A 56,871-nucleotide genomic window follows, 5' to 3' on the forward strand; every position below is an offset into this window, starting at 1 on the left:
CGGTCGCGCCGCTGAGCGCGAGGACCAGGAGCGCGTACGTGACGGGGCCGCCGCCCAGGTCGTACGCGTGGAGGACGGCGAGGGACGCGGCCGCGGCGATCGCCCCGGCGACGGTGGCGCAGGTCAGGACGAGCAGCGGCAGGGCGCCGGTGCGGCCCTTGTCGGCGGTACGGCTCTTCCCCTCGTCGGCGCCCTCGTCGGCGCCCTTCCCGGTCGTGGGACGGCGCAGGCCCTCCAGGGGCGAGCGGGGCCTCGGCGTCCGACCGCCGGGCAGGGCCATCGCGTACAGGCCGGTGACGGAGGCCGCGAACAGTCCGGCCGCGACGTACGAGCCGAGGGCGGCCTGGTGCAGCGAGAACCAGTCGAGTCCGATGCCGAGGAGCTTTCCGGCGAGCGTGGCGACGAGCAGGACGGCGGCCGCGGCGGGCACCGCGAGGAAGGCGGTGCGCCGGGAGAGCCGGCGCAGCGCTCCGAGGTGGTCGGGCAGCGGCCGTACGGCGGCGCCCTCCAGCGGCGGGGCGGGCAGCAGCGCGGGCGCGGCGCCCTCGCGGCAGATCGTCCAGAGCCGCTCGGCGGCGCCGGTGACGAAGACGGTGCCGAGCAGGTACCAGAGCGCGCTGTCGGGGATCCAGTCGATCCACAGGGGGGCGATGACGAGCAGGGCGATGCGCAGTCCGTCGGCGCCGATCATCGTCCAGCGGCGGTCGAGCGGGCCGTCGGGCCCGGTGAGCGCGGTGAGCGGCCCGAGGAGGACGGCCCCGAAGAGGACCGAGGCCAGCAGGCGCGTACCGACGACGGCGGCCACGGCGAACGCGGCGCCCCGGTAACCGCCCCCGAGCGCACCCTCGGACACGGCCGCCTGGAGGCCCAGGAGGACGAGGGCGAGGAGGGCGAGGGCGTCGGCGACGCTCCCGGCCACGTGGGCGCTCCACAGCCTGCGCAGCGGCTGATGGTGCAGGAGGGCCCGTACGGCACGCTCCTGGGAATCCGCGACGAGTGCGGCGTCGGAATCGCCGAGGCGGTCTGGCTGCTCTGCTCGCGTCATCCGTCCACCCTATCCGGACGGCCTTGCTCCCCGCGGCCTCCGACCGAACATCCGGACGAGCCTGTGACAGGACGGACGCGGGCCGGACGCGAGGCCGACACGGCCCGGACGGGAGGCGGACACGGGAGGGGCGGAGGCCCTCGGCCCCCGCCCCTCCCGCTCGCTTTTCCGCGCCCTGAGGCGGCGGCGACTACTCCGGCTGCGCCGACGCGGTCTTCGCGGCCGCGGTCGTCTTCTTCGCCGCCGTGGTCTTCTTCGCGGCGGTCTTCTTCGCGGCCGTCGTCTTGGCGGCCGTGGTCTTGGCGGCGGTGGTCTTCTTCGCCGCCGTCTTCGTGGCCGTCTTCTTCGCCGTCGTGGTCTTCTTCGCCGGCGCCTTCTTGGCGGTCTTCTTCGCCGGTCCCTTGGCCCGCTTCTCCGCGAGGAGCTCGTAACCGCGCTCCGGCGTGATCGTCTCCACGCTGTCGTCGGTGCGCAGGGTGGCGTTGGTCTCGCCGTCCGTCACGTACGGGCCGAAGCGCCCGTCCTTGACGACGACCGGCTTCTCGCTGACCGGGTCGGTGCCCAGCTCCTTCAGCGGCGGCTTGGCCGCAGCCCGGCCGCGCTGCTTCGGCTGCGCGTAGATCGCGAGCGCCTCTTCGAGCGTGATCGAGAAGAGCTGCTCCTCGTCGGTGAGCGACCGCGAGTCCGTGCCCTTCTTCAGGTACGGGCCGTAGCGGCCGTTCTGCGCGGTGATCTCGACGCCCTCGGCGTCCGCGCCGACGACTCGCGGCAGGGACATCAGCCGGAGCGCGTCCTCCAGAGTGACGGTGTCGAGCGCCATCGACTTGAAGAGGGAGGCCGTCCGCGGCTTCACCGCGTTCTTGCCGGTCTTCGGGGTGCCCTCGGGCAGGATCTCCGTGACGTACGGGCCGTAGCGGCCGTCCTTCGCGACGATCTGGTTGCCGCTGACCGGGTCGGCGCCCAGCTCGAAGTCGCCGCTCGGCTTGGCGAGCAGCTCCTCGGCGTGCTCGACGGTCAGCTCGTCGGGCGCGAGGTCCTCGGGGACGTCGGCCCGCTGGTGGCCCTCCGCGTCCTTCTCGCCGCGCTCGACGTACGGGCCGTAGCGGCCGACGCGCAGCACGATGCCGTTGCCGACGGGGAAGGAGGAGATCTCCCGCGCGTCGATCGCACCGAGGTCGGTGACGAGCTCCTTGAGGCCGCCGAGGTGGTCGCCGTCGCCGTTCCCGGCGTCCGCCGCGCCGCCCTGGCCCGTGCCGTCGCCCTCACCGAAGTAGAAGCGCTTCAGCCACGGCACGGACTTGGCCTCGCCCCGCGCGATGCGGTCGAGGTCGTCCTCCATCCGGGCGGTGAAGTCGTAGTCGACGAGGCGCCCGAAGTGCGTCTCCAGGAGGTTGACGACGGCGAAGCTCAGGAAGGACGGCACGAGGGCCGTGCCCTTCTTGAAGACGTAGCCGCGGTCGAGGATCGTGCCGATGATCGACGCGTACGTCGACGGGCGGCCGATCTCGCGCTCTTCGAGCTCCTTGACCAGCGAGGCCTCGGTGTAGCGGGCCGGCGGCTTGGTCGCGTGGCCGTCCACCGTGATCTCTCCCCCTGGCTGCGCCGGGGGGACCCCCACGGTGAGCGCGTCGCCCTGGGCGACCTGCGGCAGGCGCCGCTCGCGGTCGTCGAGCTCCGCGTTCGGGTCGTCGGCGCCTTCGACGTAGGCCTTCATGAAGCCGTGGAAGGTGATCGTCTTGCCGGACGCGCTGAACTCGGCGTCGCGGCCGTCGGCCGCGCGGCCACCGATCTTCACGGTGACCGAGTTGCCGGTGGCGTCCTTCATCTGGGAGGCGACGGTCCGCTTCCAGATCAGCTCGTAGAGCCGGAACTGGTCGCCGCTCAGGCCGGTCTCCGCCGGGGTGCGGAAACGATCACCCGAAGGGCGAATCGCCTCGTGCGCCTCCTGCGCGTTCTTGACCTTGCCCGCGTAGACGCGCGGCTTCTCCGGCAGGTAGTCGGCGCCGTACAACTGCGTGACCTGCGCCCGGGCCGCCACGACGGCGGTGTCGGACAGGGTCGTGGAGTCCGTACGCATGTAGGTGATGAAGCCGTTCTCGTACAGCTTCTGCGCCACCTGCATGGTCGCCTTCGCACCGAAGCCCAGCTTGCGGCTCGCCTCCTGCTGGAGGGTCGTGGTGCGGAAGGGGGCGTACGGCGAACGGCGGTACGGCTTCGACTCGACCGACCGCACGGCGAACGCGGTGTCGGCGAGCGCGGCGGCGAGCGCCCGTGCCTTCTCCTCGTCCAGGTGGAGCACGGCGTCGGACTTCAGCCGGCCGTCGGCGCCGAAGTCACGGCCCTGCGCGACACGCTTGCCGTCGACCGCCGCGAGGCGTGCGACCAGCGTGGACGGGTCGGAGGCGTCGCCGGAGCGGCCGGTTCCGAAGGTGCCGGTGAGGTCCCAGTACTCGGCGGAGCGGAAGGCGATGCGCTCGCGCTCCCGCTCGACGACGAGCCGGGTGGCGACGGACTGCACACGGCCCGCCGACAGCTTCGGCATGACCTTCTTCCACAGGACCGGCGAGACCTCGTAGCCGTAGAGCCGGTCGAGGATACGGCGGGTCTCCTGGGCGTCGACCATCCGCTGGTTCAGCTCGCGGGGGTTGGCGACGGCCTCGCGGATCGCGTCCTTGGTGATCTCGTGGAAGACCATCCGGTGGACCGGGACCTTGGGCTTCAGGACTTCCTGGAGGTGCCACGCGATGGCTTCGCCCTCGCGGTCCTCATCGGTGGCGAGGAAGAGCTCGTCGGATTCGGCGAGCAGCTCCTTGAGCTTCCTGACCTGGGCCTTCTTGTCGGCGTTGACGACATAGATGGGCTGGAAGTCATGCTCGACGTCGACACCGAGGCGGCGCACCTCGCCGGTGTACTTCTCCGGCACCTCGGCGGCACCGCTGGGGAGGTCGCGGATGTGCCCGACGCTCGCCTCGACGACGTAGCCAGGGCCGAGGTAGCCCTTGATCGTCTTCGCCTTGGCAGGCGACTCGACGATGACGAGTCGGCGGCCGCCGTGTGCGGTCTCGCTGGTCGGGGACAACTTCGCTCTTCTCTCCGGATCGACACTCTCTGGCACGTACGGCGCTGGCACGCACGGCAGCGGCACGGACGGTGACGCTCCCGTCGCTGCGGAGTGTGACGGTACAACCCGCCCCCGTGTCAAACGGCGAAAGCCCGCAACGGCCACTCGAACGGTAACCCGAGTCCTGGCATTCCTGCCGCCCGGACTCCCGGTCGGGCGGGGCGGGCGGACGCACCGGAGAGATCAGAACACGATCAGGAGCGGAACCGGAGGCCTCTCAGAGCCGGCCGAAGCACCAGAGACCGAGGGTGAGGAAAGCGGCGCCGAAGAGGCCCGTGAGCGCGGCGGCGGTACGCGGCGCGACCCCGTACGCCACGGGCTCGCGGTGCAGTACCCGCACGCTCGTCCACAGCAGCAGCGCGCCCCCGAACAGCGTGAACGCCGCCCCCGCGAAGATCGCCGGCCCGCTTTCCATGCCCGTACCCCGTTCCGTCCACGTGCGGTGTTCGTCTCCCGAGGCCGAGGCTGGCACCTCTGGGCATCGTGGGTGCGAATTCCGGGTGAACGACGCGGACCGTCCGCGGCGGTTTCACGAAGATGGCCGGTAGTGACCCACTCCTCACTCCCTCTCCCGTCACATCACGCCCTGCAGCCTCGCGTCAGGGCTCCCGTCACATCGCCCGTCGCATCGCCCGTCACATCACGTCGAGCGTGGCCCGGCGTCGGCTGCCGCGCTCGAAGAGGGCCAGCAGGGCGACGGCGAGCAGCCCCCACCCCGCGCCGACCGCGAACTCGGTCCCGAGCAGGGCTCCGTCCAGGCCCTCGCCCGCGGTCAGCCGCCGCGCCGCGTCCGCCGCGTGCGTGAGCGGCAGCAGCTCGCCCGCGACCCGCATCCACTCCGGCAGCGACTCCCGGGGCACGGCGGCGCCCGTCAGGAGGAGCAGCCCCGACGTCGCCACGTTCGACACCAGGAACACGTCGCGGAAGCGGAGTCCGAGCGCCCCCAGCGCGAGCCCGAAGGCCGAACAGGCACCGGCGGCGGCGAGCAGCACCAGACCGAGCCCGGGCAGCGCCCCGACGGGCACGGGCAGCCCGAGCACGAGCGCGGCGGCGGTGAGCACGAAGGCGCTGACGAACAGCCCGTTGAGGACGTACGGGAGGGCTCGTCCGATCCAGAGCGGGACCCGGTGCCGGGGCGACAGCAGGACGGCGCCCAGCGTGCCGTACCGGCGCTCGTTGGCGACGGCCATCGTCCCGCCGTACACGCAGGAGGCGGAAGCTGCGAGGACGGCGTTTCCTACAAGATGGAAACGGTCGTCGGCGACGCCCAGTTCCCTCCCGAGGAAGACGAAGAAGAAAACCTGGAGGAGCGGCCCGACCAGCAGCGTTCCGATGAACATCGGCGGGGTCGTCCAGTTGAACAGCGCGCGGTAGGAGATCGCCCCGCCGACGACGACGAGCCGGGCGGTGCCGGGGAAACGGAACATCTCTGACTGGCCTTTCAGGTGAGGGCGAGGGTGGCGGCGGCACGCGCCCGGCGCTCCACGCGGCCGAGGACGAGGACGGCGGCCAGGGCGTATCCGGCCCCGAGCGCGACGGCGGCGAGCAGTGGCGTGAGCACGTCCCCGCCGGAGGTCGCCGCGTGCACGGCCCGCGCGCCCCAGGTGGTGGGCAGCGCCCAGGACAGCGGGTGCGTCCAGGCGGGCAGCACGGTGACGGGCACGAGGAGCCCGGACAGCAGCCAGACGGGCGTGTCCAGCGGGTTGGCCAGGGCGTTGGCGTTGCGCAGCAGGACGAAGGTGGCGGCGAGCAGGAGCCCCATCATGCCGAGGGCGAGGACGCACACGGGCACGGCGACCAGGAAGAGCAGCGGGTGCGCGAAGTCGAGCGGGACGTCGAAGAGGAGCACGCCCCACAGGACCGTCGCGCCCATCGCGTACGTGCCGATGACGGCGGTCGCGAGGGTGATCGGGAGCAGGACGAGCGCGAGCGGGGCCGGCGCCACGACCAGGGTCTCCAGGGTGCCGAGCCAGCGCTGGTTCTGCACGGCGCCGCCGGAGCCGAAGAGCACCGAGCCCCAGATGCCCATCAGTCCGGCGCCGACGGAGGCGGTGAGCAGCCGGTCGGGGTCGCCTGCGGCGCGGAACAGGTAGACGGCGAGGGTCGCGTAGACGAGCGGGACGAGGACGGCGAAGGTGATCTCGATCGGGGAGCGCGACATGTACGAGACATGGGTGCGCACGCCGACGAGGATCAGCCGCGGGACGCGCCTCATACGGACAGCTCCTCGGCGACGTCCTCCGGGGCTCCGGCCACGGATCCGTCCGTGACGTCCTGCGGGGCTCCGGCCGGGACGCCCGAGGCCTCCTCCACGATCGCGATGTAGGCGTCCTCCAGGGACGGTTCGCGGCTCGTGACCCGGCCGATCCGTACGCCGTCCAGCGCGGCCAGCACCGGTCCGTGCAGCTCACCGGCGCCCCGGCCCGTCTGCACGGTGACGACCTGCAGCGTTCCCCGGTCCTCGACCGACGCGCCCCGCACCCCGGCGAGGCGCCGCACCCGGCCGAGCCGCTCCTCGTCGACGCCGTACGCCTCGATCTCCAGCACGTCCCGGCCCCGTACACGGGACTTGAGGCTCTCGGGAGTGCCGAGGGCGCGGATCCGGCCGCCCGCGATCACGGCGATCCGGCCGCAGAGTTCGTCGGCCTCGGCCATGTAGTGCGTGGTGAGCAGGACGGTGGTGCCGGCCGCGGCCAGGTCGGCGACCGTACGGCGCAGATCGCGCGCGGCGACGGGGTCGACGCCGATGGACGGCTCGTCGAGGAAGAGGACGTCGGGGCGGTGGAGCAGGCCGCGGGCGATGTGGAGGCGCTGCCGCATACCGCGCGAGTACCCCTCGACGCGCTCCTTCTCCCGGCCCACGAGGCCGACCAGGTCGAGGAGTTCGGCGATGCGCCGCTTCTGGTCGCGGGCCTCGACGCCGTACAGCTCGGCGAAGTAGCGGAGGTTGTCGAGCGCGGAGAGGCGCTCGTACAGGCCGCGGTCGCCACCGAAGACGTACCCGATCCTGCGGCGTACGGCGACGGGGTCGCGCGCCACGTCGTGGCCGAACACCCGGGCCGTCCCGGAGGTCGGCAGGAGCAGGGTGTTGAGCATCTTGATGGTGGTGGTCTTCCCGGCGCCGTTGGGGCCGAGCAGTCCGAACAGCTCCCCCGGCGCCACCTCGAAGGTGACCCCGCGCACGGCATCGGTCTCGGTCCGCCGGGGCTTCAGCCACCCGGTCCTGCTGGTGTAGGTGCGGCGCAGCGCGTCCGCCTCGATTGCGAGCATGCGCCGGACGGTAGAAGCCCGCGGAGGGGCGAAGCCATCGATTCGGGAGCCCCCGAATCGTCGCCCCCGGGGCCCGCCCCGCCTCCGCGGCGACGGCGGCTCAGGCGACCGCGTGCAGCACGCCCTCCCCGGCGAGCAGCGCGAGCAGCGAACGGCCGGTGTCCGTGAGCTGGTAGTACACCGAGCGCCCGACGCGGTGGCGGGTGACCACTCCGGACTCCGCGAGCACCGACAGGTGCTCGGAGACGGTGCTGGGCGCGAGTCCGAGCCGGTCGGCGAGTCCGGCCGTGGTGAGCGGCCCGCCCAGCTCGCGCAGGACCGCCGCCCGGCCCCGGCCGAGCATCAGGCCGAGCCGGTCCTCGGCGACGGGCTCGGGCGGTTCGCGCAGGGCGCCGGCGCCCCGGGCCTGGAAGCTGAGCGCGAACACCTCGGGGTCGTCCGTCGAGTACAGCCGGCAGCCCTCGGCGAAGACCAGCGGCACGAGCACGAGACGCCGCTCTCCGGGCGCGTACTCCGCGTCGATGTGCTTGGTCAGCTCGAGTACGGGGGGCTGCCACCGCCCCCGCGTCTCCAGGCCCGCGAACAGCGCGTCGACGCCCTCGGTCGCGAACGTCCTGGCCCGGACGAGCACTTCGTCCTCGACGAGCCGGCGCATCGTCGGCCAGTACGGCTCGATCGCGCCCTCCCAGTAGGCCGCGTACGCGTCGGCGAGCGCCGCGCAGGCCGCCTCCGGGTCCTTCAGATAGGGCTGCACGAAGGGCTCGTCGGCCATGCCGGGATAGCAGACGGCCACCTGCTCGCGGACGAACTCCGGGTCGGTGGCCCGCAGCGCGGCCAGCTCCTCGTGGACGTTGACCGTGCCGAACGGCCGGGGCAGCAGGAAGTCGGAGACCTCGCCCCGCCCCTCGACGAACAGGTCCCACAGCGGGCGGAGTCTGTCGTCCTCCCGCCACACCTCGCGCGCCTGTCCGACCCACTCCTGGTACGGCCAGGAGGGGCGCCGGTGCGGCAGCGCGAGGTGCATCGAGCAGAACGCGTCCCGCAGCGGGCTGATCGCGATCCGGGTCGCCCCGAGCGAGACCTCGTCCAGCTCGATCCGTATCAAGCGCCGCTCTCCTCGCCGATGCCCACGCCGTCCTCGGTGCCGACGGGCAGCAGGAAGCCCTCCTCGACGAGCAGCCGGATCGCCTGCGGGGTACGGTCCCGCAGCATGACCGGGTCCTCCCCCATCAGCTGCCCGATCGCGTCGAGGATCCGGCCCGCGCTGAGGGTGCCGTCGCACACGCCCGCGAAGCCGGCGCCGACGTGGTCGACCTTGGTGGCACGGCGCATGCCCCGGTTCTGCCGGAGCACGACGTGCTCCGGGTCCTCGGCGCCCGGCAGCCCGACCTGCTCCTGCGTCACCTCGGGCGCGAGCGTGAAGCGGTCGGCGAGGAGCGCGGCGTCGTCGCGGCTCCGCAGGTAGTCCTGGCGCTCGAAGTGGGCGCGGATGGTGTCACCGAGGGGCTGCTCGACCGGGTGCGGCCACTCCTCGATCAGGATCGACGGATCGGCTTCGCCGGACGCCACCGCCGCGTTCCGCCGGATCGTGATCCAGCCGAAGCCGATCGCCTTGGTCTTGCGGGCCTCGAACTCGTCGAGCCAGCGCCCGTACGCCAGGCGGTATTCGTCCGGGTCGCCGCGGTGGTCACCGCTGTCCCGCAGCCAGAGCTCCGTGTACTGCGTGATGTCCTGGACCTCGCGCTGCACGATCCAGGCGTCGCAGCCGCGCGGTACCCAGGACCGCAGCCGCTCCTGCCACTCCTCGCCCTCCACGTGCTGCCAGTTGGCGAGGAACTGGGCGTAACCGCCGTCGTTGAGCCGCTCGCCCGCCTCCTGCACGAGCGTGCGGCACAGGTCGTCGCCGGCCATCCCGCCGTCCCGGTAGGTGAGCGCGGCGCCGGGGGAGATGACGAACGGCGGGTTGGAGACGATCAGGTCGTACGTGTCGCCGTCGACCGGCTCGAACAGCGAGCCTTCGAGCAGCTCGGCCTCCCGGGCTCCGGAGAGCGAGAGCGTGAGCCGGGTGAAGTCCAGGGCGCGCGGGTTGAGATCGGTGGCGGTGACCAGGGTGGCGTGCTGGGCGGCGTGCAGCGCCTGGATGCCGGAGCCGGTGCCGAGGTCGAGCGCGGAGGACACCGGCGTGCGGATGGTGATGCCGGCGAGCGTGGTGGAGGCGCCGCCGACGCCGAGGACGACTCCCTCGGCCTTCTTCCCGATGCCTCCGGCACCGCCGACGGCGCAGCCGAGGTCGGAGACGATGAACCAGTTCCCGCCGTCCTCGCCGCCCGCGCCGTCCGGGCCGCCGTAGGGCCGGATGTCGACGGTCGCGAGCACGGTGTCGTCCTCGCGGACCACCCAGCCGTCGGCGAGGGCCTCTTCGAGCGGGAGCGCGGCGGCGGCCCGGTCGTGGTCGACGGCCCGCTGGAGCAGGAAGAGCCGGACGAGGGTCTCCAGCGGCGAGTCACCGCGGGTGGCGCGCAGGGCGGGCACGGTCTCGCTGCGGGCGAGCGCCGCGTAGGCGGGGGCGCCGAGCAGGTCGAGCAGTCCGTCGGCGGTGTAGTCGGCGGCGAGCAGTGCCTCGCGCAGACGGGCGGCGTGCGCGGGCACCGGGAGGCGGGGAGGCAGGCTGGTCGTACTCACGGTCCCATTGTGACGGCCACCACCGGCATCGGGACGGCCGACCCGACGACAGCAGCCGGATCACCGCTTCCGGGGGGCGTCCGGAGGTGTCGGGGCACAGTCGAGGGACCGCCGGACGCGGAAAGGCGTCACCGGCGGCCCGCTCCGACCGCTTCGGCTACTCCGAGGACTTCCTGGTGGGCTTGGCGGAGGCCTTCCTGGTCGGCTCGGTGGAGTCCGAGCCCTTGTCCGAGGAGGTCGAGCCCGCCTGGGGCGAGGCCGAGCCGGAGACCTTCGGGGGGACGGAGGCCGTGGGCTTCTGGCAGCCGGGCTGCTTGGCCATGGCCTGGCCCAGCTCGCCCTCCTCCAGCTTGGACAGCGCGGCCTGGTCCATCTTCTCGATCTTCGTCAGCCCGTCGGCGACGTTCTGGAGGCCGTCCGCGAACTTCTGCTGGTTCGCCGGGTCCAGCGCGTCGACCTGCTTCTTGAGCCCCTCGTAGGCCACCGCGGTGGCGTTGAGCTCCTTGATCGCGTCCTGCTGGACCTTCTCGCCGTTCTCGACGGGCGGGGCCCCCGCGGCCTCCACGGCCTTGGCGAGGGCGCGGTCGGCGTCGGCGATGTCCTGGAACGCCTTCGAGTCGGCGGCCTGGATCTCGGCCGGCTTACTGTCGGCGGCCGTCGAGATGATGATCTGGTGGGCGTTGGCCCGCTTCTGGATCTGAGGCTTCGCCTGGTCGCAGAACGTCTTCGCCCAGTCCCCCACCTTGTCGCCCTCGTCATCGCTGCAACCGGACAGCACGAGCACCAGTACCGCACCGCCGGACAGTGCGGCCGCAAGCTTCTTGTTCACCGGATCGGTCCCTTCCAAGGCTCTCGGCCCCGGAACATACACGCCGAACGGGCTACTTCCACCTTTCGTGCGACGGATTCGTCCCCTATTGCAGCCGTTTGAACCAAGGGAGAGACTACTTCACGCGCCCTCGACGCCGAGGAATGAGACGGACGACACGTCAGGAGACCGCCACCGAACGCCGCTTGGAGACCAGGACCGCGACCACGATGACGAGGACCGCGAGCCCCGCGACCCCCGCCCGCAGCCAGGCGCTGGCGTCGTCCCCGTAACCGAACTTCACGACCGCCGGGGCGATCAGCAGCGCGACCAGGTTCATCACCTTCAGGAGCGGGTTGATCGACGGGCCCGCCGTGTCCTTGAAGGGGTCGCCGACCGTGTCGCCGATGACGGTCGCGGCGTGCGCCTCACTGCCCTTGCCGCCGTGGTTGCCGTCCTCGACCAGCTTCTTCGCGTTGTCCCAGGCGCCGCCGGAGTTGGCGAGGAAGACCGCCATCAGGGCGCCCGCGCCGATCGCCCCGGCCAGGTACGAACCGAGCGGGCCGACACCGAGCGCGAAGCCGACCGCGATCGGGGCCGTCACGGCGAGCAGCCCGGGCGTGGCGAGTTCGCGCAGCGCGTCCTTGGTGCAGATGTCGACGACCCGCCCGTACTCCGGCTTCTCGGCGTACGTCATGATCCCGGGGTGCTCGCGGAACTGCCGCCGCACCTCGTACACCACCGAACCGGCCGACCGGGACACCGCGCTGATGGCGAGCCCGGAGAACAGGAAGACGACCGACGCACCGAGGATCAGCCCGAAGAGGTTGTTGGGCTGCGAGATGTCCATCGAGAGCGTCAGCACGTCCGCCGCCCCGCCGATCTCACCGGCCTCGGCGACCGCGGTCGCGATGGCGTCCCGGTACGAGCCGAAGAGCGCCGCCGCCGCCAGGACGGCGGTGGCGATGGCGATGCCCTTGGTGATGGCCTTCGTCGTGTTGCCGACGGCGTCGAGGTCGGTGAGGACCTGCGCGCCCGCGCCCCGGACGTCCCCGGACATCTCCGCGATGCCCTGCGCGTTGTCGGCGACCGGCCCGAAGGTGTCCATGGCGACGATCACGCCGACCGTGGTGAGCAGGCCCGTCCCGGCGAGGGCGACCGCGAACAGCGCCAGCATGATCGAGGCACCGCCGAGCAGGAACGCCCCGTACACGGCGAGCCCGATCAGCAGGGCCGTGTAGACGGCGGACTCCAGGCCGAGGGCGACCCCGGCGAGGACGACGGTGGCGGGTCCGGTGAGCGAGGACTTGCCGATGTCCCGGACCGGACGCCGGCCGGGCTCGGTGAAGTAGCCGGTGAGCTGCTGGATGAGCGCGGCGAGGACGATGCCGATCGCGACCGCGACCAGGGCGAGGACCCGCGGATCGCCGGCGTGGTCGTGGATGCCGGGCTCGGTGACGCCCGCCAGCTCGGCGTACGAGGACGGCAGGTACGCGAAGGCGGCGACGGCGACCAGGACGAGCGAGATGGTCGCCGAGAGGAAGAAGCCGCGGTTGATCGCGCTCATCCCGCTGCGGTCGGCGGGCCGCGGGGTGACCGCGAAGATGCCGATCACCGCGGTGACCACGCCGATCGCCGGCACCATCAGGGGGAACGCGAGGCCGTGGTCGCCGAAGGCGGCCATGCCGAGGATGAGCGCGGCGACGAGCGTCACCGCGTACGACTCGAAGAGGTCGGCCGCCATGCCCGCGCAGTCGCCGACGTTGTCGCCCACGTTGTCGGCGATGGTGGCGGCGTTGCGCGGGTCGTCCTCCGGGATGCCCTGCTCGACCTTGCCCACCAGGTCGGCGCCGACGTCGGCGGCCTTGGTGAAGATGCCGCCACCCACCCTCATGAACATCGCGATGAGCGCGGCGCCGAGCCCGAATCCCTCCAGGACCTTCGGCGCGTCGGCGGCGTAGACGAGGACGACGCAGGCGGCGCCGAGCAGGCCGAGGCCGACGGTGAACATGCCGACGACCCCGCCCGTGCGGAAGGCGATCCGCATGGCCCGGTGCGCGACCTCGGTGCGGTCCTTCTCCGGCTCGCCCGGCGCCGGGGTGGCCTCCCTGGCCGCAGCGGCGACCCGCACGTTGGCCCGTACGGCGAGCCGCATGCCGAGGTATCCGGTGACCGCCGAGAAGAGCGCCCCGACCAGGAAGAACAGGGACCGGCCCGCGCGCTGCGACCAGTCGTCGGCGGGCAGCAGGAACAGCAGGAAGAACACGGCGACGGCGAAGACGGCGAGGGTACGCAGCTGGCGCGCGAGGTAGGCGTTGGCCCCCTCCTGCACGGCGGCGGCGATCTCCCGCATCTTCTCGGTGCCCTCGCCGGCCGCGAGCACCTGGCGGACGAGGAGCTGCGCGACGACCAGCGCACCGAGGGCGACGGCCGCGACGACGACCACGATCGTCCGGTTCCCGCTCGTGAGCACCGCCGCGGCGAGCGAAGTGGGGTCCATGGGGACGGATCATAGGGAGGCGAACCGGAACAAACGGGGACCCTGCGGAGCCCTCAGCGCGGATGCACCAATCCGGTCGGCCGCACCGATCCGGACGGCCGAACCGATCCGGACTGCCCCACCGGCCCGGGCGTGGCGCGCGGCGCGAGACGGGGCGGAGCGGGGCTGGCCGGGTGAGCGCCTGGGCTGGGCGAGGCCAGGGCTGGGCTGGCGGGCGAGGCCAGGGCTGGCCGGGCCGGGCCGGGCCGACGAGGGCAGAGCCGGGCTGGGCTGCGCCGGGTCTGGCCGGCGAGGCCAGGACCTGGGGCGATGCCAGGACGGTGGCGGTCCTGGAACGCGAGAAGAGGCCCTGCACAGGGCAGGGCCTCTTCTCGTCGCGCGTGTACCGGTCGGGCGGTGTCAGGACAGGACGTCCGCCGGGCTGGTCGGCCAGCTCATGCGGATGGTGCCGCCGTGCTCTCCGGCGCTCACCTCGACATCGTCGACGAGCCCGCGGATCACCGCGAGCCCCATCTCGTCCTCGCCGTCGGCGTCGTCGAAGTCGTCGGCCGGGGCCGAGGACCGCGCACCGGGCACACCGGCGGCATCAGCCGCCGCCACACCCGCGCCCGGCACCTCGTCGCCGACCTCGATGGAGAACGTCTTCTCCTCCTCGGTCAGCACGACCCTGATGGGGGTCGTGACGCCGTTGCTGCGATGCAGCCCGACCGCACGGGAACAGGCCTCGCCGACGGCGAGACGCACCTCGTCGAGGACCGCCTCGTCCACTCCGGCCCGGCGGGCGACCGCGGCCGCCACCAGGCGGGCCGTACGGACGTGCTCGGGCTGAGCGCTGAATCGGAGTTCAACGGTGGCCATGCGATCCCCCTGGGGCAGTCGACCGCGTTGACGGCCTCTTCGACCGACTGGTGGATCGGGAACACCTTGGTGAGTCCCGTGATCCGGAAGATCTTCAGAATGCGCTCCTGGTTGCACACCAGACGCAGCGAGCCCTCGTGCGCGCGAACGCGCTTCAGGCCGCCGACGAGCACACCGAGGCCGGTGGAGTCGAGGAAGTCCACGCCCTCCATGTCGACAACCAGGTGGTAGCTGCCGTCGTTCACCAACTCGACCAACTGCTCGCGCAGCTTGGGCGCGGTATACACATCAATCTCGCCACCGACCTCGACGACCGTACGGTCGCCACCAGCGCCGGACACATTGCGAGTCGACAGGGACAGGTCCACGGATCCTCCAGCACCTTGCTATCGGGCGATCGCCCCCTCGGGCCTCCCGGGCGGAGCCAGGGAACTGATCGCCAGCCGCAATGGCATTCAATCACTTACCGGCTGTCGTGCACGACGCCTTGGAAGCATTGTCCGTCCTGGCAGTGACACACTCGGTGCCGATGGCCAAGAATCACCGCCCCAGTCGTCCGGCCGGGGACACGGGCAGTCGCCCCTCCCCCGGCGTGGTCCTCGACCGGCTCTCCGCCTCCGAGAGTCGGGCCGCGCGCGTCACCCATACGGAGCACATTCCCGCTCGGGAGGGCCGTCATGCCGTCTGGCCGCACCTGATCCGCCCGGAGGTGATCGGCGCGATCCAGACGGCCGGGATCGAGCACCCCTGGGCGCACCAGGCGGAGGCCGCCGAGCACGCCCTGAACGGCGATTCCGTGGTGATCGCCACAGGCACCGCCTCGGGCAAGTCGCTCGCCTACCTCGCCCCGGTCCTCACGACCCTCCTGGACGGCGCGGAGGCCCCCAACGGACGCGGGGCCACCGCCCTCTACCTCTCGCCCACCAAGGCCCTCGCCGCCGACCAGCGGCGCGCCGTGCGGGAGCTGGCCGGCCCGCTCGGCACCCGGATCCGCCCCGCCGTCTACGACGGCGACACGCCGGTCGAGGAGCGCGAGTGGGTCCGCCAGTACGCGAACTACGTGCTGACCAACCCCGACATGCTGCACCGGGGCATACTCCCCTCCCACCCCAGGTGGTCCTCCTTCCTGCGCGCCCTGCGCTACGTCGTGATCGACGAGTGCCACACCTACCGGGGCGTCTTCGGCTCCCACGTCGCCCAGGTACTGCGCCGCCTGCGCCGGATCTGTGCCCGGTACGGCTCCGATCCCGTGTTCCTCCTCGCCTCGGCCACCTCCGCCGAACCCGCCCTCGCCGCCGGCCGCCTCACCGGACTGCCGGTCACCGAGATCTCCGACGACGCCTCCCCGCGCGGCGAACTGGTCTTCGCCCTGTGGGAGCCGCCGCTCACCGAGCTGCACGGCGAGCGCGGCGCGCCCGTGCGCCGCACGGCCACCGCCGAGACCGCCGACCTGCTGACCGACCTCACCCGCCAGGGCGTGCGCTCGGTCGCCTTCGTCCGCTCCCGGCGCGGGGCCGAACTGATCGCGGTGATCGCCCAGGAACGGCTCGCCGAGACCGACCGTGCCCTGGCCCGCCGGGTCGCGGCCTACCGGGGCGGCTACCTGCCCGAGGAACGCCGGGCCCTGGAGCGCGCCCTGCACTCGGGCGAGCTCCTCGGCCTGGCCGCCACGACAGCCCTGGAGCTGGGCGTCGACGTCTCCGGCCTGGACGCCGTCGTGATCGCCGGCTACCCGGGCACCCGTGCCTCCCTGTGGCAGCAGGCGGGCCGTGCCGGCCGCTCGGGCGAGGGCGCCCTCGCGATCCTCGTCGCCCGGGACGACCCGCTGGACACCTTCCTGGTCCACCACCCCGAGGCGATCTTCGAACAGCCGGTCGAGTCGACCGTCCTGGACCCCGACAACCCCTACGTCCTCGCCCCCCATCTCTGCGCCGCCGCCGCGGAACTTCCGCTGACCGAGGCGGACCTGACGCTCTTCGGCCCCGCCGCGCCCGGTCTGATGCCCCAGCTGGAGAACGCCGGGCTGCTGCGCCGCCGGTCCACCGGCTGGTACTGGACCCGCCGCGAGCGGGCGGCCGACCTGACCGACATCCGGGGCGGCGGAGGCAGACCTGTCCAGATCGTGGAGGCCGGCACCGGCCGCCTGCTCGGCACGGTCGACGAGGCCGCCTCCCACGCCGCCGTCCACGAGGGCGCCGTCCACCTCCACCAGGGCCGTACGTATCTGGTGCGGGAGCTCGACCTCAAGGACTCCGTGGCCCTCGTGGAGGAGGCCGTCCCGCCCTACTCCACCACCGCCCGCGACACCACCTCCGTCTCCGTCCTCGAAACCGACACCGAGATCCCCTGGGGAGCCGGCCGCCTCTGCTACGGCTCCGTCGAGGTCACCAACCAGGTCGTCTCCTTCCTCCGCCGCCGGCTGATCACCGGCGAGGTACTGGGCGAGACCAAGCTCGACCTGCCGCCCCGCACCCTGCGCACCCGGGCCGTGTGGTGGACGGTCACCGAGGACCAGCTCGACGCCGCCCGGGTCACCCCGGAGATCCTCGGGGGCGCCCTGCACGCCGCCGAACACGCCTCCATCGGCATGCTGCCGCTCTTCGCCACCTGCGACCGCTGGGACATCGGCGGCGTCTCCGTACCGCTCCACCCCGACACGCTGCTGCCCACCGTCTTCGTGTACGACGGCCACCCGGGCGGCGCGGGCTTCGCCGAGCGCGCCTTCCACACGGCCAGGGCCTGGCTGACCGCGACCCGCGAAGCCATCGCCTCCTGCGAGTGCGAGGCGGGCTGCCCCTCCTGCGTCCAGTCCCCGAAGTGCGGCAACGGCAACGATCCGCTGCACAAGCGGGGCGCGGTACGCCTCCTCACGGAACTGCTGCGGGAAGCCCCGGAGCCGACGCCCCCTGAGGCGACACCTCCTGAGGAAGCGTCACCGGCGGCCCGGCCCGCGACCTGACCTCCGGCCGGTACCGCCCGCGTGCCACCCGGGCGGTCACATCGGCGAGTTCGCCGCGCACGGCACACCGCAGCAGTTCGGCACCCTGCGCGGCGGCCACCCGGGCGGCGGCGCCGCACGCCTCCTCCTCGCCCCACAAGGCCCGGTCGGCGGCGGCGAGAGCCGCCAGATCGGCGGCCCCACCGGCCCGGTGCCGGGCCACCACCGCCTGCCCGAGCGCGAGAACCACCCCGAACACCACACACACCACACAGGCCGCAAGCGCCGTCCACACGGTCGCCACCCCCCGATCCCCCCTCCCGCCCCGGCCCGCGCGACCGGTCCGGCCCGCCGTCACGACGGACCCTCGAACGCCGTGCCCCCGAACGCCGGGGCCTCGCCCACCGTGTCCTCCGCGAGGGCCGCCGCGCCCGCCCGCAGGGTCACCCCCATGCCCCGGGGACCCGGGGCCGCCACCTCCACCGTCACCCGCCACAGCTCCCCCGACCGCGTCACCGACACCCGGGCACCCTCGGGCGCGGCGGCCCTGGTCGCCGCCTCCGCGGCGGCGACCGGCTCGGAGCGGGCCGCCGCCCGAGCCCCCGCCCGTGCCGCGTCCACGCACCGGATCTGCGCGGCGGCCGTGGCCAGCGCCCAGAGCAGGGTCACCGTGAACAGTGCGAGCACGGGCAGCACCAGCGCTGCCTCCACGGTCACGAACCCCCGGTCAGAACGGCGCATCGAGGGCCCTCCCGATCACCGACTCCAAAGTTCCGGAGACGGTGCCACTCGTCACGATCTTGTAGAGCACCGCGGCGAAGGCCGCCGCGGCGATCGTCCCCACCGCGTACTCGGACGTCGTCATCCCCTCGTCGGACCGCGCTGCCCGCCGCCGAGCCCGCCACCACCCGCTCAGCCGGCACCTCACGCCACAGCCCGCTCCCTCGCTCACCGAACCGTTCACCGTCGCCTTGCCCGCCATGTCGATCTCCTTGTCTCGCCTTGTCGTTGCGTTCATCTGTCCAGCAGTCCAGCCGCCAGCCCGATCACCACGGGCGCCACTCCCACCGCCAGGAACGCGGGCAGGAAGCAGAGCCCCACGGGCGCGCTGATCAGGACCTGTGCCCTGCGCGCCCGGGCCGCCGCCGTGCGGGCCCTGGCAGCCCGCAGGCCGGCCGCGTGCCGGGCGACGGCCTCCGCGGCGGGCGCCCCCGAGGAACCGGCCCTCTCCAAGCAGCGGGCCAGCCCCTCCGCACCCGGTATCGCGCCGAACCTCCGCCACACCTCGGCCGGTTCACCGCCGAGCCGCAGCTCGGCCGCCGTGCGGGTGAGGCGCTCGCCCAGCGGGCCTCCCAGCGACCGCCCCACCGCCTCCACCGCCTCCCCGGGCCCCGCCCCGGCGGAGGCGCACGCCGCCAACAGATCGGCCGCGAGCGGAAGGTGACGTGCCGCCACCTCGACGTCGACCGAAGCGGAGGGGCGCCCGCGCATCCGCCTCCACCGTGTCCCGCAGGCCGCCAGGACCCCCGAGCACAGGCCGCCGAGCCCACCGAGCAGCACCCAGCCGACGAGCGCCGCCGCGAACGGCACCGCCCACCGCCCCACCCACGGCGACCACTCGACGCCGGCCTTCCGGCCCAGAGGTCTCCCAGGGAGATGCCTCCCGGGCAGAGGCTTGCGGGCCGGGGCCCCTGGCGCCGCCAGCAGGCTCCCCACCCGTCGCCGCATCCCACGCGCCCGCCGCTCGTGCACCACTTCCCTGCCGGCCTGCACACACAGAGCCATCGCCGGCACCACCAGCGCCGCGACCTGAACGGCCCCCGTCACCCCCGCTCACCTCCCCGGACGATCCGCGCGGCCCACCACAGCCCGGCCGCCTCCAGCGCCCCGCCCACCGCCAGGCACCCCAGGCCCGCCGGCGTGTGCAGCAGCACCCTCAGCGGGTCGGCGCCCAGCGCCGCCCCCATGGCGAGTCCCGCGGCCGGAAGCACCGCGAGGACCGTCACCGTCGCCCAGGCCCCGGCCAGTTCGGCCCGCAGCCGCTCCCGCTGTTCCCGGTGCTCCCGCAGAGCCGCCTCCAGCCGGTCGAGCCCCGCCGCAAGACCCGCACCCCCGTCCACGGCCACCTGCCAGCACGCCGCAAGACCCGCGAGGCCGTCGGCACCACCCTGGTGAGCGGCCCGCCGCAGCGCCTCCGGCACGTCCCCGCCGAACCGGGCCGCCGCGAGCACCACCGCCTCCTCGTCGCCGAGCGCGCCCGTCTGGCGGGCCGCGAAGGACAACGCCTGCGCGGGCTGCCATCCGGCCCTCAACTCCCCGGAGACAGCCCCGCACAGGGCCACCACCCGCTCGGCCCGCGCCTCCTGCTCCTTCCGCCGCTCGGCCGCCCGCAGCCGCCGCGCCACCAGCGGCACCGCGACCGCCCCGGCCAGCAGCGGCAACGGCGATCCGCCCCACAGCGCGACCACCCCCGCCACCGGCAGGCACAACCAGGCGCGCCGCTTCCGCACCAGGGCCCATCGGCGGGCGGCCGCCGCCCACCACGCCCGCCGCCCCTCCCGCTCGTCACGTCCCTCCGGAACGCCCCCCCGCGAGCACCACCCGTGCCCGGCCCCTCCCTCGCCACCACTCGACCAGCCACCACAGGACGAGCCCCGCGCAGAAGAGCGCCGCCCCCTCCCCCACGGCCCGCACCGACACCAGATCCGACGTCACCACGCCTCGCCCCCGATCAGCGACCGCAACCGCTCCCAGCCCCGCTCCCGCTCGAAGCCCGCCACGCCCCACCGCAGCGCGGGAACGGTCCGTACGAGCCCGTCCCGGTCCCGCTCCAGGACGTGGATCTCGGCGATCCGCCGCCGCCCGTCCCGGGCCCGCACGAGGTGGACCACCACCGAAAGCCCGGCGCCCAGCTGGCTGTGCAGGGCCGCCCTGTCGAGCCCTCCCGCCGTACCGAGCGCCTCCAGACGAGCCGGTACGTCCGCCGCCGTATTGGCGTGGACCGTCCCGCACCCGCCTTCGTGGCCCGTGTTGAGGGCGGCGAGCAGGTCCACGGCCTCGCCGCCTCTGACCTCGCCGACCACGAGCCGGTCGGGCCGCATCCGCAGCGCCTGGCGGACCAGGTCCCGCAGGGTCACGAGACCGGCGCCCTCCTGGTTCGCGGGCCGCGCTTCGAGGCGCACCACGTGCGGGTGGTCGGGCCGCAGCTCCGCCGAGTCCTCGGCGAGCACGATCCGCTCCCGCTCCCCCACGAGCCCCAGCAGGGAGGCGAGCAGGGTCGTCTTCCCCGTCCCCGTACCGCCGCTGACGACGTACGACACGCGGGCCTCGATCAGCGCCCGCAGGACCCGGGCTCCGCCCGGCGGGACGGTGCCCGCCTCGGCCAGCTCCTCCAGGGAGAAGGCACGCGGGCGCACGACCCGCAGCGACAGACAGGTCGAGCCGACGGCCACCGGCGGCAGCACCGCGTGCATCCGGGTGCCGTCGGGGAGCCGCGCGTCCACCCACGGCCGCGCGTCGTCGAGCCGGCGCCCCGCGACCGCCGCGAGCCGCTGCGCGAGCCTGCGGACGGCAGTGGCGTCGGGGAAGGACACCGGGGCCCGTTCGAGACCGGTGCCCCGGTCCACCCACACCCGGTCGGGCGCCGAGACCAGGACGTCGGTGACCGCCGGATCGGCGAGCAGCGGCTCCAGCGGGCCCGTGCCGATGAGCTCGCACCTCAGCTCCTCGGCCGCGCCGAGCACTTCCGCGTCGCCCAGGAGCCGCCCCTGGGCCCGCAGCGCCGCGGCCACCCGCGCCGGGGTGGGATCGGCGCCGCTCGCCGCGAGCCGCTGCCGCACGGCGTCGAGCAGTCCCGCTCCACCGGCCCCGAGCCCGCCGCCCGCGACGAGGGCCCCGGTCATGCCGCGCCGCCGGGGACGAGCGCACGCTCCCAGAAGGTCGTGCAGAACCGGCCGAGCGCCCCACGGGGCTCCGCTCCCGGCGGTACGCCCGCGTCCTGGTCGTCGACGATCCCCGGGTCGTAGGGGAGTTCACCGGCCAACGGCAGCCGCAGCGCGTCGGCGACCCAGCGCTCGTCGAGCCCCGCCGCGTACGGCCCGCGAACGACGGCCCGCAGGTCGCGCACGATCATGCCGAGGGTCGAGGCCACCCGATGGGCGGCCGCGACGGCCCGCAGCTCCCCCGGAACGACGAGCAGCCCCAGGTCGAGCTGGGCCAGGGCCTCGGTGGCCGCTTCATCGGTCCCACGCGGCAGGTCGACCACGACGACCCCGCCACGGCGGCGCGCGGCGGCGAGCACGGACCGCACGGCCTCGGGCGGCATCGGCGCCGCGGGCTCCCTGCCCCAGCTGAGCACCCGCACGCCGCGCACCGAGGGAAGGGACTCCTCCAGGGCGCCGCCGGCCAGCCGTCCCTTCGAGGCCGCGAAGTCGGGCCAGCGCCTGCCGTCCTCGCGCTCACCGCCGAGCAGTACGTCGAGCCCTCCGCCCAGCGGGTCGCCGTCGACGAGCAGGGTGCGCCGCCCGGTCCGCGCGGCGGCCAGCGCGAGGCCGCAGGCCAAGGTGGAGGCGCCCGCGCCGCCCCGACCGCCGACGACCCCGACGGTCAGGGCCTGCCGCCCCACGCCCTCGGTCGCGTCGGCGATGCGGTCGACCAGCAGGCTCTCTGCCTCCGGCAGCCTCAGCACGCACTCCGCGCCGACCTCGACGGCCAGCCGCCAGACCCCCGGATCGTCCTGCTCACGGCCGACGAGGACGATCCCGGGCCGGCGTACCCCCGCCGTGCAGCGGGCCGCCGCGTCGTCGCCGACCAGGACGAGCGGCGGATCGGTCCAGGCGGCCCGGCGCTCCGGCACCCGGTGGTGCACCTCGGGCTCGACTCCGGCCGCCGCGCACAGCCGGAGCAGGTCGTCCAGGAGCGCGAGGTCCTCGGTGACGATCAGCGGCCCGGCACGGCGCGGTCCGGCAGCCCCATCCGGGTCCGTCACCCGGGACGAGGCCCTCGCCGACGCCCTGACCGATGTCCTCGCCGCACTCCTGGCCCCGGAAGTCCTTGTTGTCTCCACGCCGCACGCCCCTCTCGTGAATCCTGCCGTCCGCGAACTTCGCGACAGGAATCACCGTGGGGCCGCACCGGAAATCATGCGGATCTTGCCGAAAAACTGTGGATAACCAAGGCCCTGTGAATATCTCCGCCATCCCTCCGGAGACTCCCCGGAACGCAGCCTGCCGGTTACTCTGAGTGAGGAATCGAGTGCTCGACGACAGACCGGCCGGATCGCGGCCGAGGTGAACGGAGAGAGGATCGAGCGATGACACGGAGGACCAAAACGGCTCCGGACATGCGACGACCCCCGCCGGGGGGGAGAGCGGGGGTCGTCTTTCCGGCCGACTCGGGGGGGGAGGAGCCGGACCGGGTTAGCACGGTCGCGAACGATCCGTGACTTCCATGGTGTACCCGAGAGCCTTCTCAGGCAAACCCATGCGCCCCAGCGTACGCCGAATGGCGGGCACCTATGCTCAGGCTTGTGGAAAACCACTCCTTGCCGCGCACAGCCGCCTTCTTTGACCTGGACAAGACGGTCATTGCGAAGTCCTCGACGCTGACCTTCAGCAAGTCCTTCTACCGGGGCGGACTGATCAGCCGCCGCGCCGCCCTGCGGACGGCCTACATCCAGTTCGTGTTCCTGGTGGGCGGAGCCGATCACGACCAGATGGAGCGGATGCGTGAATATCTTTCCGCGCTCTGCAAAGGCTGGAACGTCGCCCAGGTCAAGGAGCTCGTCGCCGAGACCCTGCACGATCTGATCGACCCGATCATCTACGACGAGGCCGCTTCCCTCATCGAGGAACACCACGCCGCCGGCCGCGACGTCGTGATCGTCTCGACGTCCGGTGCCGAGGTCGTCGAGCCGATCGGCGAGATGCTCGGAGCCGACCGTGTCGTCGCCACCCGGATGGTGGTCGGCGAGGACGGCTGCTTCACCGGTGAGGTGGAGTACTACGCCTACGGACCGACGAAGGCCGAGGCCGTCCGGGAGCTCGCGGAGTCGGAGGGGTACGACCTCTCCCGCTGCTACGCCTACAGCGACTCGGCGACCGACATCCCCATGCTGGAGGCCGTCGGCCACGCGTACGCGGTCAATCCCGACCGGACACTGCGGCGCGAGGCCGTCGCCCGGGAATGGCCAGTGCTCTCTTTCGACAAGCCGGTGCGCCTGAAGCAGCGGCTGCCCGAATTCCGGATGCCGCCCCGTCCCGCACTCGTCGCCGCGGCGGCCCTGGGCGCGGCGGCGGCGGCCGGACTCGTCTGGTACGCCTCGCGGCGCCGTCAGGCCGCGCTCGCCCATCGGCTCGCCGATGGCTTTGCCCGAATTTGAGCAATGAGCAAAGAAGCGGAGCCAGCACTTTCGCTTCCACTCCGACAGGAGTAGAAAGGAATCAGGCCCGCGAGACCGAGGACATCCGAGAGGATCACCTGTTGAGCATGAAGGCCCCACGGACCTAGCACAGAAACCGAGCACCCACGCGACGTCGACCCGTCGATTACGGGCCAGCCACACCAGGCCACGGGCAAAGTCCCGGCCTGATGGGCACTTATCGAGGACGCATGGTAACTGGGTAGACGTGCCAGCGGCGGTACCAGATCTGGTGCCGCCGCAACCCGTTTCCGGCCCGGCTCTGGATCGCAACTGGAGCCGGTGCCGGAAACGGATCCGCGTCAGGCCGCGCCGCGCTGAAGCGCCTCGCAGACGGCCGTCGACTCCCGGACCCCCAGCTCGACCGAGCGCCCGCAGTGCGCGATCCAGGCACCCACACCCTCCGGGGTGCCCGTCAGGTACCCCTCGAACGCGGCGAGGTACGCCGCGCGCCCCTGCTCGGCGTGGCCGACCTCGGCAGGGCAGATCGCCTTGGGGTCGAGACCGCTGCCGACCAGCACGATCCGCTCCGCCGCCCGCGCGACCAGACCGTTGTACGAGGTGAAGGGGCGCAGCGCGAGCAGTTCGCCGTGCACCACCGCGGCCGTCACGAGCGCCGGGGCCTCGCCGCCCGCGACGATCAGCCCGGCAAGTCCGTCCAGCCGGCCGGCGACCTCGGAGGGCGTCGGCAGCGGGGCCTCGATCAGCGGCTCGTCGACCGATTCGCCGTCCAGCCGGGGCCGCCCGACCGAGTCGGCCGAGCTGTCGGAACCGCCCGAACCGACCGCGAAACCCGTGTCGCCCGAGGCCCCCGTGTCGCCCGCGGCGACCAGGTGGAGGCGGGCGAGCACCCGCATCGGCGACTGGCGCCAGATGGAGAGCAGCTGCCCGGCTTCCGCACCCAGGCGCAGGGCGGCGCCGACCGTGCGGGCCTCGGCGTCGGCGCTGAAGTCGGTGCGTCGGCGGACCTCTTCCAGGGCCCAGTCGGCGCCGGACAGGGCGGCCGAGCCGCGCGCCCCGCGGAGCGCCGCCTCGGACGAGATCTCGTTGCTGCGGCGCCGCATCACACGGTGGCCGTAGACCCGGTCGACGGCCTTGCGTACGGAGTCCACCGCGTCGGCGACGCCCGGCAGGGAGCCGAGGGCGGCCAGGGGGTCAGAGTCGTGCGTACTCATAAGTAGGGAGGCTACGCGCCCGGGCGGCCCGCCCCACGATGGAGTGGTCTTCTTCACGCACCTTGACCACGCCACGCACTCATGCCACTACGCTAGGTGAACATGAAGATCGCTTTCGTGGGGAAGGGCGGCAGCGGCAAGACCACGCTGTCCTCTCTCTTCATCCGCCACCTCACCGCCACCGAGTCCCCGGTCGTCGCCGTCGACGCCGACATCAACCAGCACCTGGGCGCCGCGCTCGGACTGCCCGAGCAGGAGGCCGCGGCGATGCCCGCGATGGGCGCGCACCTGCCGCTCATCAAGGAGTACCTGCGGGGCTCCAACCCGCGGATCGTCTCCGCCGACACGATGATCAAGACGACGCCGCCCGGGGAGGGTTCGCGGCTCCTTCGGGTCCGCGAGGACAACCCGGTCTACGAGACCTGCGCGCGCACGGTCCGGCTCGACGACGGCGACATCCGGCTGATGGCGACGGGCCCCTTCACGGAGTCGGACCTCGGGGTGTCCTGCTACCACTCGAAGGTCGGGGCGGTGGAGCTCTGCCTCAACCACCTGGTCGACGGGGCCGACGAGTACGTGGTCGTCGACATGACGGCGGGCTCGGACTCCTTCGCCTCCGGCCTCTTCACCCGCTTCGACATGACCTTCCTGGTCGCCGAGCCGACCCGCAAGGGCGTCTCGGTCTACCGCCAGTACAAGGAGTACGCACGGGACTTCGGCGTCGCGCTCAAGGTCGTCGGAAACAAGGTGCAGGGCCAGGACGACCTCGACTTCCTGCGCGCGGAGGTCGGCGAGGACCTGCTCGTGACGGTGGGCCACTCGGACTGGGTCCGCGCGATGGAGAAGGGCCACCCGCCGCGCTTCGAGCTCCTGGAGGCGGAGAACCGCATGTCGCTCCAGGCCCTCCAGGACGCGGCCGACGACTCGTACGCCCTCCGCGACTGGGAGCGCTACACGCGCCAGATGGTCCACTTCCACCTCCGCAACGCGGAGAGCTGGGGCAACGCCAAGACCGGGGCCGACCTGGCGGCGCAGGTCGACCCCGGTTTCGTACTGTCCGAAGGGCTCAGTGCCGTGCAGCCTGCTTAGCCGCCGGGGCACCCGCCGGGGCGGGCGGCTGGGCGGCCAGGAAGGTCTGCCAGCCGCCCTGCGGGGCCTCGCCGACCTTCAGGGTGCGCATCTTGGCGATGACCTCGGGGTCCTGGGCGTCGAGCCAGTCGGCGAGCTGACGGAAGGACACGCACTCGACGTCCTTCTGCACGCAGACCGTCGCGATGGTCTCCTCGATGGCACGCATGTACGTGCCGCCGTTCCAGGACTCGAAGTGGTTTCCGATGATCAGCGGCGCGCGGTTGCCCTGGTAGGAGCGCTCGAAGGCCTGCACCAGGCCGTCCCGCATCTGGTTGCCCCAGAACGCGTGCTGCGAGGGGTCGCCCTGGGTCGTACCCGACTGGTTGACCAGGAAGTTGTAGTCCATGGCGAGCGTCTGGAAGGCGCGGCCCGGGACCGGCACGAGCTGCATCGACAGATCCCACAGGCCCAGGTCCTTCTTGGGCCAGATCTGGTCGTTGACGCCGCTCGTGTCGTAGCGGAAGCCCATCTGCGCGGCTGCCTGGACGAAGTTCTTCCGGCCTTCGAGGCAGGGGGTGCGGGCGCCGACGAGCTCCTTGTCGTAGTCGAAGGGAAGCGGCTGCTCCGCGCGCAGGCCGGCGTTCGTCTTCCAGTTCTTGACGAAGGACTTGGCCTGGTTGATCTCGCTCTTCCACTCATCGACCGACCAGGTGCCGACACCCCCGTCCTTCCCGCAGAAGTGCCCGTTGAAGTGGGTGCCGATCTCGTTGCCCTCCTGCCACGCGGCACGCAGTTCGCGGACGGTGTCACGGATGCCGTCGACGTCGTTGAAGCCGATGTCGGAGCGCCCCGCGCTGTGCTGCGGCGGGTCGTAGAGCTTCCGCTTCTCTTCGGGCAGCAGGTACACGCCGCTGAGGAAGTACGTCATGGTCGCGTCGTACTTCCGGCCGACCGAGCGGAAGTGGGAGAACAGCTTCTGGCTGTCCTCGCCCGCGCCGTCCCACGAGAAGACCACGAACTGCGGCGGGGTCTCCCCCGGCTTGAGGCGCTGCCAGACCGGCTGGTGGGGCTGGGCTCCGGTGAAGGCCGTGGAGCCGTCGCCGATCATGCGGACCGTGTTCTCCGGAGCCGCGGCCGGACCCTTCTTGGGGCCCGTCCCGCCCGGCACGGCCTTCGTGGCGGCGCCGTCGGAGCCGTCGGAGCCCGAGCAGCCGGCGAGGCCGGTGATCAGGGCGACGGCGAGGGCACCGGCGGCAAGCGCCTTCTTGTGGACTGCGGTCCTTCTCCCGGCGGCTGGCATCCGCCCACCTCTCCTCAGATCACACGTTCCGTACGAGCGGCGCCAACGTCGCACCGGAGCCGCCGGAGAGATGAAACGACAAGCGGAATCCCGTCCACCTGTCACCGGAACCGGTGAATCATTGCCCTGTTTGCCCCGAAAATAATGCCGCAGACTTTACTCTCCATTACGATCCATTTACCGAGCGTTGATCCTCCCCATCCCGGGGATCCCGCCGGAATCCCGCCGCTGCACGCCGTGACCCATGGCCGCGACCCCCACGTTCGTCCCGCACGAGCCGCGACCGCGCTGCCCCGGAGGAGACGGGAACATGACCCTCTGCACCCCCGCCCGCACGACCAACCGACCCCGAAGCCAGCGGCCCCACAGCCCGCCGGACGGGCCCCGCCGCTTCCGCATCGCCGGCGCGGACCTGTCCGCCTCGGTCGCCGTCTTCCTGATCGCCCTGCCACTCTCGCTCGGCATCGCGCTCGCCACCGGAGCCCCGCTCCAGTCCGGCCTGGTCGCCGCCGCCGTCGGCGGCATCGTCGCCGGCCGGTTCGGCGGCTCCCCCCTGCAGGTGAGCGGGCCCGCCGCCGGCCTCACCGTCGTGACCGCCGAGCTCATCCAGCGGTACGGCTGGCGCACCACCTGCGCCATCACGGTCCTCGCGGGCCTCGCCCAACTCGGCCTGTCCGCCCTGCGGGTGGCCCGCTCCGCACTCGCCGTCTCGCCCGCGATCGTGCACGGCATGCTGGCCGGCATCGGCGTCACCATCGCCCTCGCCCAACTCCACATCGTGCTCGGCGGCACGCCGCAGAGCTCTTCCGTGGCCAACGTCCTGGGCCTGCCCGCCCAGTTGGCGAACGTCCACCCGTCCGCGCTCGCCATCAGCGCCCTCACCGTGACCGTGCTGCTGTGCTGGCCGAAGCTGCCGGGAAGGGCCGGTCGACTCGTACGGAAGGCCCCCGCCGCGCTCGTCGCGGTGGCCGGGGCGACGGCGCTGGCCGCACTCACCGGACTGGCGGTGCCCCGCGTCGACCTGCCCTCCTGGAGCAGCCACGCACTGCCAGGGCTGCCCGAGGGGCCGGTCCTCGGGATCGCGGCCGGCGTGCTCACGATCACCCTGGTCACGAGCGTGCAGTCGCTGCTCTCCGCCGTCGCGGTCGACAAGCTGGTCGCCGCCCGCCCGGACCTCGGCCGGACCGTCCCGCGCTCCGGCCTCGACCGCGAGCTCGCCGGACAGGGCGCGGCCAACGTGGTCTCCGGGGCGCTCGGTGGCCTGCCGGTCGCCGGAGTCGCGGTCCGCAGCGTCGCCAACGTGTCGGCGGGCGCGGTCAGCCGCGCCTCCACCATGCTCCACGGCCTATGGATCGTGCTCGCGGCCCTGCTGCTCGTCCCCGTGCTCGACCTGATCCCGCTGGCCGCGCTCGCCGCGCTCGTCATGGTGGTCGGCATCCAGATGGTCAGCATCACCCACATCCGCACGGTCACCCGCCACCGCGAGGTCGTCGTCTACGCAGTGACGCTGGCCGGTGTCACCCTCGTCGGCATCCTGGAGGGCGTGGCCCTCGGGATCGCCGTGGCCATCGCCGTCGCGCTGCACCGGCTGGCCCGCACCCGCATCACCCGCGAGGAGCGGGACGGACACGAACTGCTGCACGTCCGGGGCCAGCTGACCTTCCTCGCCGTCCCCCGACTGAGCCGGGCCCTGCACCAGCTGCCCCGGGGCTCCCACGTCGTGGTCGAACTGGACGGGTCCTTCATGGACCACGCCGCCTTCGAGACGCTGAGCGAGTGGACGTCCGGGCACCTCGCCCACGGCGGCACGGTCGAGACGACCGGCCCCTCCGGCGTCCGGATCGCCGAACCCCACGCCTCCCCCGACGCGGCGGCCGACACCGCCTCCCACACCTGCTGCCGCCCCTGGACGCCGTGGCACAACCACCCATGCGGTGAGCGGGAGGCCGACGGGGCCGACGGCCCCGAAGAGGCCGCCGCGCCCGCCGAGACCCGCCGGACGTCGGGGCTGCACCTGGCCAGCGGCATCGGCAAGTTCCAGCGGAACACCGCCCCGCTCGTACGGGACGAGCTCGCCCGCCTCGCCCGCGAGGGCCAGCGCCCCTCCCAGCTCTTCCTGACCTGCGCCGACTCCCGCCTGGTCACCAGCATGATCACCTCCAGCGGCCCCGGCGACCTCTTCACCGTGCGGAACGTCGGCAACCTCGTCCCGCTCCCCGGCGAGGAGAGCGGGGACGACTCGGTCGCGGCGGCGATCGAGTACGCGGTGGACGTGCTCCGGGTCGAGTCGATCACCGTGTGCGGCCACTCCGGCTGCGGTGCGATGCAGGCCCTGCTCGGCAGCGGCCCGGACGATCCGGCGACACCGCCGACCCCGCTGCGGCGCTGGCTGCGGCACGGCCGGCCGAGCCTGGACCGGATGGCGAGCCGTAGACACGCCTGGGCCCGGATCTCCGGACGGCTGCCGGCCGACGCGGTCGAGCAGCTCTGCCTGACCAACGTGGTCCAGCAGCTGGAGCACCTGAGGGCGTACGAGTCGGTGGCGCGCCGACTGGCCGAGGGCAGCCTCACCCTGCACGGCATGTACTTCCATGTGGGCGAGGCGCAGGCGTACCTGTTGTCGGGCACGGACGAGGTCCACAGCTACGACGACGTCTTCACGCAGGTCATGCCGAGCGACCACCTGGAGTCGGATCACCTGACGACGGCCCGCGCGTCCTGAGGTCGCCGGACCGGCCCGGCCCGCGCCTCCTGAGGTCGCCGGACCGGCTCGGCCCGAGGCCTCCTGAGGTCGCCGGACCGAATCGCCCCGCGCGTCCTGAACCATCCGCTCCGGCCGTCCGTGAGACTGTGTGGCCCCTTCTCCCACCGCTCGGGAAGAAGGGGCCACCGCACGTCATACAACTCACAGGTCTAAACCAATTCCCTGGAGACTCTTGTCACCCGGGCCTCGGACTGATGAGCTATGACGCGGGACACATACGCACAGAGGACGCCCTGGGAAAGGGAGATGTCGTGAGCAACGAATCCTTGGCCAACCTGCTCAAGGAAGAGCGGCGGTTCGCGCCGCCCGCCGAGCTGGCCGCGGACGCCAATGTGACGGCGGAGGCGTACGAGCAGGCCAAGGCGGACAGGCTGGGCTTCTGGGCCGAGCAGGCCAAGCGCCTGACCTGGGCCACCGAGCCGACCGAGACGCTCGACTGGTCGAACCCGCCGTTCGCCAAGTGGTTCGCGGACGGCGAGCTGAACGTGGCGTACAACTGCGTCGACCGTCACGTCGAGGCGGGCCACGGCGACCGGGTCGCCATCCACTTCGAGGGCGAGCCGGGCGACAGCCGCGCCATCACCTACGCCGAGCTCAAGGACGAGGTCTCGCGGGCCGCCAACGCCCTGACCGAGCTGGGCGTCCGCAAGGGTGACCGGGTCGCCGTCTACCTGCCGATGATCCCCGAGGCGGCCGTCACGATGCTGGCCTGCGCCCGCGTCGGCGCCGCCCACTCGGTGGTCTTCGGCGGCTTCTCGGCCGACGCCGTGGCCTCCCGCATCCAGGACGCCGACGCCAAGCTGGTCGTCACCGCCGACGGCGGCTACCGCCGCGGCAAGCCGAGCGCCCTCAAGCCGGCCATCGACGAGGCCGTCGCCAAGTGCCCGCAGGTCGAGCACGTCCTCGTGGTCCGCCGCACGGGCCAGGACACGGCCTTCACCGAGGGCCGCGACGTGTGGTGGGACGACATCGTCGCCCGCCAGTCCGCCGAGCACACCCCGGAGGCCTTCGAGGCGGAGCACCCGCTCTTCATCCTCTACACCTCCGGTACGACGGGTAAGCCGAAGGGCATCCTGCACACCTCCGGCGGCTACCTCACCCAGGCCGCGTACACGCACCACGCCGTCTTCGACCTGAAGCCGGAGAGCGACGTCTACTGGTGTACCGCCGACATCGGCTGGGTCACCGGCCACTCGTACATCGTCTACGGCCCGCTGGCCAACGGCGCGACGCAGGTCATGTACGAGGGCACCCCGGACACCCCGCACCAGGGCCGGGTCTTCGAGATCGTGCAGAAGTACGGCGTCACGATCCTCTACACGGCGCCGACGCTGATCCGTACGTTCATGAAGTGGGGCGACGACATCCCCGCGAAGTTCGACCTCTCCAGCCTCCGCGTGCTGGGCTCGGTCGGCGAGCCGATCAACCCCGAGGCCTGGGTCTGGTACCGCGAGCACATCGGCGCCAACAAGTGCCCGATCGTGGACACCTGGTGGCAGACCGAGACCGGCGCGATGATGATCTCGCCGCTGCCGGGCGTCACCGAGACCAAGCCGGGCTCCGCCCAGCGCGCGCTGCCGGGCATCTCCGCGACCGTCGTCGACGACGAGGCGAACGAGGTGCCGGACGGCGGCGGTGGCTACCTGGTCCTCACCGAGCCGTGGCCGTCGATGCTCCGCACGATCTGGGGCGACGACCAGCGCTACATCGACACGTACTGGTCCCGCTTCGAGGGCAAGTACTTCGCCGGTGACGGCGCCAAGAAGGACGAGGACGGCGACATCTGGCTGCTCGGCCGGGTCGACGACGTCATGCTCGTCTCGGGCCACAACATCTCGACCACCGAGGTCGAGTCGGCGCTCGTCTCCCACCCGTCCGTGGCCGAGGCGGCCGTCGTCGGCGCCGCGGACGAGACGACCGGCCAGGCCATCGTCGCCTTCGTCATCCTGCGCGGCACGGCGAGCGAGACGGTGGCATCATCCGCTGACGCGGTGGAGAACCTCGTCTCCGACCTGCGCAACCACGTCGGCGCGACGCTCGGCCCGATCGCCAAGCCGAAGCGGATCCTGCCGGTGGCGGAGCTGCCGAAGACCCGCTCGGGCAAGATCATGCGTCGCCTGCTGCGTGACGTGGCGGAGAACCGGGAGCTGGGAGACGTCACGACGCTGACCGACTCCTCGGTCATGTCGCTCATCCAGACCCAGCTGCCGACGACGTCCAGCGAGGACTGAGTCCCGGTCGTACGACGCGGAAGCCCGCCCCGAGCCGCTCGGGGCGGGCTTCCGCGCGTCTCGCCCCGCAGGCCCCCTCCGTCGGGACGAAAGGCGCAAATCTCCTTAAAGTGATTCTCGCCGGACACAACCCCGTCTCGTTAGGTAAAGTAAGGATCGCGTCAGTGACGCGACAAGAAAACCTAGGTGCGCCGGGAAGTCTGGTCGGCATGTGCTTCGTCCTGCCCACCGACCGGAGGTTTCCTCGTGGCCGCGCCCGCACCGACCGACCGTGACGACCGCAAGTTCCTCGGCCGGCTCTCCCTGCCCGAGCGGCGATACCTCACCGACGCCCTGCGTACGGAGACCGTCGGCGGCGTCCTGCTACTCCTCGCCGCCGTCGCCGCCCTCATCTGGGCCAACACCCCCGCGGCCGACAGCTACAAGTCCGTACAGAACTTCCACATAGGCCCCGCCGCCCTCGGTCTCGACCTGTCGATCCAGCACTGGGCCGCCGACGGGCTCCTCGCGATCTTCTTCTTCGTCGCAGGCATCGAGCTCAAGCGCGAGCTCGTCGCGGGCGAACTGCGCGACCCCAAGGCCGCCGCGCTCCCCGTCATCGCCGCGATCTGCGGCATGGCCGCGCCCGCCCTCGTCTACGCCCTGGTCAACGTCCTCGGCAACGGCTCGATGGACGGCTGGGCCGTGCCCACGGCGACCGACATCGCCTTCGCGCTCGCCGTCCTCGCCGTCATCGGCACCTCGCTGCCGTCCGCGCTGCGCGCCTTCCTGCTCACCCTCGCCGTCGTCGACGACCTCTTCGCGATCCTGATCATCGCGGTCTTCTTCACCAGCGACCTGAACTTCGCCGCGCTCGGCGGCGCGGTCGCCGGACTCGTCGTCTTCTGGCTGCTCCTCCGCAAGAACGTTCGCGGCTGGTACGTGTACGTCCCGCTGGCCCTCGTCATCTGGGCCCTGATGTACAACAGCGGCGTCCACGCCACCATCGCCGGCGTCGCCATGGGCCTGATGCTGCGCTGCACCACCCACGAGGGTGAGAAGCACTCCCCCGGCGAGCACATCGAGCACCTCGTACGACCGCTCTCGGCCGGCCTCGCCGTCCCCCTGTTCGCGCTCTTCTCCGCCGGCGTCAGCGTCTCCGGCGGGGCGATCCGCGACGTCTTCACCCAGCCGGTCACCCTCGGCGTCGTCCTCGGTCTCGTCGTCGGCAAGGCCGTCGGCATCTTCGGCGGCACCTGGCTCGCCGCCCGTTTCACCAAGGCGGAGCTCAACCCCGACCTGACCTGGCCGGACGTCTTCGCCGTCGCCTCCCTCGCCGGCATCGGCTTCACCGTCTCGCTGCTCATCGGCGAACTCGCCTTCGCCGGCGACGCCGTCCTCACCGACGAGGTGAAGGCCGCCGTCCTCATCGGCTCCCTCATCGCGGCCGTCCTCGCCTCCGTCCTGCTGAAGCTGCGGGTCCGCAGGTACCAGGAGCTCATCGCCGACGAGGAGCGCGACGACGACCACGACGGCATCCCCGACATCTACGAGCAGGACAACCCGGCGTACCACCTGCGGATGGCGGAGATCTACGAGAAGAAGGCCGCCGAGCACCGCGACCGCGCCCAAGTGGCGGGGGCATCGCGCGACGAGGCCGACCGTCCGGCATGATCTGACTCGGACCGTAGAAGAGAAAAGGGAGCAGCGATGAGCGACCCGTTCGACGGAGCCGAGCGCAGTCTCGGCCAGTTGGTCGCCTCGGCGACCGCCGAGATGTCCGCACTCGTGCACGACGAGATCGCCCTGGCCAAGGCCGAGATCCGGGAGGACGCCAAGCGGGGCGCGATCGGCGGCGCCGCCGGCATCGCCGCCGCGGTCGTGCTGTTGTTCTCCCTGCCGATGCTGAGCTTCGCGCTCGCGTACGCCATCAACACCTGGACGGGCGGGCACAACGGCGAGGGCGGCTGGAACCTCGTCTGGTGCTTCCTGCTCTCGTTCGCCGCGAACGTGCTGCTGGCGGTGCTCCTCGGCGTGATCGCGTACGCCAAGTTCCGCAAGGTGAAGCCGCCGGAGAAGTCCATCGCCTCCGCCAAGCAGACGGCCGCCGTGCTCTCCACGGTGAAGCCGCACCCCCGCCCGGAGCCGGTCACGGCGCTGGACAAGGCCTCCGCTGTGGCACGCTCGTCCGTATGACCCTCCCCGAGAGCAGCAACGGCAACGGCGGGCCCGTGCGGCTCGACGGGCCGTGGACCCATCGCGACGTGGCCGCCAACGGCGCCCGATTCCACATCGCCGAGATGGGTGACGGCCCGCTGGTGCTGCTCCTGCACGGCTTCCCGCAGTTCTGGTGGACCTGGCGCCACCAGCTGCCGGCCCTCGCCGACGCGGGGTTCCGGGCCGTCGCGATGGACCTGCGCGGGGTGGGCGGCAGCGACCGCACGCCCCGGGGTTACGACCCCGCCAACCTGGCCCTCGACATCACCGGGGTCATCCGCTCCCTCGGCGAGCCCGACGCGGCGCTCGTCGGCCACGACCTGGGCGGCTACCTCGCCTGGACGGCGGCCGTGATGCGGCCCAAGCTGGTGCGCCGCCTCGCCGTCTCCTCGATGCCGCACCCGCGCCGCTGGCGCTCGGCGATGCTCTCCGACTTCGCCCAGTCGCGGGCCGGGTCGCACATCTGGGGCTTCCAGCAGCCGTGGCTGCCGGAGCGCCGGCTCGTCGCGGACGACGCGGCGCTCGTGGGAGAGCTGATCCAGGAGTGGTCGGGGCCGCGCCCCGCCGACGAGGAGGCCGTCGAGGTGTACCGGCGGGCGATGCTGGTCCCGTCGACGGCGCACTGCTCGATCGAGCCGTACCGCTGGATGGTGCGGTCCCTGGCCCGCCCGGACGGCATCCAGTTCAACCGGCGCATGAAGCGGCCCGTACGGGTGCCGACGCTGCACCTGCACGGCTCCATGGACCCGGTGATGCGGACCCGCAGCGCGGCCGGTTCGGGCGAGTACGTGGAGGCGCCGTACCGCTGGCGGCTCTTCGACGGCCTCGGTCACTTCCCGCACGAGGAGGACCCGGTGGCCTTCTCCACGGAGCTCGTCAACTGGCTGAAGGACCCCGAGCCCGACCGCTGACGTGACGCCTGACGTGCCATCGGAACAGGCGCCCGGTCAGGCTTCTGACGTACAGACATCCATCGAACGGCCATGTGCCCGGCGCATACTCCAATTGGCGGGCCCCCGGGCGGTTACCGACCTTGGGCCACGGGCAGACGTCGAGGTATGGGCTGGACGCACGACTACAGTGACACAGCACGCAACCGCCGCTCGGCCGCTGGGCCGGGCTCCCGGGAGAGGGGCGGCCCGCAGGACCAGGGCCGCGCGCACGCCGTGCAAGGGGTGGGGATCTCGCGCATCCTGCGCCGCCGGGCCCGCTGGGTCTCGGCCCGGCTCAGGCATCCACGCGACACCCCCTAGCGGGGCACAGGACAGCGGAGCACGGGACATCGGAGCGCAGGGCAGCAGAGCACAGGACTGCTGTGAGCGGCCGGCCGGCTACAGCGCGCAGGCCTGGGTGTCGACCTGCTGGGTGGCGGTCCTGCCGCGCTCGATGTCCTCGCGGATCTCGTCGACCGTCAGCGCGTAGCCGGTGTTCACGTCGTCGAGGGAGCGGGCGAAGATCACGCCGGACACCTCGCCGTCCTCGGTGAGGAGCGGGCCGCCGGAGTTGCCCTGGCGGACCGTCGCGTACAGCGAGTACACGTCCCTGCGCACCTCGTCGCGCTGGTAGATGTCGGGGCCCTTGGCGCTGATACGGCCCCTGACGCGCGCCGACCGCACGTCGTACGAGCCGTTCTCCGGGAATCCGGCGATGATCGCGCCGTCCCCGCTGTGGGCGTCCTCGTCGGTGAAGTTCAGGGGCGCGGCCTTGAGGCCCGGCACGTCCAGGACGGCGATGTCGCGCTGCCAGTCGTAGAGGACGACCTTGGCGTCGTAGAGCTTGCCCTCGCCGCCTATCTGGACGGTCGGTTCGTCGACCCCTCCGACGACATGGGCGTTGGTCATGATCCGGCGGTCGTCGAAGACGAAGCCGGTGCCTTCGAGGACCTTGCCGCAGCTCTGCGCGGTGCCGACGACCTTCACGATGGAGCGCTGGGCGCGGGCGGCGACGGGGCTGTCGGCGAGCGCCGGATCGGGCGGTGTGACCTGGGTGATCGGCTCGTTGGTGAAGGGGCTGAAGACCGGCGGGAAGCCGCTGCGGGCCAGCGTGGAGCTGAAGTCGTCGAACCAGCGGGACGCCTGATCGGGCATCACCTGCTCCACCCCGAGCAGGACCTTGGAGTTGCGCACCTCCTTGCCCAGCGTGGGCAGCGAGGTACGGGCGAGCGCGGAGCCGATGAGCCAGGCCACGAGCAGCATCGCGACGACGTTGACCAGCGCGCCGCCGGTGGCGTCCAGGGCGCGCACCGGTGACCACGTGATGTGCCGGCGCAGCTTGTTGCCGAGGTGGGTGGTGAACGCCTGGCCCACGGAGGCGCAGACGATGACCACCATCACGAAGACGATCGTCGCCGTGGTCGAGACCTCGCTGTTGTCGGTCAGCTGGTCCCAGAGGATCGGGAGCAGCAGAACGGCGACGAGACCGCCGCCGAGGAACCCGACCACCGACAGGATGCCGACCACGAATCCCTGGCGATAACCGATGACGGCGAACCACACGGCGGCGAGCAGCAACAAGATGTCCAGCACGTTCACCGTCGATAGCCTCGCAAATTCGTTTCGGTCGCCGAGGTCAGCCTGTCATGAGCGCCAGTCGAGTGGGACCTGCTTGGCCCGGTCCCAGGGGCGCTCCCAGCCGGCGTAATGCAGTAGCCGGTCGATCACTCCGGCGGTAAAACCCCAGACCAGCGCGGACTGGACCAGGAACGCGGGGCCCTGGTGGCCGCTCGGGTGGACGGTCGTCGCGCGGTTGGCGGGATCCGTGAGATCCGCCACGGGAACCGTGAAGACGCGGGCGGTCTCGCCGGGGTCGACGGCTCCCACGGGGCTCGGGGCCCGCCACCAGCCGAGGACCGGGGTGACGACGAAGCCGCTGACGGGGATGTAGAGCTGCGGCAGTACGCCGAACACCTGGACGCCCGCCGGGTCGAGCCCGGTCTCCTCCTGGGCCTCTCGCAGGGCGGCGCGCACCAGACCGCCGTCCTCCGGAGCGCCGTCCTCCGGGTCGAGGGCACCGCCCGGGAAGGAGGGCTGCCCGGCGTGCGACCGGAGGCTGCCGGCGCGCTCCATGAGCAGCAGCTCGGGTCCGCGGTCGCCCTCGCCGAAGAGGACGAGGACGGCGGACTGACGGCCGGCCCCGCTCGCGGGCGGCAGGAACCGGCTCAGCTGCTCGGGCGCGACCGTGCGGGCGGCCCGGTCGACGGGTTCGAGCCAGGACGGCAGCCCGGCCCGGTCGAGCAGACCACCGGTACCGGGGCCGTGGCCGGGGTTACGGCCGGTGCCGGAGCCGGGGCTACGGCCGTGGCCAGGGCTGCGACCGTGGCCGGCATCGTGGATGTCTTCGTCAGTGCGCGTCATAGGCACCCCGTGTTTCACAACGCGATCGATGGACGGGTTCGTTCCCCGCAGCTCGGTCCGGAAGCTCGGGCTCGGGCTCGGGCTCGGACTCGGACTCGGGCTCGGGCTCAGGCTCGGGCTCCGCCGCTCGCGCCCAGCGGGGGCGCGGGGCGGCCCGGGTAGCCGGGCGGCGGGTCGAGCCGCTGGCCGGGGAATCCGCCCATCTCGTACTTCAGCAGCTTCCGCGCCTTCTCCGGGTCCGTCTCGCCCTCGCCGTACGAGGGGCAGAGGTGGGTGATCGGGCAGGCGCCGCAGGCGGGCTTGCGGGCGTGGCAGATCCGGCGGCCGTGGAAGATCACCCGGTGCGAGAGCATGGTCCACTCGCTCTTCGGGAAGATCTCGGCGATCTCCGCCTCGATCTTGACCGGGTCCTCCTGCTCGGTCCACTTCCAGCGCCGGACCAGGCGCATGAAGTGGGTGTCGACGGTGATGCCGGGGACCCCGAAGGCGTTGCCGAGGACGACGAACGCGGTCTTGCGGCCGACGCCGGGGAGCTTGACCAGGTCCTCCAGGCGGCCGGGGACCTCGCCGCCGAAGTCGTCCCTGAGGGAGGCGGCGAGGCCCATGATCGACTTGGTCTTGGCCCGGAAGAAGCCGGTCGGGCGGATCAGCTCCTCGACCTCCTCCGGTACGGCGGCGGCGAGGTCCTCGGGCGTGGGGTACTTCGCGAAGAGGGCGGGGGTGGTCTGGTTGACCCGCAGGTCGGTGGTCTGCGCGGAGAGGACCGTGGCGACGAGCAGCTCGAAGGGGTTCCGGAAGTCGAGCTCCGGATGGGCGTACGGGAAGACCTCGGCCAGCTCGCGGTTGATCTTCCGCGCCCGCCGGATCATGGCGAGCCGCGACTCGGGCTTGGCGGCCTTCACCACCGTCACGGAGGCGGCCGACTTCGCGACCTTCGCGGGCGCCATCGACTTCGCCGATTTCACGGCCTTCGCGGGCGGCGCGGCCTTCGCGGCCTTCGCCGGCTTCACAGCCTTCGCCGGAGCGGCCGCCTCGCCGTCGACCCTGCCCGTCTTGGCGGTTTTGACCGGCTCCACGACCCCCGCAATCTTCCGAATTGGGGCTTTTGCCCGCTTCGACACGCCGTGTTCGCCCACGGCGGAATTACCTTCGGCTGACACTCTTCCAGCCCCCTTGGCCTGCGCTCTCACCGGCGAGTTGGACACCCGGCCAGCCTAGGGGCCACTGCTGACATCCGCCTTGGGCATGGCCGATCGGACCCCAATCGGGCCCCTGCCGTACGGACCGGTAGCCAAGTGCGTCAAACTTGTTGTGATTGATCGCACTGTTTTGTGCGTCCGGCATCATGGGACCCAGGTCCTTTGAGCAGGTCGACAGTATGGAGAGAACTCGTGGACGACGTTCTGCGGCGCGCCCCGCTCTTCGCGGCGCTCGATGACGAGCAGGCCGCCGAGCTGCGCGCCTCGATGAGTGAGGCGACGCTCGCCCGTGGCGACGCGCTGTTCCACGAGGGCGATCCCGGTGACCGCCTGTACGTGGTCACCGAGGGCAAGGTGAAGCTGCACCGCACCTCCCCCGACGGCCGCGAGAACATGCTGGCGGTCCTCGGCCCCGGCGAGCTCATCGGTGAGCTGTCCCTCTTCGACCCGGGCCCGCGCACCGCGACCGCGACGGCGCTGACCGAGGTCAAGCTGCTCGGTCTGGGCCACGGCGACCTCCAGCCCTGGCTGAACGCCCGCCCCGAGGTGGCCACCGCGCTGCTCCGCGCGGTCGCCCGCCGGCTGCGCAAGACCAACGACCAGATGTCCGACCTGGTCTTCTCCGACGTGCCGGGCCGTGTCGCCCGTGCGCTCCTCGACCTGTCGCGCCGCTTCGGCGTGCAGTCGGAGGAGGGCATCCACGTCGTCCACGACCTCACCCAGGAGGAGCTGGCCCAGCTGGTCGGCGCCTCCCGCGAGACGGTCAACAAGGCGCTCGCCGACTTCGCCCAGCGCGGCTGGCTGCGCCTGGAGGCCCGCGCCGTGATCCTGCTGGACGTGGAGCGCCTCGCGAAGCGCTCGCGGTAAGCACCCTCGTACGCGAAAGGCCGCCCCGGTCGTCGGACCGGGGCGGCCTTTCCGTACGTCAGGGTGCGGTCAGCGCTTCGAGCCGTCCACGATCACCGGGGCCGAGCCACCGTTCCCGCAGGGCACGGTGTAGATCGCGTTCTTGGCCGCGGCCTCCTTGAACGCGTCGATGCACTGGTTCATGAGGACCTTGTCCGTCAGCGAGTTGTTGAGGATCTTGTTGGCGCGGGCGATGCCCTCCGCCTCGATCCGGCGCCGGTCGGACTCGGCCTGGGCGGTACGGGCGGCCTCAAGGGCGCGCTCGGTGGCCTGCTGCTGCTGGATCTTGCGGTCGATCTGGCCCTGGAGCGAGTCCGAGGGCTTCACGTTGCGCAGGTTCACCGTGGTCACGTCGATGCCTCGCGGGACAAGGCGCTCCTTGATCAGGGAGCCGATCTCGGCGTTGATCTTCTCGCGGTCGGAGGCGTACCCCTGCTCGCTCGTGTAGCGGGCGAAGACGTTGCGGACGATCTCCCGGCTGTCCGGGTAGACGAGCCGCTGCTGGATGGCGTCCTCGCTGCCCGCGAGCTTGTACAGCTCGACGGACTTGGACGGGACGACGGCCCACTTCACCGTCACCTCGGCGTACATCACGCCGCCCTGCGAGGAGCGGACCTCGACCACGTCCTTGTCGGAGAGGTTGAGGTCGACGGGGCGGGTGGAGAAGGTCGTGACGTCGGTGAACGGCGACTTCACGTGCATGCCCGAGGTCATGGGCGAGCCGACCTTGCCGAAGGCGACCGGAACACCGACCTCGTACGCGCTGATCACGTAGGTCATGCTGACGGCCAGCGAGAAGAGGCCGGCGACCACCGCGCCGACGGCGCCGAGCTTCAGCCCCGTCGAGTCCTGCGAGCGGGCGACGAAGAAGAGCACCACTGCGGCGATGAGCAGCAGAATGGCGATGACGAACACGGGCGATCCCCCCGAAAGCTACGGCCAGAAGTAAGCGGAGCGTAAAGCACGGGTCAAGGACATCGAAGGGTCGGGGTCGGCCTCGGGACAGGATCGTGACGTCCCCGGAACCAGCTCCGCCCCGTACTGCCCCGCCCTGCCCCGCCTGCCCCGCCTGCCCCGCCTGTCCCGAGCCGTCTACGCCAGGCCGCCCAGACCGCCCCGCCTACGCCAGGCCGCGCTCCCGCAGGTACTCGAGCTGCGCCCGTACGGACAGCTCGGCCGCCGGCCACAGCGAGCGGTCCACGTCCGCGTACACGTGCGCGACGACCTCCGCCGCCGTCCGGTGGCCGCTCTCGACCGCCGACTCCACCTGGGCGAGCCTGTTCGCCCGGTGTGCCAGATAGAACTCCACGGCCCCCTGAGCGTCCTCCAGGACCGGCCCGTGCCCCGGCAGGACCGTGTGCACGCCGTCGTCGACGGTGAGCGAGCGCAGCCGCCGCAGCGAGTCCAGGTAGTCGCCGAGCCGCCCGTCCGGATGCGCGACCATCGTCGTCCCGCGGCCCAGGATCGTGTCGCCCGTCAGCACCGCCCGGTCGGCGGGCAGATGGAAGGAGAGCGAGTCCGAGGTGTGCCCGGGCGTCGGGACGACCCGCAGCTCCAGGCCGCCGACCGACACCACCTCCCCCGCGCCGAGCCCCTCGTCGCCGAGCCGCAGCGCCGGGTCGAGGGACCGGACGGCGGTCCGGGTCAGCTCGGCGAACCGGCCTGCGCCCTCCGCGTGGTCCGGGTGGCCGTGGGTCAGCAGGGTGAGCGCGACCCGCTTGCCGAGCTTCTCGGCGGTCTCGACGACATGGCGCAGATGGCCCTCGTCGAGCGGGCCCGGGTCGACGACGACGGCGAGGTCGGAGCCGGGCTCGGACAGGAGCCAGGTGTTGGTGCCGTCGAGGGTCATCGCGGACGCGTTCGGGGCCAGGACGTTCACGGCGCGGGCGGTCGCCGGGCCGGAGACCACGAGCCCGCGCGGCTGCCCGGGCAGGGCGGCGGCGTCGCTCATCACGCGCCCCCGGCCGGGATGATCTTGGTGAACTCCTCGTGCCCCGGCCAGCTCAGGACCAGCTCGTCACCCTCCAGGCGCGCCTGCGCGAGCACGGGGGTCATGTCCTGGGCCCCGGCCGCCTCCAGCGCCTCGGCGGCCGTGCCGTACGGCTCCAGGGCCCGCAGGGTCGAGATCGTCGGCGGCATCATCGTCAGCTCGCCCCGGTCGTACCCGGCCGCGGCATCCGCCGGGCGGATCCAGACCGTACGGTCCGCCTCCGTGGAGGCGTTCCGGGTGCGCTGCCCGGCCGGGAGGGCGGCCACGAAGAACCACGTGTCGTACCGCCGCTGCTCGAACTCCGGGGTGATCCAGCGCGCCCACGCGCCGAGCAGGTCCGAGCGCAGGACGAGCCCGCGCCGGTCGAGGAAGTCGGCGAAGGACAGCTCCCGGGCGACGAGCGCCTCCCGGTCCCGCTCCCAGTCCTCGCCCGTGGTGTCGCCGACCACGGTCTCCGCGGTCTCCCCGGCGAGCAGGACGCCCGCCTCCTCGTACGTCTCGCGTACGGCGGCGCAGACGACGGCCTGGGCCTGGGCGGCGTCACCCTCGTCGAACCCGAGGCGCGCGGCCCACACGGCGAGGGAGGGCCCGGCCCAGCGCACCGGCTGCTCGTCACGCGGGTCGACCCCACCACCGGGGTAGGCGTACGCGCCGCCCGCGAAGGCCATCGAGGCGCGACGGCGCAGCATGTGGACGTCGGGGCCCGCGGCCCCGTCCCGCAGGAGGAGGACGGTGGCGGCGCGGCGGGGGCTCACCGGGGTGAGCTCGCCCGCGGCGAGGGCCCGGATGCGGTCGGGCCATTCCGGCGGGTACCACTGACCGTTCGGCTGAGCATTCGACATGGGCGGATGCTATGCGCAAGCACCGAAATGCACGAGGGCCGGTCGGCGCGACGGCACGACGACGGGCGCGACGGCACGGCGCCACAGCGGCCGACGCGACAGCGGCCGACGCGACGGGCCCGACGCCATGACGGCGACCGCGACAGCCCGACGCCACGACAGCGAGCACAGCGCCCCCACGCCACGGCAGCGGCCGACGCACGAGAGCCGGCCCCCTCGCCCTGAGGGGACCGGCTCTTCACGGAATGACGGGAGGTCAGGCCTCGACGAGCTCCACCTGGACCTCGACCTCGACCGGCGCGTCGAGCGGCAGCACGGCCACGCCGACGGCGCTGCGCGCGTGCACGCCCTTGTCCCCGAGGACCGCGCCGAGCAGCTCGCTGGCGCCGTTGATGACACCCGGCTGCCCGGTGAAGTCGGAGGCGGAGGCGACGAAGCCGACGACCTTCACGACCCGCTTGATCCGGTCCAGGTCACCCGCGACCGACTTCACGGCCGCGAGCGCGTTCAGCGCGCAGGTGGCCGCGAGCTGCTTGGCCTCCTCGGCGGTGACCTCGTCGCCGACCTTGCCGGTCACCGAGAGCTTGCCCGCGACCATCGGAAGCTGGCCCGAGGTGTAGACGTACACGCCCGACTGCACGGCCGGCTGGTAGGCGGCCAGCGGCGGCACGACCTCCGGCAGGGTCAGTCCGAGCTCGGCGAGCCTCGCCTCGACGGCCCCGCTCACGACTTGGCCCGCTTCAGGTAGGCCACGAGCTGCTCGGGGTTGTTCGGCCCGGGCACGACCTGGACGAGCTCCCAGCCGTCCTCGCCCCAGGTGTCCAGAATCTGCTTCGTCGCGTGCACCAGAAGCGGCACGGTGACGTACTCCCACTTGGTCATGGAGCCGACTGTATCCGCTGCCGCGGGGCGGCCTCTTGATTGGGCGCCGCCGCCAGTGGTTAGGCTCGACAGCGTGAGCAGGCTCCAGGTCGTCAGCGGCAAGGGCGGTACCGGTAAGACGACGGTCGCCGCCGCCCTCGCGCTCGCCCTCGCGACGGAGGGGAAACGTACCCTCCTCGTCGAGGTCGAAGGCAGACAGGGCATCGCACAGCTCTTCGAGACGGAGTCGCTTCCGTACGAGGAACGCAAGATCGCCGTCGCCCCGGGCGGCGGCGAGGTGTACGCGCTGGCGATCGACGCCGAGCGCGCGCTCCTCGACTACCTCCAGATGTTCTACAAACTGGGCAGCGCGGGGCGGGCCCTGAAGAAGCTCGGCGCGATCGACTTCGCGACGACGATAGCCCCGGGGGTACGGGACGTCCTGCTGACCGGCAAGGCGTGCGAGGCGGTCCGGCGGCGCGAGAAGCACGGCGGCCACACCTACGACCACGTGGTCATGGACGCGCCGCCCACCGGCCGCATCACCCGCTTCCTCAACGTCAACGACGAGGTGGCGGGCCTGGCGAGGATCGGCCCGATACACAACCAGGCGCAGGCCGTCATGCGGGTCCTCAAGTCGCCCGAGACGGCGGTCCATCTGGTGACCCTCCTGGAGGAGATGCCGGTCCAGGAGACGGCCGACGGCATCGCGGAGCTCCGCGCGGCCGAACTGCCGGTGGGGCGGGTCGTGGTGAACATGGTCCGCCCGCACGTCCTCGACGGGGCGGCGGTACGGGCCGCCTCCGGCGACCACCGGGACGCGATCGCGCGGAGCCTGGCCTCCGTCGGCGTCACGGGCGGCACGCGCCTGGTCGAGCCGCTCCTCGACCAGGCGGCCGAGCACGCCCGGCGGGTGGAGCTGGAGCGCGAGCAGCGCGCGGTCCTGGACGGCATCGGCGTGCCCTCGTACGAACTCCCCTTCCTGGGGGACGGCGGGGACATCGCGGGGCTCTACCGACTGGCGAAGGAACTGCGTAAGCAAGGGGTGGGCGCGTGACGGAGAAGCCGGCCGCCGAGAGCGGCCTCGACGCGGTCCCCGTCCTGGAGATCGACCCGCTCATCGACGACCTGGGCACCCGCATCATCGTCTGCTGCGGCGCCGGCGGGGTCGGCAAGACGACCACGGCGGCCGCCCTCGGCGTACGGGCGGCCGAGCGCGGCCGGCGGGTCGTCGTCCTCACCATCGACCCGGCGCGCCGGCTCGCGCAGTCGATGGGCATCGACTCCCTCGACAACACGCCCCGCAAGGTCGAGGGCATCAAGGCCTCCGATGGCGGCGAACTGCACGCCATGATGCTCGACATGAAGCGGACCTTCGACGAGATCGTCGAGGCGCACGCGGACCCCGGGCGGGCCCGGGCGATCCTGGAGAACCCCTTCTACCAGTCCTTGTCGGCCGGATTCGCCGGTACGCAGGAGTACATGGCGATGGAGAAGCTGGGCCAGCTCCGGGCGCGCGACGAGTGGGACCTGATCGTGGTCGACACGCCGCCGTCCCGCTCCGCCCTGGACTTCCTGGACGCGCCGAAGCGGCTCGGGTCCTTCCTCGACGGGAAGTTCATCAAGCTGCTCATGGCCCCGGCGAAGGTGGGCGGCCGGGCCGGCATGAAGTTCCTGAACGTCGGCATGTCGATGATGACGGGGACGCTCGGGAAGCTGCTCGGGGGTCAGTTCCTCAAGGACGTGCAGACCTTCGTGGCGGCGATGGACACGATGTTCGGCGGTTTCCGGACCCGCGCCGACGCCACGTACCGACTGCTCCAGGCCCCGGGCACGGCGTTCCTCGTCGTCGCCACGCCGGAGCGGGACGCGCTGCGCGAAGCCGCGTACTTCGTGGAGCGGCTGGCCGCCGAGGCGATGCCACTGGCCGGTCTCGTCCTCAACCGTGTCCACGGCAGCGGTGCCGCCGGCCTCTCGGCCGAGCGGGCGCGGGCCGCCGCGGAAAATCTTGACGAGGGGCGCATGACGGATCAGGCGGGCGGGAAGACTGCACGGAGTGGCTCCCCGGCCACGTCGCCCGAGCTGTCAGACCTCGCCACCGCCGCCGCATCTTCTTCCGTATCCCCGGCTGCCCCCACAGCCGAACCGGCCGCACAGCGCACAGCCGCAGACACCGTCACAGAGGCGGACACAGACACGGACGTACGACATCTCACCGCGGGACTCCTACGCCTGCATGCCGAGCGCATGCGGGTGCTCGCGCGTGAGCAGCGCACGCGGAACCGCTTCACCGCCCTCCACCCCGAGGTGGCGGTGGTCGAAGTGGCCGCCCTGCCCGGCGATGTGCACGACCTCGCCGGGCTGCGGGCCATCGGTGACCGGCTCACGACCGGGCATACGCCCTCGACCTGAGCCCCTGTCCCCGTACGCGTCGGGGTCTATCCGACCGCGGCGTACGCCTCGTACGTCGCGTCGTCCTCGATCGCCACGGGCAGCAGGCCCGCACCGCGCTCGTACTCCGTCCGCGCGGTCTCCAGGAGCCGGCGCCACGAGGTGACGGTCGGCCGTCGGCGCAGCAGGGCGCGGCGCTCTCGCTCCGTCATGCCACCCCACACGCCGAACTCCACGCGGTTGTCGAGGGCGTCGGCGAGGCACTCGGTCCGCACCGGACATCCGGTGCACACCGCCTTTGCCCTGTTCTGTGCCGCTCCCTGCACGAAAAGTTCATCCGGATCGGTAGTGCGGCAGGCCGCCTGCGCACTCCAGTCAGCTACCCAGCCCATACCGGCGCCGTCCTCTCCCGAATCGAGGCTCCCCCACGGCGGCAGCGGCATATTCACCGCTGCCAGTTGGGACGTTACGGAAGGTAGGCACAGCGCAACACCCCCTTCGGGCCCAATCTTGAATGGCCCGAACGGACTATGCGTACGCGTCAGATCACCCAGGGGAGTGATCGAAGGACATGCGTGTGATAGGGGACATATCCAGCGAATATGCCCTTACTTGCCGGAGCCACTTCGGGCACCGAGTGACGCATGAGCCGGAAACGGACACGAGCTTCCCGCGTTTCGGGGTCACGGGAATTCACGCCGAAGTCACGCACGGGTCTTGATGCGAGACCACACTGCTGTGACAGTTGTGAGCAGCTTAGGCCAAGGCATATACGCGTGTCCGGCGAATGAGAACGTAGGCTGCCCCCATGGCAAAGAAGCGCTCGGGCGGTGGTCTGACCGGGACCCAGCAGGCCGCCAAGTTCCTCGGTGTCAGTGTGCTCGCAGGAGCCGTGCTGGCGGGCATCGCCCTGCCCGCGGCCGGAGCACTCGGACTCGCCGCGAAGGGCACGGTCGAGGGGTTCGACGAGATCCCCTCCAACCTGAAGACCCCGCCGCTGAGTCAGCGCACCACCATCCTCGACGCCGAAGGCGGTCTCATCGCCACGGTGTACTCGCGGGACCGGAAGGTCGTCCCGCTGGACAAGATCTCCCCGTACATGCAGAAGGCGATCGTCGCGATCGAGGACGGACGCTTCTACGAGCACGGGGCGATCGACCTCAAGGGTGTGCTGCGCGCGATCAACCGCAACGCGCAGTCGGGCGGTGTCGCGCAGGGCGCGTCCACCCTCACCCAGCAGTACGTGAAGAACGTCTTCGTCGAGGAGGCGGGTGACGACCCCGAGAAGGTCGCGCAGGCCACCCAGCAGACCATCGGCCGCAAGGTCCGCGAGCTGAAGTTCGCGATCCAGGTCGAGGAGGAGCTGGGCAAGAAGAAGATCCTGGAGAACTACCTCAACATCACGTTCTTCGGGCAGCAGGCCTACGGCATCGAGGCCGCCTCCCAGCGGTACTTCTCCAAGCGCGCCGCCGACCTGACCCTGGGCGAGGCGGCGATGATGGCCGGTCTCGTCCAGTCGCCGAGCCGCTACGACCCGATCAACGACATCCAGGAAGCCACGAAGCGCCGCAACGTGGTCCTCCAGCGGATGGCCGACGTGAAGGACATCAGCCAGGCGGAGGCGGACAAGGCGAAGGCCGCTCCGCTCAAGCTGAAGGTCAAGACGCCGAAGAACGGCTGCATCACCGCCGTCGACGGCGCCGGCTTCTTCTGCGACTACGTCCGCAAGACGATCCTCAGCGACCCGACCTTCGGGAAGACGGCCGAGGAGCGGCAGAAGCTGTGGAACCTCGGCGGTCTCACCGTCAAGACCACGCTCGACCCGCGCGCGCAGGCCGCCGCCAACGAGGCCGCCGTCGCGAAGATCAACAAGGACGACCCGGTCGCCGCCTCGGTGGTGCAGGTCCAGCCCCGCACCGGCCGGATCCTGTCGATGGGCCAGTCCCGCCCGTACGGCCTGGACCAGAAGCAGCACCAGACCACGCTCAACCTCGCCGTCGGCAGCAAGATGGGCGGCACCACGTACGGCTTCCAGGTCGGCTCGACCTTCAAGCCGATCACGGCCGCGGCGGCGCTGGAGAAGGGCCTGAGCCCGGCGCAGACCTTCGACACCCCGTGGAAGATCCACATCCCGGAGAGCGACTACACCCGCTGCGACGGGAAGCCTGCCGGGTACGCCGACTGGGAGATCGGAAACGAGCTCGAGTCGGAAAAGGGCATGTACGACATGACGAGTGCCCTCGGCAAGTCCATCAACACCTACTTCGCGAAGCTCGAGCAGATGGCGGGCCTCTGCGAGACGATCACGATGGCGAAGAAGGTCGGGTACGAGCGCGAGCTCGGCAAGAAGCTCCAGCAGCTGCCGTCCGTCACCCTCGGCGCCCAGGAGAGCACCCCGCTCGACATGGCGAGCGCCTACGCGACCTTCGCCAACCGGGGCATCTACTGCACCCCGGTCGCCATCGAGTCGGTCAGGGCCGCCAACGGCGACAAGCTGAACGTGCCGCAGACCAAGTGCACGCGGGCCATGAGCGACCGCACCGCCGACATGATCAACCAGATGCTCAAGGGCGTCGTCGAGGACGGTACGGGCCAGAAGGCAGGCCTCAGCGACCGCGACAACGCGGGCAAGACCGGTACGACCAACGACCGCAAGGACGCCTGGTTCGTCGGCTACACCCCGAACCTCTCCACCGCCGTCTGGGTCGGTGACGACGTCGGCGAGAAGAAGTCGATGTACGACATCACCATCGGCGGCGAGTTCTACGACAAGGTCTGTGGTGGCTGCCTCCCCGGCCCGATCTGGCGGATCGCGATGACCGGCGCCCTGAACGCCTCCGAGACGCCGGGCTTCACCCCCATCGCCGTACCGCGGGCCAAGCCCAAGGAGGAGAAGAAGGAAGGCGACAAGCCGAAGAAGCCGGGCGACGCCAAGCCGGGCGACACGAAGCCGCCGACCGACCCCTTCCCCGGGATCACGCTCCCGCCGGACCTGATCGGCGGCGGTGACGGCGGCCGCGGCCGCGGAAACCGCTGAACCGCGCGATCCGCTGAAACACTGAAGCGCTGATACGAGGAAGGGCGCCCCACTCCGGTGGGGCGCCCTTCCTCGTACGTACTCGGCGGACGGATCAGCCCGCGAGCAGCTTCTTCACGGAGGCGGCGACGCGGCCGCCCTCGGCCTGCCCGGCCACCTTCGGGTTCACGATCTTCATGACGGCGCCCATGGCACGCGGCCCCTCGGCACCCGCCGCCTTCGCCTCCTCGACGGCCGCCGCGACGATCCCGTCGAGCTCCTCGTCGCTGAGCTGCTTCGGCAGGTACGCGTCGAGGAGGACGCCCTCCGCCCGCTCCCGCTCGGCGGACTCGGTGCGGCCGCCCTGGGCGAAGGCGTCCGCGGCCTCGCGGCGCTTCTTCGCCTCCTTGGCGATCACCTTCAGCACCTCGTCGTCGGAAAGTTCGCGCTTGGACTTGCCCGCGACCTCCTCCATGGTGATCGCGGTGATGGTCAGCCGCAGGGTCGAGGAACGCAGTTCGTCGCGCCCCCTGATCGCGGCGTCGAGGTCGGCCTTGAGCTTCTCCTTGAGCGTGGTCATGGGGTCAAGTGTGGCAGGTGCCCCACCCCACCCGCCCGCACATTTCCGCCCGTCGGGTCTGCGACGATGGTGCGATGCGCGCACGGTACGGGATCCCCCTGAAGATCACGGCAGGCCTCACGGCGACGGCTGCGGCCGGACTCGTCTACGCGGCCGGCTTCGAGGCCCGCTCCTTCCGGCTCCGCCGCGTGACCGTGCCCGTCCTCCCGCGCGGCATGCGCGACCTGCGGGTCCTTCAGGTCTCCGACATCCACATGGTCAGCGGCCAGGGCAAGAAGCGGGCCTGGCTCCAGTCGCTCGCCGGCCTCCGCCCGGACTTCGTCGTCAACACCGGCGACAACCTCTCCGACCCCGACGCCGTGCCGGAGGTCCTGGACGCGCTCGGCCCGCTGATGGAGTTCCCGGGCGTGTACGTCTTCGGCTCCAACGACTACTACGGACCCCGGCTGCGCAACCCCGCCCGGTACCTGAGGGAGAAGGCCCAGGGCCGTCACGGCCTCAACGGCAACAAGCCCGTCGTCGGCGCCGTCCACAACCCGTGGGAGGGCATGCGGGACGCCTTCGACGCGGCCGGCTGGGTGAACCTCACCAACACGCGCGGCACGCTCAAACTGCCCGAGGCCCAGCTGGCCTTCACCGGCCTCGACGACCCGCACATCAAGCGCGACCGGTACGAGCGCGTGGCCGGCGGCCCCGACACCGCGGCCGACTTCACGATGGGCGTCGTCCACGCCCCGTACCTGCGCTCCCTCGACGCCTTCACGGCGGACGGCTACGAGCTGATCCTCGCCGGACACACCCACGGCGGACAGCTGTGCATCCCCTTCTACGGGGCGCTCGTCACCAACTGCGACCTGGACACCGACCGGGTGAAGGGGCTGTCGACCCACACGGTCGGCGACCGGAACTCCTACCTGCACGTCTCGGCCGGCTGCGGCACGAACCGGTTCACCCCGGTCCGCTTCGCCTGCCCGCCGGAGGTCACCCTGCTCACGCTGACGGCCCGCGCCTGACCACCTACGGTGGGGGAATGCTCACGCCTCACTCCGCCGACTCCTCGTCCGTGCCGGCCTCCGCCGTCATACCCCCCGCCCTGCGCCGCCCCTACGCAGCGGCGTTCCGGGGCCTGATCGCGCTGTGCGCGGCGACGGGCCTCGTCATCGAGTGCGTCCACGGGAACGTGTTCGTCGTCCTGAGCTTCTTCACGATCTGGTCGAACATCCTGGTCGCCGTGGTGTTCGGCTGGGGTGCCCTCCGCGCCTGGAACCGCCGCCCGCCACTCCCCGCCCTGTGGACCGGCGGCGCCCTGCTCTGCATCACGGTCGTCGGCCTCGTCTTCCACCTGGTCCTCGACAACGAGGCGAGCGAGTTCAACCAGGCCGCCGAGATCGCCCGCCTGACCGGCGCGAAGGCCGTCGCCAACCAGCTCCTGCACACGGTCACCCCGATCGGCGCGGTGCTCGACTTCCTCCTCCTCACCCTCCCCGGCGCCCTCCGCTGGCGCCACGCCGCCCAGTGGCTCGCGGCCCCCGGCCTCTACTTCGCCTTCGCCCTGGTCCGCGGCGAGCTGATCTCCCCGGACGCCCCGACCCGCTACACGTACCCGTTCCTCGACGTCACCGCCCACGGCTACGACGGCGTCCTCACCAACGCCGTCGTGCTGGGCGCGGGCTTCTACGTCCTGGGCCTGGCGATCGTCGCTCTCGATCGTGTCCGACCTGCGGTGCGGCTCTCCGAAAACCGGATTTCTCCTCAGAGCGCGCGTGGGCTAAAGTAAGCGATGTCGCCGCGACGTGAAGAACAGAGCAGCGACATCGGGGTGTAGCGCAGCTTGGCAGCGCGCTTCGTTCGGGACGAAGAGGTCGTGGGTTCAAATCCCGCCACCCCGACAGCCGTAAGACCAGGTCAGGGGCCTGATCCGCGAAAGCGGGTCAGGCCCCTGAGTGGTTTCCGGAGGGCGGTGGTCACGAGGCGAGGATCCGGCTCTTCTGAGTCGCGAACTCCTCCTCGGTCAGTACGCCTTGTTCCTTCAGCTGTCCGAGTTCCTTGAGCTGCTCGAGCTTGTTGCTCATGTCGTCGACCGGTGCGGCGGGCGCCGGCGCCGGGGGTGCCGGTGCACGCTGTTCGGGTGCCGGTTCCTGCTGGGCCCAGCGTCCCGCCTGGCGCCGTGAGACCCGGTTGGAGACCGCGGTCGCCGTCCCGGCCACCACGGCGGTGCGTGCCACCCCTCGAAGAAGTCCTGGCATGTCGGTCCTCCTTGTTTCTGCCGAGTGAGTCCGCCCGCTCGGACATCGGGGGCGTCAGGCAGCGGGCCTGTCACCCTCTGCCGCCTCCGCGGCTTCGAGCGAGGCCAGGAGGGCTTGTACGGGGATGCGTCCGCCCGCGACGAGTTGTGCACCGCCGCGCCGCAGGGCTCGCGCGAGGGGCGCGGCCCAAAGGTTCTCGTACACCAGGATTCCGGCCGCGTTGCCGGGTTCCAGCGCCATCCCTGCCTCGTCGAGGTCGCTCTGGCCCAGAAGCCCGGACGAAGCACCCTCGAACACGGACAGGTCGAGCCGGCCGTCACCGTCCAGATCCGCCAGCTCCAGAGCGACGACACTCCCGTCGTCGTCCTTCCGTACGAACAGGAGGTCGAGAACGCGGATGACGCCGCGGTCCACCAGGTCGAGCAACAGGGGGAAGCCCTCACCCGTCATGCGGTTACCCGGGAACTCGATGACCAGGAAGTCGACCGGTCCCATGTCTTCGATTACGTCGCTCATGGCCACTCCGTACACGCCGCTCGCAGGACTTGGCCGCGCCCGGCCTCATCCCGCCGTATCCCGCCGGGCATGGTCGGACGGAGCTCTCCATCCATTGCAGCATTCGCCAGAACGCTTCGCATGTGCACGAAAGCACGAGAGAGGGGCGTCGGCCGGCTCGTGGGGTCGGCCGACGTCGCTCCGTACGGCACCCGCTAGATGATCGGCGGGCGGCCCAGCCGGGTCATGCGGCCCACCGTGGACCAGCGCATGGGGCGGCGCGGGCCGCAGGGGCGGCGGACGCCCTCCGCGAAGCCGCCGAACCAGGCCGCGAGGCCCGGCAGGGAGCGGGTCCGGGCCAGGGTCAGGAGGGTCCAGACGCCGAGGTAGACGGGGACCAGCAGGACGGGCAGGTTGCGCTTGGCCAGCCAGACGCGGTTGCGGGCGGTCATCCGGTAGTAGACGGCGTGCCGGGCCGGGCTGGTCTTGGGGTGCTGGAGCAGGAGTTCCGGCGCGTAGAGGACCTTCCAGTCCGCGTCGAGGGCCCGCCAGGCGAGGTCGGTCTCCTCGTGGGTGAAGAAGAAGTCCTCCGGCCAGCCGCCGATCCGGTCGAGCATCGGCATCGAAAGACCGTGGCCGCCACCGAGGAACGTCGTGACCTCGCCGCCGAGCAGCGGGTCCTTCGCCCCGAGGCGGGGGACGTGCCGGCGCTGCGTCTCGCCGGTCTCGTCGGCGATGCGGAACGAGACGATCCCGAGTGCGGGGTCGGCCTCGTACAGGTCGGCGAGGCGGCGGAGGACGTCCGTGTCGACGAGCAGGCCGTCGTCGTCGAGGTCCACCACCACGTCGACGTCACCGAACGCGCGCAGCGTCTCGATGGCGACGTTCCGGCCGCCCGACACTCCCCTGTTCTCGGGGAGTTCGACACCGGTGACGCCCTCGGGGAGCTCCGGGAGCGATCCCGCGCCGTTGCCGACGACGACGATCCGGGCGGCCGGCTCGTCCTGCCGCGCCACGGCGTCGAGCAGGGCCCGCAGCTCGTCGGGGCGCGAGCCCATCGTCAGTACCGCCACACCCGTACGCGGTCGTGTCACGACCCACTCCGTCCCACGCTCACCGACAACACTCGCCCCGGACGCACTCCGGGCCGTGATGCTAACGGTCGGGAGACACCTTCCGTTCACCCGCATCACGGATGTCGTCCACCCCGGGGAGGCGTCAGAGCGTGCGGTCGTCGCGGTGGCGGCCCAGCGCGCGGCCGAAGCGCTCGGAGACGGACGGCATGATGCTCTCCCCCTCCGCCGGCCGGTCCAGACCGAAGACGTAGCCGGGGAAGTCCAGCTCCTTCTGTGTCTCCCAGATCTCGCCGTGGTCGTTCGACGGGAGGATCCGCGCCGGGTTCCCGACCGCGACCCAGCCGATCGGGACCGTGGCGTCGGCGGGGAGCACGGTCCGCAGGTGCACGACGCCGTTGATACGGACCTCCGAACGCGCCCCGATCCTCGCCCCGTTGAACACCCGGCTGCCGGTGGCGAGGAACACCTCGTCCTCCACCGCACAGCCGGTGAGGTAGGAGGTGGGTCCGACCAGGACGTGCCGTCCCAGGGTCAGGGGGTCGCGGCGGGTGCCGCGCAGGACCGCGTTCTCCATGACGATGCAGCCCTCGCCGAGCTCGACCGGACCACCCTCGGCGGTCAGTACGGCTCCGAAGAGGATCCGGCAGCCCGCGCCGACGCGTACGTCACCGGAGAGTGTCGCCGTCGGGGCGACGTACGCGGTGGGGTGGACGGTCGGAGCGTGGCCTTCGTGTTCGATCAGCATCCCGCCATCATGCCCAGGAGGGGGCGGGGAGTGGTGGGAGGCGGTCCGGAGGGGACGCGCGGCGAAGAGTGTCTTCGTGCGGCTCTACGCTGGTTCCCTTCCGTCAAGTTGATCGATCGTCGAAAGGGTGGTCTCCAGGTGCTGGTCGCGGACCGATATCGGCTTCATGTGTGTATCGGCCGGGGCGGCATGGGCGAGGTGTGGCAGGCCACCGACGAGGTCCTGGGCCGGCCCGTGGCCGTGAAGCTGATGCTGGGCCACGGTTCCGACCCGTCCGCGGCCGACCGCTTCCGGCTGGAGGCGCAGACCGCCGCGCGGCTGAGCCACCCGCACGTGGTGGGCGTCTTCGACTTCGGTACGTGGGACGGAAAGCTGTTCCTCGTCATGGAGTTGGTCGAGGGCGACAGCCTCGCGGGCAGCCCGGCCGATCCGATGGTCCTGCCGGCCGAGCGGGTGGCCGTGGTCGCCGCCCACGCCGCCGCCGGGCTCGCGGCCGCCCACCGGCAGGGTGTCGTGCACCGCGACATCAAGCCGGGGAACCTGCTGGTCGACGCCGAGGGCACGGTGAAGCTGGCCGACTTCGGTATCGCGCGGTTCGTCGACGACCCTTCCGGTGCGCTCACGACGACGGGCCAGATCGTCGGTACGGGGCTGTACCTCGCGCCCGAGCGGGCCCTCGGCCAGTCCGCCTCGTCGGCCTCCGACGTGTACTCGCTGGGGTGTGTGCTCTACCAACTCCTCACCGGAAACCCGCCGTTCCGCGCGGACACGGCCACGGCCCTGCTGTACCAGCACATCGACACCGCGCCGGTGCCGCCCGGCCGGCTGGGCGTGATGCTGCCGCCCGCCTTCGAGACGTACCTGCTGAGCCTGCTGGCCAAGCAGCCGGAGCAGCGGCCCTCGGCGCAGGCGATCGCGGACTGGTTCTCCTCCGGCGCCTGGCGCGGCTACCCCCAGCCGCCCCAGCAGAACCACCCGAATCAGCAGAGCCACCAGAACCAGCAGATTCAGCAGGGTCACCGGCCCCAGCAGGCGCAGCAGATGCAGCAGGGTCACCGGCCTCAGCAGCCCCATCAGCTCCAGCAGCCTCAGCCGGCCCATCAGCCCCAGCGTCACGCCCCGCACCAGCCTGCGCCCGCGCCCGTCTCCCGGCGGCGTGAGCGTCCGGCCGCCGCCTCCACCGGCGGCGGTCTCGCCGAGTTGTCGCGGCGCCGTCCCCGTAAGACGGCGGCCGTCGCCGGGGCCATCGCCTTCGTCGTCTTCCTGGTCATCGGCATGGCCTTGCTCTCCTGAGCCGGGGCGGGCGGGCCGTGCGGCGGCCTCGGAGGCTCAGTACAGTCTCGGCGGCATCACATGCGGCTCCCCGTCCGCCGTCGCGAGCAGCAGGCAGCGCGGTACGCCGGGCCCCGGGGTCGCCCGTACGGACACGGCCGTCGGCGGGTCGGTCGGCAGCTCGACCGGGACCGTGACCGGCCGGTCGTCCTTCGTCGTGGCGTACCCCGTCTCCTTGCCGTCGACGAGAACCTCGACCACAGGGGTGTGACCGGTCTGGACGGTCACGGAGATCGAGTGCCCGAGATGGTCGATGTGGAAGTGGTGGCGTCGCCTCATGGGTCACCTCCGTACCTCCAGAGTAGGTACGGAGTGCCGCTCCCGCCGTCTCCCGGCTCCGAAGTGCGGTCGTAGTGCCCCGGTGTTCAGATGGACTCGAACGCCGATCAGCGCTGCGCGGAACGGAGCACCTGGCACATGAGCGACACTCTGCCCTCCTTCGACGACACCACCGACTTCGACAACGCGGACCGGGGCTTCATCGGCGCCCTCGTCCCCGGCTCGGTCACGGCCGCCGACGGCCGCACGATCTGGGACGGGGACGTCTACGACTTCCTGAAGGCGGACTGCCCCGACACCGCGCACCCCAGCCTCTGGCGCCAGGCCCAGCTCTGCGCCCGTCAGGGCCTGTACGAGGTCACCGGGGGCATCTACCAGGTGCGGGGCCTCGACCTGTCGAACATGACGATCGTCGAGGGCGAGCGCGGGATCATCGTCATCGACCCGCTGATCTCCACCGAGACCGCCGCCGCCGCGCTCGCGCTCTACAAGGAGCACCGCGGCGAGCGGCCCGTCACCGGTCTGATCTACACGCACTCTCACGGCGACCACTTCGGCGGTGCCCGCGGGATCCTGCCCCACGGCACCGAGGACGGGGTGCCGATCATCGCCCCGGCCGGCTTCCTTGAGCACGCGGTCAGCGAGAACGTGTACGCGGGCAACGCGATGACCCGCCGCGCCGCCTACATGTACGGGGCGAACCTCCCGAAGTCCCCGGACGCCCAGATCAGCGCCGGGCTCGGCCAGACCACCTCCCTCGGCACCATCAGCCTCATCCCGCCGACCGTGGACATCACGGAGACCGGCCAGGAGGTGACGGTCGACGGCGTGCGGATCGTCTTCCAGCTCACGCCGGGCACCGAGGCCCCGTCCGAGATGAACTTCCTCTTCCCCGACCAGCGCGCCCTGTGCCTGGCCGAGAACGCCACGCACAACATGCACAACATCCTGACCCTGCGCGGGGCCGTCGTCCGCGACTCCCGCATCTGGTCCGCCTACCTCGACGAGGCGGTCGAGTACTTCCACGGGCAGTACGACGTCGGCTTCGCCTCCCACCACTGGCCGACCTGGGGCCACGACAACGTGGTGCGGTTCCTGACCGAACAGCGCGACCTCTACGCGTACATGCACGACCAGACGCTGCGGCTGCTCAACGAAGGCCTCACCGGCCCGGAGATCGCCG

52 protein-coding genes, 1 tRNA gene and 1 pseudogene (2 of these 54 only partly in view) are annotated in these 56,871 nt (G+C 71.9%); 18 read left to right on the forward strand and 36 right to left on the reverse strand.

Going from position 1 to position 56,871, the window contains the following annotated elements; genetic code table 11:
* The 12 genes and pseudogenes from tmk to OG580_RS16295 form a co-directional block, all read right to left on the reverse strand.
* A protein-coding gene (tmk, locus tag OG580_RS16240; RefSeq protein WP_267044393.1) for a dTMP kinase crosses the window boundary here: on the reverse strand, positions 1–1,045 show its 5' portion. 2,261 nt of this gene lie to the left of the window's left edge; only the first 1,045 of its 3,306 coding nucleotides appear in the window; it begins with the start codon at positions 1,043–1,045; the stop codon falls past the left edge of the window.
* A 190-nt stretch (positions 1,046–1,235) separates the two neighbouring features.
* Positions 1,236–4,124, reverse strand: coding sequence for a type I DNA topoisomerase (gene topA / locus OG580_RS16245; protein ID WP_267044394.1), 2,889 nt, complete (start codon positions 4,122–4,124; stop codon positions 1,236–1,238).
* Positions 4,125–4,383: 259 nt separating this feature from the next.
* The gene (locus OG580_RS16250) at positions 4,384–4,581 is read right to left on the reverse strand and encodes a hypothetical protein (RefSeq protein ID WP_267044395.1); all 198 of its coding nucleotides are present in this window, start codon (positions 4,579–4,581) and stop codon (positions 4,384–4,386) included.
* Positions 4,582–4,801: 220 nt separating this feature from the next.
* Positions 4,802–5,593, reverse strand: a complete 792-nt coding sequence (locus OG580_RS16255; protein ID WP_267044396.1) for an ABC transporter permease — start codon at positions 5,591–5,593, stop codon at positions 4,802–4,804.
* Positions 5,594–5,607: 14 nt separating this feature from the next.
* Positions 5,608–6,381 (reverse strand): ABC transporter permease, encoded by a 774-nt coding sequence (locus tag OG580_RS16260; RefSeq protein WP_267044397.1) that lies wholly within the window; start codon positions 6,379–6,381, stop codon positions 5,608–5,610.
* On the reverse strand, positions 6,378–7,436 hold the full coding sequence (locus OG580_RS16265; protein ID WP_267044398.1) for an ABC transporter ATP-binding protein: 1,059 nt from the start codon (positions 7,434–7,436) through the stop codon (positions 6,378–6,380). The genes OG580_RS16260 and OG580_RS16265 overlap by 4 nt, the downstream gene beginning before the upstream one ends.
* 100 nt (positions 7,437–7,536) lie before the next feature.
* On the reverse strand, positions 7,537–8,541 hold the full coding sequence (locus OG580_RS16270; RefSeq protein WP_267044399.1) for a helix-turn-helix transcriptional regulator: 1,005 nt from the start codon (positions 8,539–8,541) through the stop codon (positions 7,537–7,539).
* Positions 8,538–10,118 carry a methyltransferase gene (locus tag OG580_RS16275; protein WP_267044400.1) on the reverse strand — a complete coding sequence of 527 codons (1,581 nt, stop codon included), beginning with the start codon at positions 10,116–10,118 and terminating at the stop codon, positions 8,538–8,540. Before OG580_RS16275 ends, OG580_RS16270 begins: the two co-directional genes overlap by 4 nt.
* A 157-nt stretch (positions 10,119–10,275) precedes the next feature.
* Positions 10,276–10,947, reverse strand: a complete 672-nt coding sequence (locus tag OG580_RS16280; RefSeq protein ID WP_267044401.1) for a small secreted protein — start codon at positions 10,945–10,947, stop codon at positions 10,276–10,278.
* Between the two features lie 160 nt (positions 10,948–11,107).
* Positions 11,108–13,426 carry a sodium-translocating pyrophosphatase gene (locus OG580_RS16285; RefSeq protein ID WP_267044402.1) on the reverse strand — a complete coding sequence of 773 codons (2,319 nt, stop codon included), beginning with the start codon at positions 13,424–13,426 and terminating at the stop codon, positions 11,108–11,110.
* Positions 13,427–13,825: 399 nt separating this feature from the next.
* Positions 13,826–14,284 (reverse strand): ATP-binding protein, encoded by a 459-nt coding sequence (locus OG580_RS16290; RefSeq protein WP_267044403.1) that lies wholly within the window; start codon positions 14,282–14,284, stop codon positions 13,826–13,828.
* Between the two features lie 17 nt (positions 14,285–14,301).
* Positions 14,302–14,652: pseudogene (locus OG580_RS16295) on the reverse strand (STAS domain-containing protein); the annotation flags it as partial.
* An 80-nt stretch (positions 14,653–14,732) separates the two neighbouring features.
* Between OG580_RS16295 and OG580_RS16300 the strand changes: the two are divergent.
* A complete protein-coding gene (locus OG580_RS16300; protein ID WP_267044404.1) occupies positions 14,733–17,243 on the forward strand; it encodes a DEAD/DEAH box helicase in 2,511 nt (836 codons plus the stop codon).
* Here the strand turns inward: OG580_RS16300 and OG580_RS16305 are convergent.
* The 7 genes from OG580_RS16305 to ssd form a co-directional block, all read right to left on the reverse strand.
* On the reverse strand, positions 17,152–17,580 hold the full coding sequence (locus OG580_RS16305) for an Rv3654c family TadE-like protein (RefSeq protein WP_267044405.1): 429 nt from the start codon (positions 17,578–17,580) through the stop codon (positions 17,152–17,154). The genes OG580_RS16300 and OG580_RS16305 overlap by 92 nt on opposite strands.
* Positions 17,577–17,963 carry a TadE family type IV pilus minor pilin gene (locus tag OG580_RS16310; RefSeq protein ID WP_267044406.1) on the reverse strand — a complete coding sequence of 129 codons (387 nt, stop codon included), beginning with the start codon at positions 17,961–17,963 and terminating at the stop codon, positions 17,577–17,579. Before OG580_RS16310 ends, OG580_RS16305 begins: the two co-directional genes overlap by 4 nt.
* Entirely contained in the window at positions 17,950–18,150 is a 201-nt protein-coding gene (locus tag OG580_RS16315; protein ID WP_323182682.1) for a DUF4244 domain-containing protein, read from the reverse strand. Before OG580_RS16315 ends, OG580_RS16310 begins: the two co-directional genes overlap by 14 nt.
* Before the next feature lie 86 nt (positions 18,151–18,236).
* Complete coding sequence (locus OG580_RS16320; RefSeq protein WP_267048024.1) at positions 18,237–19,007, reverse strand: type II secretion system F family protein; 771 nt, start codon at positions 19,005–19,007, stop codon at positions 18,237–18,239.
* Positions 19,008–19,045: 38 nt separating this feature from the next.
* Positions 19,046–19,927 (reverse strand): type II secretion system F family protein, encoded by an 882-nt coding sequence (locus OG580_RS16325; protein WP_267048025.1) that lies wholly within the window; start codon positions 19,925–19,927, stop codon positions 19,046–19,048.
* Positions 19,928–19,933: 6 nt separating this feature from the next.
* Positions 19,934–21,124, reverse strand: coding sequence for a TadA family conjugal transfer-associated ATPase (locus OG580_RS16330; protein ID WP_267044408.1), 1,191 nt, complete (start codon positions 21,122–21,124; stop codon positions 19,934–19,936).
* Positions 21,121–22,209 (reverse strand): septum site-determining protein Ssd, encoded by a 1,089-nt coding sequence (ssd, locus tag OG580_RS16335; RefSeq protein ID WP_267044409.1) that lies wholly within the window; start codon positions 22,207–22,209, stop codon positions 21,121–21,123. Before ssd ends, OG580_RS16330 begins: the two co-directional genes overlap by 4 nt.
* Positions 22,210–22,737: 528 nt before the next feature.
* Here ssd and OG580_RS16340 point away from each other — a divergent pair.
* Entirely contained in the window at positions 22,738–23,601 is an 864-nt protein-coding gene (locus OG580_RS16340; protein ID WP_267044410.1) for an HAD family phosphatase, read from the forward strand.
* A gap of 341 nt (positions 23,602–23,942) precedes the next feature.
* On the opposite strand, the gene OG580_RS16345 is transcribed toward OG580_RS16340, so the two are convergent.
* Positions 23,943–24,815: an oxidoreductase gene (locus OG580_RS16345; protein ID WP_267044411.1), complete on the reverse strand. Its 873-nt coding sequence runs from the start codon at positions 24,813–24,815 to the stop codon at positions 23,943–23,945.
* A gap of 102 nt (positions 24,816–24,917) precedes the next feature.
* On the opposite strand from OG580_RS16345, the gene OG580_RS16350 reads away from it, so the two are divergent.
* Positions 24,918–25,904: an ATP-binding protein gene (locus OG580_RS16350; protein ID WP_267044412.1), complete on the forward strand. Its 987-nt coding sequence runs from the start codon at positions 24,918–24,920 to the stop codon at positions 25,902–25,904.
* Here OG580_RS16350 and OG580_RS16355 read toward each other — a convergent pair.
* Entirely contained in the window at positions 25,882–27,186 is a 1,305-nt protein-coding gene (locus tag OG580_RS16355; RefSeq protein ID WP_267044413.1) for a hypothetical protein, read from the reverse strand. The two genes, OG580_RS16350 and OG580_RS16355, sit on opposite strands and share 23 nt — an antisense overlap.
* Before the next feature lie 310 nt (positions 27,187–27,496).
* Here OG580_RS16355 and OG580_RS16360 point away from each other — a divergent pair, with 310 nt between their 5' ends.
* From OG580_RS16360 to OG580_RS16385, 6 genes are all read left to right on the forward strand, one after another.
* A complete protein-coding gene (locus OG580_RS16360) occupies positions 27,497–29,908 on the forward strand; it encodes a SulP family inorganic anion transporter (RefSeq protein ID WP_267044414.1) in 2,412 nt (803 codons plus the stop codon).
* Positions 29,909–30,201: 293 nt separating this feature from the next.
* Positions 30,202–32,181 (forward strand): acetate--CoA ligase, encoded by a 1,980-nt coding sequence (gene acs / locus OG580_RS16365; protein WP_267044415.1) that lies wholly within the window; start codon positions 30,202–30,204, stop codon positions 32,179–32,181.
* Positions 32,182–32,427: 246 nt separating this feature from the next.
* Positions 32,428–33,834: a Na+/H+ antiporter NhaA gene (nhaA, locus tag OG580_RS16370; protein ID WP_267044416.1), complete on the forward strand. Its 1,407-nt coding sequence runs from the start codon at positions 32,428–32,430 to the stop codon at positions 33,832–33,834.
* Between the two features lie 36 nt (positions 33,835–33,870).
* The gene (locus tag OG580_RS16375) at positions 33,871–34,356 is read left to right on the forward strand and encodes a phage holin family protein (RefSeq protein WP_267044417.1); all 486 of its coding nucleotides are present in this window, start codon (positions 33,871–33,873) and stop codon (positions 34,354–34,356) included.
* A complete protein-coding gene (locus tag OG580_RS16380) occupies positions 34,353–35,288 on the forward strand; it encodes an alpha/beta fold hydrolase (RefSeq protein WP_267044418.1) in 936 nt (311 codons plus the stop codon). The genes OG580_RS16375 and OG580_RS16380 overlap by 4 nt, the downstream gene beginning before the upstream one ends.
* Before the next feature lie 147 nt (positions 35,289–35,435).
* Positions 35,436–35,630, forward strand: coding sequence for a hypothetical protein (locus OG580_RS16385; protein WP_267044419.1), 195 nt, complete (start codon positions 35,436–35,438; stop codon positions 35,628–35,630).
* Between the two features lie 78 nt (positions 35,631–35,708).
* Here OG580_RS16385 and OG580_RS16390 read toward each other — a convergent pair whose 3' ends face one another.
* From OG580_RS16390 to nth, 3 genes are all read right to left on the reverse strand, one after another.
* On the reverse strand, positions 35,709–36,908 hold the full coding sequence (locus OG580_RS16390) for a MarP family serine protease (protein ID WP_267044420.1): 1,200 nt from the start codon (positions 36,906–36,908) through the stop codon (positions 35,709–35,711).
* Positions 36,909–36,953: 45 nt separating this feature from the next.
* Positions 36,954–37,730, reverse strand: a complete 777-nt coding sequence (locus tag OG580_RS16395; RefSeq protein ID WP_267044421.1) for a CoA pyrophosphatase — start codon at positions 37,728–37,730, stop codon at positions 36,954–36,956.
* A gap of 107 nt (positions 37,731–37,837) precedes the next feature.
* A complete protein-coding gene (nth, locus tag OG580_RS16400) occupies positions 37,838–38,806 on the reverse strand; it encodes an endonuclease III (protein WP_354006207.1) in 969 nt (322 codons plus the stop codon).
* Between the two features lie 315 nt (positions 38,807–39,121).
* Between nth and OG580_RS16405 the strand changes: the two genes are divergently transcribed.
* Positions 39,122–39,796: a Crp/Fnr family transcriptional regulator gene (locus tag OG580_RS16405; RefSeq protein WP_015034542.1), complete on the forward strand. Its 675-nt coding sequence runs from the start codon at positions 39,122–39,124 to the stop codon at positions 39,794–39,796.
* A 69-nt stretch (positions 39,797–39,865) separates the two neighbouring features.
* Here OG580_RS16405 and OG580_RS16410 read toward each other — a convergent pair whose 3' ends face one another.
* From OG580_RS16410 to OG580_RS16430, 5 genes are all read right to left on the reverse strand, one after another.
* Positions 39,866–40,750, reverse strand: a complete 885-nt coding sequence (locus OG580_RS16410; RefSeq protein WP_267044423.1) for a prohibitin family protein — start codon at positions 40,748–40,750, stop codon at positions 39,866–39,868.
* A gap of 205 nt (positions 40,751–40,955) precedes the next feature.
* On the reverse strand, positions 40,956–41,786 hold the full coding sequence (locus tag OG580_RS16415) for an MBL fold metallo-hydrolase (protein WP_267044424.1): 831 nt from the start codon (positions 41,784–41,786) through the stop codon (positions 40,956–40,958).
* Positions 41,786–42,667: an NUDIX hydrolase gene (locus tag OG580_RS16420; RefSeq protein WP_267044425.1), complete on the reverse strand. Its 882-nt coding sequence runs from the start codon at positions 42,665–42,667 to the stop codon at positions 41,786–41,788. Before OG580_RS16420 ends, OG580_RS16415 begins: the two co-directional genes overlap by 1 nt.
* A gap of 256 nt (positions 42,668–42,923) precedes the next feature.
* A complete protein-coding gene (locus OG580_RS16425) occupies positions 42,924–43,394 on the reverse strand; it encodes a RidA family protein (RefSeq protein ID WP_267044426.1) in 471 nt (156 codons plus the stop codon).
* Entirely contained in the window at positions 43,391–43,549 is a 159-nt protein-coding gene (locus OG580_RS16430; RefSeq protein ID WP_015034547.1) for a DUF4177 domain-containing protein, read from the reverse strand. Before OG580_RS16430 ends, OG580_RS16425 begins: the two co-directional genes overlap by 4 nt.
* Before the next feature lie 73 nt (positions 43,550–43,622).
* Between OG580_RS16430 and OG580_RS16435 the strand changes: the two genes are divergently transcribed.
* Both OG580_RS16435 and OG580_RS16440 read left to right on the forward strand, forming a co-directional pair.
* A complete protein-coding gene (locus OG580_RS16435) occupies positions 43,623–44,585 on the forward strand; it encodes an ArsA-related P-loop ATPase (protein WP_267044427.1) in 963 nt (320 codons plus the stop codon).
* Positions 44,582–45,940 carry an ArsA family ATPase gene (locus OG580_RS16440; protein WP_267044428.1) on the forward strand — a complete coding sequence of 453 codons (1,359 nt, stop codon included), beginning with the start codon at positions 44,582–44,584 and terminating at the stop codon, positions 45,938–45,940. Before OG580_RS16435 ends, OG580_RS16440 begins: the two co-directional genes overlap by 4 nt.
* A 26-nt stretch (positions 45,941–45,966) precedes the next feature.
* Here OG580_RS16440 and OG580_RS16445 read toward each other — a convergent pair whose 3' ends face one another.
* The gene (locus OG580_RS16445) at positions 45,967–46,311 is read right to left on the reverse strand and encodes a WhiB family transcriptional regulator (protein WP_015034550.1); all 345 of its coding nucleotides are present in this window, start codon (positions 46,309–46,311) and stop codon (positions 45,967–45,969) included.
* A 416-nt stretch (positions 46,312–46,727) separates the two neighbouring features.
* Between OG580_RS16445 and OG580_RS16450 the strand changes: the two genes are divergently transcribed.
* Positions 46,728–48,956, forward strand: a complete 2,229-nt coding sequence (locus OG580_RS16450) for a transglycosylase domain-containing protein (protein ID WP_267044429.1) — start codon at positions 46,728–46,730, stop codon at positions 48,954–48,956.
* A gap of 94 nt (positions 48,957–49,050) precedes the next feature.
* On the opposite strand, the gene OG580_RS16455 is transcribed toward OG580_RS16450, so the two are convergent.
* The gene (locus OG580_RS16455) at positions 49,051–49,515 is read right to left on the reverse strand and encodes a GatB/YqeY domain-containing protein (protein WP_267044430.1); all 465 of its coding nucleotides are present in this window, start codon (positions 49,513–49,515) and stop codon (positions 49,051–49,053) included.
* 74 nt (positions 49,516–49,589) lie between these two features.
* Between OG580_RS16455 and OG580_RS16460 the strand changes: the two genes are divergently transcribed.
* The 3 genes from OG580_RS16460 to OG580_RS16470 all read left to right on the forward strand — a co-directional run bounded on the left by OG580_RS16460 (position 49,590) and on the right by OG580_RS16470 (position 51,404).
* Positions 49,590–50,528, forward strand: coding sequence for a metallophosphoesterase (locus OG580_RS16460; protein WP_267044431.1), 939 nt, complete (start codon positions 49,590–49,592; stop codon positions 50,526–50,528).
* Positions 50,529–50,545: 17 nt separating this feature from the next.
* Positions 50,546–51,292: a Pr6Pr family membrane protein gene (locus OG580_RS16465; protein WP_267044432.1), complete on the forward strand. Its 747-nt coding sequence runs from the start codon at positions 50,546–50,548 to the stop codon at positions 51,290–51,292.
* A gap of 38 nt (positions 51,293–51,330) precedes the next feature.
* A tRNA-Pro gene (locus OG580_RS16470) sits at positions 51,331–51,404 on the forward strand.
* Between the two features lie 75 nt (positions 51,405–51,479).
* Here the strand turns inward: OG580_RS16470 and OG580_RS16475 are convergent.
* From OG580_RS16475 to OG580_RS16490, 4 genes are all read right to left on the reverse strand, one after another.
* A complete protein-coding gene (locus tag OG580_RS16475; RefSeq protein ID WP_267044433.1) occupies positions 51,480–51,761 on the reverse strand; it encodes an SHOCT domain-containing protein in 282 nt (93 codons plus the stop codon).
* 54 nt (positions 51,762–51,815) lie between these two features.
* Positions 51,816–52,277, reverse strand: a complete 462-nt coding sequence (locus OG580_RS16480) for a DUF6325 family protein (RefSeq protein ID WP_267044434.1) — start codon at positions 52,275–52,277, stop codon at positions 51,816–51,818.
* Between the two features lie 194 nt (positions 52,278–52,471).
* Positions 52,472–53,350, reverse strand: coding sequence for a glycosyltransferase family 2 protein (locus OG580_RS16485; RefSeq protein ID WP_267044435.1), 879 nt, complete (start codon positions 53,348–53,350; stop codon positions 52,472–52,474).
* 124 nt (positions 53,351–53,474) lie between these two features.
* Positions 53,475–54,077 carry a gamma carbonic anhydrase family protein gene (locus OG580_RS16490; protein ID WP_267044436.1) on the reverse strand — a complete coding sequence of 201 codons (603 nt, stop codon included), beginning with the start codon at positions 54,075–54,077 and terminating at the stop codon, positions 53,475–53,477.
* A gap of 168 nt (positions 54,078–54,245) precedes the next feature.
* On the opposite strand from OG580_RS16490, the gene OG580_RS16495 reads away from it, so the two are divergent.
* A complete protein-coding gene (locus OG580_RS16495; RefSeq protein WP_267044437.1) occupies positions 54,246–55,370 on the forward strand; it encodes a serine/threonine-protein kinase in 1,125 nt (374 codons plus the stop codon).
* A 36-nt stretch (positions 55,371–55,406) separates the two neighbouring features.
* Here OG580_RS16495 and OG580_RS16500 read toward each other — a convergent pair whose 3' ends face one another.
* A complete protein-coding gene (locus tag OG580_RS16500) occupies positions 55,407–55,688 on the reverse strand; it encodes a hypothetical protein (RefSeq protein WP_267044438.1) in 282 nt (93 codons plus the stop codon).
* A gap of 138 nt (positions 55,689–55,826) precedes the next feature.
* On the opposite strand from OG580_RS16500, the gene OG580_RS16505 reads away from it, so the two are divergent.
* A protein-coding gene (locus tag OG580_RS16505; protein WP_267044439.1) for an alkyl/aryl-sulfatase crosses the window boundary here: on the forward strand, positions 55,827–56,871 show its 5' portion. It continues 794 nt past the right edge of the window; the window shows 1,045 of its 1,839 coding nt (coding positions 1–1,045); it begins with the start codon at positions 55,827–55,829; the stop codon falls past the right edge of the window.

Origin of the sequence: Streptomyces sp. NBC_00094 (assembly GCF_026343125.1) — a bacterium.
Classification (GTDB): domain Bacteria; phylum Actinomycetota; class Actinomycetes; order Streptomycetales; family Streptomycetaceae; genus Streptomyces.

Excerpts from the sequence above, each read along its gene's own strand:
- OG580_RS16360 (WP_267044414.1), top strand. The coding sequence starts at position 27,497 with ATGACCCTCTGCACCCCCGCCCGCACGACCAACCGACCCCGAAGCCAG.
- OG580_RS16290 (WP_267044403.1), bottom strand. The coding sequence starts at position 14,284 with ATGGCCACCGTTGAACTCCGATTCAGCGCTCAGCCCGAGCACGTCCGT.
- OG580_RS16330 (WP_267044408.1), bottom strand. The coding sequence starts at position 21,124 with ATGACCGGGGCCCTCGTCGCGGGCGGCGGGCTCGGGGCCGGTGGAGCG.
- OG580_RS16265 (WP_267044398.1), bottom strand. The coding sequence starts at position 7,436 with ATGCTCGCAATCGAGGCGGACGCGCTGCGCCGCACCTACACCAGCAGG.
- OG580_RS16300 (WP_267044404.1), top strand. The coding sequence starts at position 14,733 with ATGGCATTCAATCACTTACCGGCTGTCGTGCACGACGCCTTGGAAGCA.
- OG580_RS16380 (WP_267044418.1), top strand. The coding sequence starts at position 34,353 with ATGACCCTCCCCGAGAGCAGCAACGGCAACGGCGGGCCCGTGCGGCTC.
- OG580_RS16500 (WP_267044438.1), bottom strand. The coding sequence starts at position 55,688 with ATGAGGCGACGCCACCACTTCCACATCGACCATCTCGGGCACTCGATC.
- OG580_RS16340 (WP_267044410.1), top strand. The coding sequence starts at position 22,738 with ATGCTCAGGCTTGTGGAAAACCACTCCTTGCCGCGCACAGCCGCCTTC.
- OG580_RS16345 (WP_267044411.1), bottom strand. The coding sequence starts at position 24,815 with ATGAGTACGCACGACTCTGACCCCCTGGCCGCCCTCGGCTCCCTGCCG.
- OG580_RS16430 (WP_015034547.1), bottom strand. The coding sequence starts at position 43,549 with ATGACCAAGTGGGAGTACGTCACCGTGCCGCTTCTGGTGCACGCGACG.
- OG580_RS16285 (WP_267044402.1), bottom strand. The coding sequence starts at position 13,426 with ATGGACCCCACTTCGCTCGCCGCGGCGGTGCTCACGAGCGGGAACCGG.
- OG580_RS16385 (WP_267044419.1), top strand. The coding sequence starts at position 35,436 with ATGGGCTGGACGCACGACTACAGTGACACAGCACGCAACCGCCGCTCG.
- OG580_RS16455 (WP_267044430.1), bottom strand. The coding sequence starts at position 49,515 with ATGACCACGCTCAAGGAGAAGCTCAAGGCCGACCTCGACGCCGCGATC.
- OG580_RS16395 (WP_267044421.1), bottom strand. The coding sequence starts at position 37,730 with ATGACGCGCACTGACGAAGACATCCACGATGCCGGCCACGGTCGCAGC.
- OG580_RS16415 (WP_267044424.1), bottom strand. The coding sequence starts at position 41,786 with ATGAGCGACGCCGCCGCCCTGCCCGGGCAGCCGCGCGGGCTCGTGGTC.
- OG580_RS16350 (WP_267044412.1), top strand. The coding sequence starts at position 24,918 with ATGAAGATCGCTTTCGTGGGGAAGGGCGGCAGCGGCAAGACCACGCTG.
- OG580_RS16250 (WP_267044395.1), bottom strand. The coding sequence starts at position 4,581 with ATGGAAAGCGGGCCGGCGATCTTCGCGGGGGCGGCGTTCACGCTGTTC.
- OG580_RS16375 (WP_267044417.1), top strand. The coding sequence starts at position 33,871 with ATGAGCGACCCGTTCGACGGAGCCGAGCGCAGTCTCGGCCAGTTGGTC.
- OG580_RS16255 (WP_267044396.1), bottom strand. The coding sequence starts at position 5,593 with ATGTTCCGTTTCCCCGGCACCGCCCGGCTCGTCGTCGTCGGCGGGGCG.
- OG580_RS16445 (WP_015034550.1), bottom strand. The coding sequence starts at position 46,311 with ATGGGCTGGGTAGCTGACTGGAGTGCGCAGGCGGCCTGCCGCACTACC.
- OG580_RS16465 (WP_267044432.1), top strand. The coding sequence starts at position 50,546 with ATGCTCACGCCTCACTCCGCCGACTCCTCGTCCGTGCCGGCCTCCGCC.
- OG580_RS16355 (WP_267044413.1), bottom strand. The coding sequence starts at position 27,186 with ATGCCAGCCGCCGGGAGAAGGACCGCAGTCCACAAGAAGGCGCTTGCC.
- OG580_RS16460 (WP_267044431.1), top strand. The coding sequence starts at position 49,590 with ATGCGCGCACGGTACGGGATCCCCCTGAAGATCACGGCAGGCCTCACG.
- OG580_RS16490 (WP_267044436.1), bottom strand. The coding sequence starts at position 54,077 with ATGCTGATCGAACACGAAGGCCACGCTCCGACCGTCCACCCCACCGCG.
- OG580_RS16450 (WP_267044429.1), top strand. The coding sequence starts at position 46,728 with ATGGCAAAGAAGCGCTCGGGCGGTGGTCTGACCGGGACCCAGCAGGCC.
- OG580_RS16320 (WP_267048024.1), bottom strand. The coding sequence starts at position 19,007 with ATGGCTCTGTGTGTGCAGGCCGGCAGGGAAGTGGTGCACGAGCGGCGG.
- OG580_RS16260 (WP_267044397.1), bottom strand. The coding sequence starts at position 6,381 with ATGAGGCGCGTCCCGCGGCTGATCCTCGTCGGCGTGCGCACCCATGTC.
- OG580_RS16310 (WP_267044406.1), bottom strand. The coding sequence starts at position 17,963 with ATGCGCCGTTCTGACCGGGGGTTCGTGACCGTGGAGGCAGCGCTGGTG.
- OG580_RS16475 (WP_267044433.1), bottom strand. The coding sequence starts at position 51,761 with ATGCCAGGACTTCTTCGAGGGGTGGCACGCACCGCCGTGGTGGCCGGG.
- OG580_RS16480 (WP_267044434.1), bottom strand. The coding sequence starts at position 52,277 with ATGAGCGACGTAATCGAAGACATGGGACCGGTCGACTTCCTGGTCATC.
- OG580_RS16420 (WP_267044425.1), bottom strand. The coding sequence starts at position 42,667 with ATGTCGAATGCTCAGCCGAACGGTCAGTGGTACCCGCCGGAATGGCCC.